General features: G+C 70.9%; 57 protein-coding genes, 2 tRNA genes and 2 rRNA genes (1 of these 61 cut by a window edge). 16 read left to right on the top strand and 45 right to left on the bottom strand.

What is annotated here, in order from left to right; genetic code table 11:
- The 7 genes from mmsA to ACIHAD_RS05290 form a co-directional block, all read right to left on the bottom strand.
- Positions 1–711, bottom strand: the start of a protein-coding gene (gene mmsA, locus ACIHAD_RS05320; RefSeq protein WP_397353112.1) for a multiple monosaccharide ABC transporter ATP-binding protein. It extends 819 nt beyond the left edge of the window; 711 of the gene's 1,530 nt are visible here — the first part of the coding sequence; it begins with the start codon at positions 709–711; its stop codon lies beyond the left edge, outside the window.
- A gap of 61 nt (positions 712–772) precedes the next feature.
- The gene (chvE, locus tag ACIHAD_RS05315) at positions 773–1,891 is read right to left on the bottom strand and encodes a multiple monosaccharide ABC transporter substrate-binding protein (protein ID WP_397353111.1); all 1,119 of its coding nucleotides are present in this window, start codon (positions 1,889–1,891) and stop codon (positions 773–775) included.
- 208 nt (positions 1,892–2,099) lie between these two features.
- Positions 2,100–3,074 carry a galactofuranose ABC transporter, permease protein YjfF gene (gene yjfF, locus ACIHAD_RS05310; protein WP_397353851.1) on the bottom strand — a complete coding sequence of 325 codons (975 nt, stop codon included), beginning with the start codon at positions 3,072–3,074 and terminating at the stop codon, positions 2,100–2,102.
- A gap of 5 nt (positions 3,075–3,079) precedes the next feature.
- Positions 3,080–4,093: an ABC transporter permease gene (locus ACIHAD_RS05305; protein WP_397353110.1), complete on the bottom strand. Its 1,014-nt coding sequence runs from the start codon at positions 4,091–4,093 to the stop codon at positions 3,080–3,082.
- On the bottom strand, positions 4,093–5,601 hold the full coding sequence (locus tag ACIHAD_RS05300; RefSeq protein ID WP_397353109.1) for a sugar ABC transporter ATP-binding protein: 1,509 nt from the start codon (positions 5,599–5,601) through the stop codon (positions 4,093–4,095). Before ACIHAD_RS05300 ends, ACIHAD_RS05305 begins: the two co-directional genes overlap by 1 nt.
- 50 nt (positions 5,602–5,651) lie before the next feature.
- Positions 5,652–6,629 carry an ABC transporter substrate-binding protein gene (locus tag ACIHAD_RS05295; RefSeq protein ID WP_397353108.1) on the bottom strand — a complete coding sequence of 326 codons (978 nt, stop codon included), beginning with the start codon at positions 6,627–6,629 and terminating at the stop codon, positions 5,652–5,654.
- Between the two features lie 455 nt (positions 6,630–7,084).
- Entirely contained in the window at positions 7,085–7,834 is a 750-nt protein-coding gene (locus ACIHAD_RS05290) for a metallophosphoesterase (protein WP_397353106.1), read from the bottom strand.
- Between the two features lie 70 nt (positions 7,835–7,904).
- Here ACIHAD_RS05290 and ACIHAD_RS05285 point away from each other — a divergent pair, with 70 nt between their 5' ends.
- The 3 genes from ACIHAD_RS05285 to ACIHAD_RS05275 all read left to right on the top strand — a co-directional run bounded on the left by ACIHAD_RS05285 (position 7,905) and on the right by ACIHAD_RS05275 (position 11,186).
- On the top strand, positions 7,905–9,404 hold the full coding sequence (locus tag ACIHAD_RS05285; protein ID WP_397353105.1) for a PLP-dependent aminotransferase family protein: 1,500 nt from the start codon (positions 7,905–7,907) through the stop codon (positions 9,402–9,404).
- Between the two features lie 35 nt (positions 9,405–9,439).
- Positions 9,440–9,625, top strand: coding sequence for a DUF4236 domain-containing protein (locus ACIHAD_RS05280; protein ID WP_352326433.1), 186 nt, complete (start codon positions 9,440–9,442; stop codon positions 9,623–9,625).
- An 88-nt stretch (positions 9,626–9,713) separates the two neighbouring features.
- A complete protein-coding gene (locus ACIHAD_RS05275; RefSeq protein ID WP_397353104.1) occupies positions 9,714–11,186 on the top strand; it encodes a pyridoxal-dependent decarboxylase in 1,473 nt (490 codons plus the stop codon).
- 78 nt (positions 11,187–11,264) lie between these two features.
- Here the strand turns inward: ACIHAD_RS05275 and ACIHAD_RS05270 are convergent, their stop codons facing one another.
- Positions 11,265–11,711, bottom strand: coding sequence for a MarR family winged helix-turn-helix transcriptional regulator (locus tag ACIHAD_RS05270; RefSeq protein ID WP_397353103.1), 447 nt, complete (start codon positions 11,709–11,711; stop codon positions 11,265–11,267).
- A gap of 61 nt (positions 11,712–11,772) precedes the next feature.
- Here ACIHAD_RS05270 and ACIHAD_RS05265 point away from each other — a divergent pair, with 61 nt between their 5' ends.
- Positions 11,773–12,153: a hypothetical protein gene (locus ACIHAD_RS05265; protein ID WP_397353102.1), complete on the top strand. Its 381-nt coding sequence runs from the start codon at positions 11,773–11,775 to the stop codon at positions 12,151–12,153.
- A 175-nt stretch (positions 12,154–12,328) separates the two neighbouring features.
- Here the strand turns inward: ACIHAD_RS05265 and ACIHAD_RS05260 are convergent.
- The 8 genes from ACIHAD_RS05260 to ACIHAD_RS05225 form a co-directional block, all read right to left on the bottom strand.
- Positions 12,329–12,401: transfer RNA gene (locus ACIHAD_RS05260), tRNA-Ala, on the bottom strand.
- Between the two features lie 104 nt (positions 12,402–12,505).
- Positions 12,506–13,036, bottom strand: a complete 531-nt coding sequence (locus tag ACIHAD_RS05255) for a Clp protease N-terminal domain-containing protein (RefSeq protein WP_397353101.1) — start codon at positions 13,034–13,036, stop codon at positions 12,506–12,508.
- A 3-nt stretch (positions 13,037–13,039) separates the two neighbouring features.
- A complete protein-coding gene (locus ACIHAD_RS05250) occupies positions 13,040–13,255 on the bottom strand; it encodes a helix-turn-helix domain-containing protein (RefSeq protein ID WP_397353100.1) in 216 nt (71 codons plus the stop codon).
- Between the two features lie 226 nt (positions 13,256–13,481).
- Complete coding sequence (locus ACIHAD_RS05245) at positions 13,482–14,303, bottom strand: metal-dependent hydrolase (RefSeq protein ID WP_397353099.1); 822 nt, start codon at positions 14,301–14,303, stop codon at positions 13,482–13,484.
- A complete protein-coding gene (locus tag ACIHAD_RS05240) occupies positions 14,300–15,550 on the bottom strand; it encodes a CynX/NimT family MFS transporter (RefSeq protein ID WP_397353098.1) in 1,251 nt (416 codons plus the stop codon). The genes ACIHAD_RS05245 and ACIHAD_RS05240 overlap by 4 nt, the downstream gene beginning before the upstream one ends.
- 112 nt (positions 15,551–15,662) lie before the next feature.
- Complete coding sequence (locus tag ACIHAD_RS05235; protein WP_397353097.1) at positions 15,663–16,280, bottom strand: SRPBCC family protein; 618 nt, start codon at positions 16,278–16,280, stop codon at positions 15,663–15,665.
- A gap of 31 nt (positions 16,281–16,311) precedes the next feature.
- On the bottom strand, positions 16,312–16,689 hold the full coding sequence (locus tag ACIHAD_RS05230; protein WP_397353096.1) for a hypothetical protein: 378 nt from the start codon (positions 16,687–16,689) through the stop codon (positions 16,312–16,314).
- On the bottom strand, positions 16,686–17,048 hold the full coding sequence (locus ACIHAD_RS05225; protein ID WP_358284006.1) for a hypothetical protein: 363 nt from the start codon (positions 17,046–17,048) through the stop codon (positions 16,686–16,688). The genes ACIHAD_RS05230 and ACIHAD_RS05225 overlap by 4 nt, the downstream gene beginning before the upstream one ends.
- Positions 17,049–17,371: 323 nt before the next feature.
- Between ACIHAD_RS05225 and ACIHAD_RS05220 the strand changes: the two genes are divergently transcribed.
- Positions 17,372–17,866 carry a DUF523 domain-containing protein gene (locus tag ACIHAD_RS05220; protein ID WP_397353095.1) on the top strand — a complete coding sequence of 165 codons (495 nt, stop codon included), beginning with the start codon at positions 17,372–17,374 and terminating at the stop codon, positions 17,864–17,866.
- On the opposite strand, the gene ACIHAD_RS05215 is transcribed toward ACIHAD_RS05220, so the two are convergent.
- Both ACIHAD_RS05215 and ACIHAD_RS05210 read right to left on the bottom strand, forming a co-directional pair.
- Positions 17,842–18,222: a hypothetical protein gene (locus ACIHAD_RS05215; protein WP_397353094.1), complete on the bottom strand. Its 381-nt coding sequence runs from the start codon at positions 18,220–18,222 to the stop codon at positions 17,842–17,844. The two genes, ACIHAD_RS05220 and ACIHAD_RS05215, sit on opposite strands and share 25 nt — an antisense overlap.
- Before the next feature lie 41 nt (positions 18,223–18,263).
- A complete protein-coding gene (locus ACIHAD_RS05210; RefSeq protein ID WP_397353093.1) occupies positions 18,264–18,863 on the bottom strand; it encodes a TetR/AcrR family transcriptional regulator in 600 nt (199 codons plus the stop codon).
- 140 nt (positions 18,864–19,003) lie between these two features.
- Between ACIHAD_RS05210 and ACIHAD_RS05205 the strand changes: the two genes are divergently transcribed.
- The 4 genes from ACIHAD_RS05205 (at position 19,004) to ACIHAD_RS05190 (ending at position 23,185) form a co-directional block, all read left to right on the top strand.
- Positions 19,004–20,374, top strand: a complete 1,371-nt coding sequence (locus tag ACIHAD_RS05205; protein ID WP_397353092.1) for a Dyp-type peroxidase — start codon at positions 19,004–19,006, stop codon at positions 20,372–20,374.
- A gap of 106 nt (positions 20,375–20,480) precedes the next feature.
- Positions 20,481–22,277, top strand: coding sequence for a Na+/H+ antiporter NhaA (nhaA, locus tag ACIHAD_RS05200; protein WP_397353091.1), 1,797 nt, complete (start codon positions 20,481–20,483; stop codon positions 22,275–22,277).
- 35 nt (positions 22,278–22,312) lie between these two features.
- Positions 22,313–22,822: a hypothetical protein gene (locus ACIHAD_RS05195; RefSeq protein ID WP_397353089.1), complete on the top strand. Its 510-nt coding sequence runs from the start codon at positions 22,313–22,315 to the stop codon at positions 22,820–22,822.
- 84 nt (positions 22,823–22,906) lie between these two features.
- Positions 22,907–23,185 (top strand): hypothetical protein, encoded by a 279-nt coding sequence (locus ACIHAD_RS05190; protein WP_397353088.1) that lies wholly within the window; start codon positions 22,907–22,909, stop codon positions 23,183–23,185.
- Between the two features lie 7 nt (positions 23,186–23,192).
- Here the strand turns inward: ACIHAD_RS05190 and ACIHAD_RS05185 are convergent, their stop codons facing one another.
- Positions 23,193–23,648 carry a hypothetical protein gene (locus tag ACIHAD_RS05185; protein WP_397353087.1) on the bottom strand — a complete coding sequence of 152 codons (456 nt, stop codon included), beginning with the start codon at positions 23,646–23,648 and terminating at the stop codon, positions 23,193–23,195.
- A gap of 46 nt (positions 23,649–23,694) precedes the next feature.
- Here ACIHAD_RS05185 and ACIHAD_RS05180 point away from each other — a divergent pair, with 46 nt between their 5' ends.
- Positions 23,695–24,666 (top strand): helix-turn-helix transcriptional regulator, encoded by a 972-nt coding sequence (locus ACIHAD_RS05180; RefSeq protein ID WP_397353086.1) that lies wholly within the window; start codon positions 23,695–23,697, stop codon positions 24,664–24,666.
- 122 nt (positions 24,667–24,788) lie between these two features.
- Positions 24,789–25,262 carry a cellulose binding domain-containing protein gene (locus ACIHAD_RS05175; protein WP_397353085.1) on the top strand — a complete coding sequence of 158 codons (474 nt, stop codon included), beginning with the start codon at positions 24,789–24,791 and terminating at the stop codon, positions 25,260–25,262.
- 113 nt (positions 25,263–25,375) lie between these two features.
- Here ACIHAD_RS05175 and ACIHAD_RS05170 read toward each other — a convergent pair.
- A tRNA-Ala gene (locus tag ACIHAD_RS05170) sits at positions 25,376–25,448 on the bottom strand.
- A 66-nt stretch (positions 25,449–25,514) separates the two neighbouring features.
- Positions 25,515–26,426, bottom strand: a complete 912-nt coding sequence (locus ACIHAD_RS05165) for a TetR/AcrR family transcriptional regulator C-terminal domain-containing protein (protein ID WP_397353084.1) — start codon at positions 26,424–26,426, stop codon at positions 25,515–25,517.
- Positions 26,427–26,581: 155 nt separating this feature from the next.
- Between ACIHAD_RS05165 and ACIHAD_RS05160 the strand changes: the two genes are divergently transcribed.
- Genes ACIHAD_RS05160 through ACIHAD_RS05150 form a run of 3 tightly spaced genes read left to right on the top strand, consistent with a single transcriptional unit; the run spans position 26,582 to position 27,767 of the window.
- Positions 26,582–27,145 carry an FAD-dependent monooxygenase gene (locus ACIHAD_RS05160; RefSeq protein WP_397353083.1) on the top strand — a complete coding sequence of 188 codons (564 nt, stop codon included), beginning with the start codon at positions 26,582–26,584 and terminating at the stop codon, positions 27,143–27,145.
- On the top strand, positions 27,145–27,546 hold the full coding sequence (locus tag ACIHAD_RS05155) for a hypothetical protein (protein WP_397353082.1): 402 nt from the start codon (positions 27,145–27,147) through the stop codon (positions 27,544–27,546). The genes ACIHAD_RS05160 and ACIHAD_RS05155 overlap by 1 nt, the downstream gene beginning before the upstream one ends.
- Positions 27,543–27,767 carry a hypothetical protein gene (locus tag ACIHAD_RS05150; RefSeq protein WP_397353081.1) on the top strand — a complete coding sequence of 75 codons (225 nt, stop codon included), beginning with the start codon at positions 27,543–27,545 and terminating at the stop codon, positions 27,765–27,767. The genes ACIHAD_RS05155 and ACIHAD_RS05150 overlap by 4 nt, the downstream gene beginning before the upstream one ends.
- Before the next feature lie 9 nt (positions 27,768–27,776).
- On the opposite strand, the gene ACIHAD_RS05145 is transcribed toward ACIHAD_RS05150, so the two are convergent.
- The 3 genes from ACIHAD_RS05145 to nadD all read right to left on the bottom strand — a co-directional run bounded on the left by ACIHAD_RS05145 (position 27,777) and on the right by nadD (position 29,506).
- Positions 27,777–28,406, bottom strand: a complete 630-nt coding sequence (locus ACIHAD_RS05145; RefSeq protein WP_397353080.1) for a histidine phosphatase family protein — start codon at positions 28,404–28,406, stop codon at positions 27,777–27,779.
- Positions 28,403–28,798 (bottom strand): ribosome silencing factor, encoded by a 396-nt coding sequence (gene rsfS, locus ACIHAD_RS05140; protein ID WP_357698897.1) that lies wholly within the window; start codon positions 28,796–28,798, stop codon positions 28,403–28,405. Before rsfS ends, ACIHAD_RS05145 begins: the two co-directional genes overlap by 4 nt.
- A 90-nt stretch (positions 28,799–28,888) precedes the next feature.
- A complete protein-coding gene (gene nadD / locus ACIHAD_RS05135; protein WP_397353079.1) occupies positions 28,889–29,506 on the bottom strand; it encodes a nicotinate-nucleotide adenylyltransferase in 618 nt (205 codons plus the stop codon).
- Between the two features lie 87 nt (positions 29,507–29,593).
- Between nadD and ACIHAD_RS05130 the strand changes: the two genes are divergently transcribed.
- Complete coding sequence (locus tag ACIHAD_RS05130; protein WP_397353078.1) at positions 29,594–30,625, top strand: M48 family metallopeptidase; 1,032 nt, start codon at positions 29,594–29,596, stop codon at positions 30,623–30,625.
- A 21-nt stretch (positions 30,626–30,646) separates the two neighbouring features.
- On the opposite strand, the gene ACIHAD_RS05125 is transcribed toward ACIHAD_RS05130, so the two are convergent.
- The 19 genes from ACIHAD_RS05125 to ACIHAD_RS05035 all read right to left on the bottom strand — a co-directional run bounded on the left by ACIHAD_RS05125 (position 30,647) and on the right by ACIHAD_RS05035 (position 54,090).
- Positions 30,647–32,647 (bottom strand): protein kinase, encoded by a 2,001-nt coding sequence (locus ACIHAD_RS05125; protein WP_397353077.1) that lies wholly within the window; start codon positions 32,645–32,647, stop codon positions 30,647–30,649.
- Positions 32,648–32,738: 91 nt separating this feature from the next.
- Positions 32,739–32,915, bottom strand: coding sequence for a hypothetical protein (locus ACIHAD_RS05120; RefSeq protein ID WP_397353076.1), 177 nt, complete (start codon positions 32,913–32,915; stop codon positions 32,739–32,741).
- 50 nt (positions 32,916–32,965) lie between these two features.
- On the bottom strand, positions 32,966–34,249 hold the full coding sequence (locus ACIHAD_RS05115; RefSeq protein ID WP_397353075.1) for a glutamate-5-semialdehyde dehydrogenase: 1,284 nt from the start codon (positions 34,247–34,249) through the stop codon (positions 32,966–32,968).
- 10 nt (positions 34,250–34,259) lie between these two features.
- Positions 34,260–35,381 carry a glutamate 5-kinase gene (gene proB / locus ACIHAD_RS05110; RefSeq protein ID WP_397353074.1) on the bottom strand — a complete coding sequence of 374 codons (1,122 nt, stop codon included), beginning with the start codon at positions 35,379–35,381 and terminating at the stop codon, positions 34,260–34,262.
- Between the two features lie 424 nt (positions 35,382–35,805).
- Positions 35,806–37,158: a GTPase ObgE gene (gene obgE, locus ACIHAD_RS05105; protein WP_397353073.1), complete on the bottom strand. Its 1,353-nt coding sequence runs from the start codon at positions 37,156–37,158 to the stop codon at positions 35,806–35,808.
- 135 nt (positions 37,159–37,293) lie between these two features.
- Positions 37,294–37,551: a 50S ribosomal protein L27 gene (rpmA, locus tag ACIHAD_RS05100; RefSeq protein ID WP_012893687.1), complete on the bottom strand. Its 258-nt coding sequence runs from the start codon at positions 37,549–37,551 to the stop codon at positions 37,294–37,296.
- A gap of 15 nt (positions 37,552–37,566) precedes the next feature.
- Complete coding sequence (gene rplU / locus ACIHAD_RS05095) at positions 37,567–37,869, bottom strand: 50S ribosomal protein L21 (protein WP_049575732.1); 303 nt, start codon at positions 37,867–37,869, stop codon at positions 37,567–37,569.
- Positions 37,870–38,077: 208 nt separating this feature from the next.
- Complete coding sequence (locus tag ACIHAD_RS05090; protein ID WP_397353072.1) at positions 38,078–41,236, bottom strand: Rne/Rng family ribonuclease; 3,159 nt, start codon at positions 41,234–41,236, stop codon at positions 38,078–38,080.
- Between the two features lie 144 nt (positions 41,237–41,380).
- Positions 41,381–42,133 carry a TIGR03936 family radical SAM-associated protein gene (locus ACIHAD_RS05085; protein WP_397353071.1) on the bottom strand — a complete coding sequence of 251 codons (753 nt, stop codon included), beginning with the start codon at positions 42,131–42,133 and terminating at the stop codon, positions 41,381–41,383.
- A gap of 153 nt (positions 42,134–42,286) precedes the next feature.
- Complete coding sequence (locus ACIHAD_RS05080; protein WP_397353070.1) at positions 42,287–44,197, bottom strand: TIGR03960 family B12-binding radical SAM protein; 1,911 nt, start codon at positions 44,195–44,197, stop codon at positions 42,287–42,289.
- An 81-nt stretch (positions 44,198–44,278) separates the two neighbouring features.
- Positions 44,279–45,442, bottom strand: coding sequence for a rod shape-determining protein RodA (gene rodA, locus ACIHAD_RS05075; protein ID WP_397353069.1), 1,164 nt, complete (start codon positions 45,440–45,442; stop codon positions 44,279–44,281).
- Positions 45,439–47,487 carry a penicillin-binding protein 2 gene (gene mrdA, locus ACIHAD_RS05070; protein ID WP_397353068.1) on the bottom strand — a complete coding sequence of 683 codons (2,049 nt, stop codon included), beginning with the start codon at positions 47,485–47,487 and terminating at the stop codon, positions 45,439–45,441. Before mrdA ends, rodA begins: the two co-directional genes overlap by 4 nt.
- The gene (gene mreD, locus ACIHAD_RS05065) at positions 47,484–47,948 is read right to left on the bottom strand and encodes a rod shape-determining protein MreD (protein ID WP_397353067.1); all 465 of its coding nucleotides are present in this window, start codon (positions 47,946–47,948) and stop codon (positions 47,484–47,486) included. The genes mrdA and mreD overlap by 4 nt, the downstream gene beginning before the upstream one ends.
- A 90-nt stretch (positions 47,949–48,038) precedes the next feature.
- Positions 48,039–48,917 (bottom strand): rod shape-determining protein MreC, encoded by an 879-nt coding sequence (gene mreC / locus ACIHAD_RS05060; RefSeq protein ID WP_397353066.1) that lies wholly within the window; start codon positions 48,915–48,917, stop codon positions 48,039–48,041.
- Complete coding sequence (locus tag ACIHAD_RS05055) at positions 48,917–49,948, bottom strand: rod shape-determining protein (protein WP_352358052.1); 1,032 nt, start codon at positions 49,946–49,948, stop codon at positions 48,917–48,919. Before ACIHAD_RS05055 ends, mreC begins: the two co-directional genes overlap by 1 nt.
- A gap of 271 nt (positions 49,949–50,219) precedes the next feature.
- Complete coding sequence (gene ndk, locus ACIHAD_RS05050; protein ID WP_397353065.1) at positions 50,220–50,630, bottom strand: nucleoside-diphosphate kinase; 411 nt, start codon at positions 50,628–50,630, stop codon at positions 50,220–50,222.
- 216 nt (positions 50,631–50,846) lie between these two features.
- Entirely contained in the window at positions 50,847–52,415 is a 1,569-nt protein-coding gene (locus ACIHAD_RS05045; protein WP_397353064.1) for a hypothetical protein, read from the bottom strand.
- Positions 52,416–52,426: 11 nt separating this feature from the next.
- A complete protein-coding gene (locus ACIHAD_RS05040; protein WP_397353063.1) occupies positions 52,427–52,768 on the bottom strand; it encodes a DUF4233 domain-containing protein in 342 nt (113 codons plus the stop codon).
- Positions 52,765–54,090, bottom strand: a complete 1,326-nt coding sequence (locus tag ACIHAD_RS05035) for a bifunctional folylpolyglutamate synthase/dihydrofolate synthase (RefSeq protein ID WP_397353062.1) — start codon at positions 54,088–54,090, stop codon at positions 52,765–52,767. The genes ACIHAD_RS05040 and ACIHAD_RS05035 overlap by 4 nt, the downstream gene beginning before the upstream one ends.
- Positions 54,091–54,245: 155 nt before the next feature.
- On the opposite strand from ACIHAD_RS05035, the gene ACIHAD_RS05030 reads away from it, so the two are divergent.
- The gene (locus tag ACIHAD_RS05030) at positions 54,246–55,079 is read left to right on the top strand and encodes a carbohydrate-binding protein (protein WP_397353060.1); all 834 of its coding nucleotides are present in this window, start codon (positions 54,246–54,248) and stop codon (positions 55,077–55,079) included.
- Positions 55,080–55,205: 126 nt separating this feature from the next.
- On the opposite strand, the gene rrf is transcribed toward ACIHAD_RS05030, so the two are convergent.
- Together rrf and ACIHAD_RS05020 are read right to left on the bottom strand one after the other, a co-directional pair.
- Positions 55,206–55,322: ribosomal RNA gene (gene rrf, locus ACIHAD_RS05025) — 5S ribosomal RNA — on the bottom strand.
- Between the two features lie 76 nt (positions 55,323–55,398).
- Positions 55,399–55,495, bottom strand: a 23S ribosomal RNA gene (locus ACIHAD_RS05020); the annotation flags it as partial.

Raw genomic sequence — 55,495 nt, 5'->3', positions numbered from 1 at the left:
GATCCGGTCCTCGGTGACGTGGTCGGTGGCCATGTCCAGGGTCTCGATCGTGCGGCCGTCGCGGATGATCGTGACGGAGTCGGCGATCGCGGTCACCTCGTTGAGCTTGTGGGAGATGATCACGCAGGTGATGCCCTCGTCCCGCAGCCCGCGCAGCAGGTCGAGCAGGTGGGCCGAGTCGTCGTCGTTGAGCGCGGCGGTCGGCTCGTCGAGGATGAGCAGCTTCACCTCCTTCGACAGCGCCTTGGCGATCTCGACGAGCTGCTGCTTGCCGACGCCGATGTCGGAGACCGTGGTGGTGGGGTTCTCGTGCAGGCCGACGCGGCGCATCAGCTCGGCGGCCTCGTAGTTGGTGCGGTTCCAGTCGATGAAACCGCGCCTGGCGCGCTCGTTGCCGAGGAAGATGTTCTCGGCGATCGACAGCTGCGGGCTGAGCGCCAGCTCCTGGTGGATGATGACGATGCCGGCGTGCTCGCTGTCGCGGATGCCGGAGAACTCGCAGCGCCGGCCCTCGAAGGTGATCTCGCCCTCGTAGTCGCCGTGCGGGTAGACCCCGGACAGGACCTTCATCAGCGTCGACTTGCCGGCGCCGTTCTCGCCGCAGATGGCGTGGATCTCGCCGCGCCGGACGGCCAGGTTGACGTCCTGCAACGCCTTGACACCGGGGAACGTCTTGGTGATCCCGCTCATCCGCAAGATGTGCTCGGTCATATGCCCCTCGCTCAGGTGTGGGAAGTGCCCCCGGGGGACCGCGGTCCCCCGGGGCGGGCCCTTACTTGAGCTGGTCCTCGGTGTAGTAGTTGCCGCCGACGATGATCTCCTTGTAGTTGCTCTTGTCCACGATCACCGGGTCGAGCAGGTAGGAGGGGACGATCTTGTTGCCGTTGTCGTAGTCCTTGGTGTTGTTCACCTCGGGCTTGCCGCCCTTGAGGACCGCGTCGGCCATCTTCACCGTCTGCTCGGCGAGCTTGCGGGTGTCCTTGAAGATGGTGGAGTACTGCTCACCGGCGATGATCGACTTGACCGAGGCGAGCTCGGCGTCCTGGCCGGTCACGACGGGGTAGGGCTGGCCGCTGGTGCCGTAGCCGGAGCTCTTGAGCGCCGACAGGATGCCGATGGACAGGCCGTCGTACGGGGACAGCACGCCGTCCACCTTGGTGCCGCCGGTGTAGGTCTTGGTGAGGATGTCCTCCATGCGCTTCTGGGCCGTGGCCGGGTCCCAGCGCAGGATGGCGGCGGTCTTGAAGTCCTTCTGACCGCTCTTGACCACCAGGGTGCCGTCGTCGATCTTCGGCTGGAGCACCGACAGGGCGCCGTTCCAGAAGAACGTGGCGTTGTTGTCGTCGGGCGAGCCGCCGAACAGCTCGACGTTGAAGGGGCCCTTCTTGCCGTCGTCCACGCCGAGGCCCTTGATCAGCGAGGTCGCCTGCTGCACGCCGACCTTGAAGTTGTCGAAGGTGGCGTAGTAGTCGACGTTCGGGCTGTTGCGGATCAGGCGGTCGTAGGAGATGACCGGGATCTTGGCGTCGGCGGCCTGCTGGAGCTGCGAGGTGATCGCGGTGCCGTCGATCGAGGCGATGATCAGGAGCTTGGCGCCCTTGGTGATCTGGTTCTCGATCTGGTTGGCCTGCGTCGGGATGTCGTTCTCGGCGTACTGGAGGTCGACCTTGTAGCCCAGCTGTTCGAGCTGCTGCTTGACGTTGTCGCCGTCGTGGATCCACCGTTCGGACGACTTGGTGGGCATCGTGACGCCGATCAGGGCGCCCGCGCCGCCGGCCGCGGCCGACGTGGAGGCGTCGGCGTCGACCGTCTTCTGGCTGGAGCCGCAGGCCGTCATGGTCGCGGCGAGCGCGATGGCGGACACCACGCCCCCGATACGTCCCAACCTCATGTGGCACTCCTTGCAATGGGGGTTGCGGCAGCGGCATGTGAGCGTTAACTGCCGATAGAGCAGAGGGTTCAGTCACAGAACGTGCTGAATCAGAACAAAGTTCGTGCTTCGTTCTCGCCGATTGTTATCGCTAACAAAGACTATGTCAACGGTTGAGCATAACCTCACGGAAACCTTTAGGTAACTTTCATGGCGATCTCCTTGCAGGTCAGCGCCTTGAGCGCGCACTGAAGAGCCGTTGCAGGACGATGAAGACGAAGAGCAGCAGGCCGATGAAGATCTTGGTCCACCAGGAACTGAGCGTGCCCTCGAAGCTGATGATCGTCTGGATCAGGCCGAGCACCAGCACGCCGAGCACCGTGCCGAACAGGAAGCCGCTGCCGCCCGTGAGCAGCGTGCCGCCGATCACCACGGCGGCGATGGCGTCCAGCTCCATGCCCACGGCGTGCAGGCCGTAGCCGGAGAGCATGTAGAACGACAGCAGCACGCCGCCGAGCGCCGAGCAGAAGCCGCTCACCGTGTAGACCGTGATCTTCGTCCGGGCCACCGGCAGGCCCATGAGCAGCGCGGACTGCTCGCTGCCGCCCGTCGCGTACACCGCCCTGCCGAACCGGGTGTAGTGCAGCACGTACGCCGCCACCAGCACGACCGCCACCGCGACGAGCACGCTCGGCGAGATCCACAGACCGGCGAACAGATCGATCCTGGTCTGCGCGAACGCCGTGAACGTCGGGTCCTCGATCGGGATCGAGTCCGTGCCGATCGTGTAGCACAGCCCCCGGGCCAGGAACATCCCGGCCAGCGTCACGATGAACGGCTGGATGTCGAAGGCGTGCACGATGTACCCCATCACCAGCCCGAGCCCGGCCCCGACGGCCAGCACCAGCGGCACCACCACGTACGGCGGCCACCCCGGCCCCGACATCAGCGACGCCGAGATCATCGTGGACAGCGCCACCACCGACCCCACCGACAGGTCGATGCCCCCGGTCAGGATCACGAACGTCATCCCCACCGCCACCACCAGCAGGAACGCGTTGTCGATGAAGACGTTGAGCACCACCTGCCCGCCGGCGAACCCCTCGTACCGGACGCCGCCCACGACGAACATCGCCACGAACAGGCACGCCGTCACGAGCACCGGCAGGTAGCGGGCCGGCAACGCGACCCGGCCCACGGTCATGGTCGTCACAGGGTCACCCGCACTTTCTCCTCGGGGGCCGGGCTGGGCGGCGCGCTCCGGCCGCGCCGGCGCAACGCCTTCGCGCGGAACGACGGCGACTGCACGAGGCAGACCGCCGTCACCACCAGCGCCTTGAACAGCAGGGTCGTCTCGGGCGGCACGCCGATGGAGTAGATCGTCGTGGTGAGCGTCTGGATGATGAGCGCGCCGAGCACGGTCCCGCCCAGCGAGAACCGGCCGCCCGACAGCGAGGTGCCGCCGATCACCACGGCCAGGATCGCGTCCAGCTCGATCCACAGCCCGGCGTTGTTGCCGTCGGCGCTGGAGACGTTCGAGCTGATCATGAGCCCGGCGATGCCCGCGCACAGGGCGGCGAAGGCGTAGACCATGACGACGATCCCCCGCGACCTGATGCCCGCGAGCCTGCTGGCCTCGGCGTTCCCGCCGACCGACTCGATCAGCAGGCCCAGCGCCAGCCGCCGGGTCAGGAACGCGGTGACCGCCAGCACGGCCAGCACCAGCAGCACCCCGAACGGCACCGCCAGCAGATACCCGCCGCCGATCAGCTTGTACGACGGGTTGTTGACCGTGATGATCTGCCCGTCGGTGATGAGCTGGGCCAGGCCGCGCCCGGCCACCATGAGGATCAGCGTGGCGATGATCGGCTGGATGCCCGCCTGCGCGACCAGGAACCCGTTCCAGGCGCCGAGCACCAGGCACAACCCGAGCGCCGCCGCCACGGCGGCCGGCACACCGGCGTCCTCGCTGATCCGCAGGCAGGCCAGCGCGCCCGAGATCGCCACCACCGAGCCCACCGACAGGTCGATGCCGCCGGTCGCGATGACCAGCGTCATGCCGAGCGAGACCAGGATCAGCGGCGCGCCGAAGCGCAGGATGTCGATCAGGCTGCCGTACAGGTGATCGTCCCTGACCTGGACGGAGAAGAAGCTGGGGGTGAAGAACACGTTCAGGGCCAGCAGCAGCGCGAGCACCGCCACCGGCCACAACAACCGCCGCATCAGGGCCGCCCTCCGCTCGCGATCGTCTCCATCAGCACGTCCGTGGTCAGGGCGTCGTCGTTGGGCAGCTCGGCCACCAGCCGCCGGTCGCGCAGCACCTCGACCTTGTGGCTGAGCCGCAGCACCTCCTCCAGCTCGGCGGAGATGAACAGCACCGCCATGCCGCCGTCGGACAGCTCGGCGACCAGGCGCTGGATCTCGGTCTTGGCCCCGACGTCGATGCCCCGGGTGGGCTCGTCGAGGATGAGCAGCCGGGGCTCCAGGATGAGCCAGCGGGCCAGCAGCACCTTCTGCTGGTTGCCGCCGCTCAGGTTCCTGACCAGGTGCTCGGGGTTGGGCGGGCTGATCCGCAGGGCCTTGACGTACCGGCCGACCAGCTCGTCCTGCTGCTCGCGCGGCACCGGCCTGGTCCAGCCCCGGATGGCCTGCAGGGCCAGGACGATGTTCTCGCGCACGGTGAGGTCGGGGATCAGGCCGTCCTCCTTGCGGTTCTCCGAGCAGAAGGCGATCTTGTGGTTCATCGCCGCGCGCGGGGTGCGCAGCGCGGCGGGCGCGCCGCCGACGGCCACCTCGCCGCCGCCCGCGTGGTCGGCGCCGAACAGCAGCCGCGCGACCTCGGTACGTCCCGAGCCGAGCAGCCCCGCCAGGCCCACGACCTCGCCCTCGTGGATGGTGAGCGAGAAGGGCTCGACGGCCCCGGCCCGGCCCAGCCCGCGCGCCTCGACCAGCGGGCGGTCGAAGACCCTGGCCTCGCCGTGCAGGCGTTCGAGCGCGGCCAGCTCCTGGCCGATCATCTTGGCGACCAGCTCGATCTGGGGCAGCTCGCGGGTCAGGTACTCGCCGACGAGCCGTCCGTTGCGGAGGATCGTCATACGGTCGGAAATTTCGTAGATCTGGTCGAGAAAGTGGGAGACGAAGAGGATGGCGATGCCTTCCTCCTTGAGCCGCCGCATCACCCGGAAGAGCTGCCGCACCTCGTCGGCGTCCAGGCTGGAGGTGGGCTCGTCCAGGATCAGCACCCGCGCCTCGATGTCGACCGCCCGCGCGATGGCCACCATCTGCTGCACCGCCAGCGAGTACGCCGACAGCGGCGCCGAGACGTCGATGCTCAGGTCCAGCCTGGCCAGCAGCTCGCCGGCCCTGGCCCGTACGCGTTTCCAGTCGATGCGCCCGAAGCTGCGCGGCTCGCGTCCGATGAAGATGTTCTCGGCCACCGACAGGTTCGCGCAGAGGTTGACCTCCTGGTAGACCGTGCTGATGCCGCCCCGCTGCGCCTCGGCCGGGCCGGCGAAGGCGACGGGCCGCCCGCCGAGCTCGATCGTGCCCGCGTCGGCGGGATGCACGCCGGTGAGCACCTTGATCAGGGTGGACTTGCCCGCGCCGTTCTCGCCCATGAGCGCGTGCACCTCGCCGGGCAGCAGCCGCAGGTCCACGCCGTCCAGGGCCTTGACCCCGGGAAACTGTTTGCCGATCCCGTTCATCGTCAGGACCGGTGCGGGTGCGGCCATGCGCCTCCCCTTCCGCCTGAAGGGCCGGGCCCCGGGCCCGGCCCGTGCGATCAGTACTGACGGCTGGACAGGACCTGCTTGGCCTGCTCCTGCGTGAACGTGGTCTCCTCGGTCACCACGCGGGCCGGCACCTGCTCACCCTTGACGACCTTCTTGGCCAGGTCCATGAGCTGCGGGCCGAGCAGCGGCGAGCACTCGACGATGTAGTTGATCTTCCCGTCGGCCAGCGCCTGCATGCCGTCCTTGACGGCGTCGACCGTGATGATCTTGATGTCCTTGCCGGGCACCTTGCCCGCGCCCTCGATGGCCTCGATCGCGCCCAGGCCCATGTCGTCGTTGTGGGCGTACAGCACGTCGATGTCCGGGTTGGACTTCAGGAAGGCCTCCATGACCTCCTTGCCCTTGGCCCTGGTGAAGTCGCCGGTCTGCGAGGCGATGACCCTGAACTTCGGGTCGGCGCCGATGACCTGGGCGAACCCGGCCTTGCGGTCGTTGGCGGGGGCCGAGCCGGTGGTGCCCTGGAGTTCGACGATGTTCACCGGGTCCTTGGCGTCCTTGTACTCCTCCACCAGCCACTGACCGGCCTTCTTGCCCTCCTCGACGAAGTCGGAGCCGAGGAAGGTCTTGTACAGGGAGGTGTCCTTGGAGTCGACGGCGCGGTCGGTCAGGATGACCGGGATCTTCGCGTCCTTCGCCTCCTTGAGCACCGTGTCCCAGCCGGACTCCACCACCGGCGAGAAGGCGATGACGTCCACCTTCTGCTGGATGTAGGAGCGGATGGCCTTGATCTGGTTCTCCTGCTTCTGCTGGGCGTCGGAGAACTTGAGCGTCACGCCCGCGGTCTTGGCCGAGTCCTGCACGGACTTGGTGTTCGCGGTGCGCCAGCCGCTCTCCGCGCCGACCTGGGCGAAGCCCATGGTGACGGAGTCGCCGCCGCTGCCGCCGCTGCCGCCACTGCCTCCGCCGCAGCTCGCCACCGACATCGCGGTGAGCCCGGCGAGCAGTAACGCCGAGATCCTCTTGAACACGTGGGGGGTTCCCTTCTCATGTGAGCGCTAACAACCGAAGCCGGCTGCCGGCGCCTTCCTGCCTCGGGGGCCTGCGCGGTCCCGTCGGGCCGTGCCCGTCTCGCGTACCGGCGACCGCGGGGGTGCCAGGAGGCGGGCCGCCACCTCGCCTCCTCGGCCGCGACCGAGGGGAGACGACCCGGACCGATCCCGCGACCGCTCCTTTCCTGGCTTGGCCACGACTGTGAACGTTAACAAGCACTCCCGTCAAGGGCCCTCTTCATTACGGTCACGTCACGCCGGGAAGCCCTTGACTCCAGGGGCGTCCCGTCTCTAACGTGGCGCCGATTGCCCTTGTTAGCGCTCACTTCTCTTGGTAGCGCTAACAGCCTCTCGCCCGAGGAGCGCCCCCATGAAGCGATCCGTCCCGGTGCCGGGAAGCCCGCGGCCTCCCGGCCCGCCCGCCGCCGTACCCGTCAGACCGGTACGACGCGATGGTGGGTGGTGATCCGGCCGTCGTCGTCCAGGACGTGGAAGACGAGCCCCGGCGGGAGCGCGTAGTCGCCGCAGCCGGCCAGCGTCGTGGCGCCCTCCCACGGCAGCCTCAGCGTGGACACCACGCCCGGGGCCGCGAGCAGCGGGCGTCCGGCGAAGGTGGTGGCCGCCGCCGTGTGGGCGTGGCCGACCAGCACGGCGGTCACGTCCGGGTGCCCGGCCAGCAGGTCCGCGAGGCGTTCCGGACGCTCAAGCATGATCGTGTCGATCGGCGAGTGCAGCGGCGCGGGCGGGTGATGGAAGGCCACGAGCACCGGCAGGTCGTGTTCCTCGCCGAGCACGCCGTCGAGCCAGGCCAGCGTCTCGTCGTCCAGGTCGCCCGCGGCCCGGCCCGGGATGGAGGAGTCGCACAACACATAGACGGCCCCGCCCGTGCGGTGGACCCGGTTGACCGGCCCGGACGCGGCCGGCTCGCCGAGCAGCACCCGGCGGAACTCCTCGCGGACGTCGTGGTTGCCGGGGCACACCAGGACCGGGTGGCGCGAGGCCAGCAGCTTGCGCGCCTGCTCGTACTCCTCGGCCAGCCCGTGGTCGGCGATGTCGCCGGTGACGAGCACCGCATCGAGGTCGTACGGAAGGGCGTCCAGGTAGCGCATGACGGCGTCGGCGCGCTCGACGGACCGGTCCGAGCCGCCGATGTGGATGTCACTGAGATGGGCGATCACGAGCATGACGAGAAATCCTTTCGGGGTACGTTCCCGACGGTAGCCGTCCACCGGACCAGTCGTAAGATCCGGTTTCGTGCCGAAACATTGGGCCAGTGGCGGGGTGGACCTGCATCTGGAGCTCGATCCCGCCCTCGGGCGGCGGCGGGCCGTCGAGGACGCGCTGCGCGCCGCCGTACGCGACGGGCGGCTTCCGCCCGGCACCCGCCTGCCCTCGACCCGCGCGCTCGCGGCCGGGCTGGGCCTGGCGCGCGGCACGGTGAGCGCCGCCTACGACCAGCTCGCCGAGGAGGGCTACCTGACCACCCGCCCGGGCTCGGGCACCGAGGTCGCCGACACCTTCCCACCCGCCCCCGCGCCGATCCGCACCCCCGCCGCGCCCGCACTGATCCGCTCCCCCACCCCCGCCGCGCCCGCGCCGGTCCACTCCCCCATCGCGGTTGCGCGTCCGGTGCACGATCTGCGTCCCGGGCAGCCCGACGTGTCCGCGTTCCCCGCGCGGGCCTGGCTGCGGGCCACCCGCCACGTGCTGGCCACCGCCCCCGCCGAGGTCTTCGGCCCCTGCGACCCCCGTGGCCGGATCGAGCTGCGGACCGCGCTGGCCGGCTACCTGGGCAGGACCCGGGGCGTACGCACCACCCCCGACCGGATCGTCGTCACCACGGGCTTGGTCCAGTCGCTCAACCTGCTGGCGGACGTGCTCGGCGCGGGCCCGATCGCCATGGAGGACCCGGGCCACGACTTCTACCGCGAGGTCCTGCGCCGCGCCGGCCGCACGATCGTCCCCCTCCCGGTGGACGAGCAGGGCGCCCGTACCGGCGACCTCACGTCCGGGGTGGCCGCCGCCGTGCTCACCCCGGCCCACCAGTACCCGACCGGCGTCCCCCTGACCTCAGCCCGCCGCCGCCTGCTGCGCGAGTGGGGCGGCCCGGTCATCGAGGACGACTACGACGGCGAGTTCCGCTACGACCGCCGTCCCGTGGGCGCCCTCCAGGGCACGGCCCCCGACCAGGTCGTCTACTGCGGCACCACCTCCGAGTCGCTCTCCCCGGCGCTGCGCCTGGGCTGGATGGCGCTCCCGCCCGCCCTCGTGGGCCCGGTCGCCGAGGCCAAGCTGCACGCCGACGCGCACACCGAGGTGCCGGGCCAGCTCGTCCTGGCGCGGTTGATCGACGAGCACGCCTACGACCGGCACGTCCGCGCCGCCCGGCTGCGCTACCGTCGCCGCCGCGACCTGCTGCTGTCGCGGCTCGGCCCGGGACCGGCCGCGCCGCTGCCCGGGGCGCGCCTGCCCGGCGTGGCCGCCGGCCTGCGCGCCCTGCTGCTGCTCCCGCCGGACGGCCCGCCGGAGTCCACCCTGCTCGCGGCCTGTGAACAGCGCGGCATCGCCCTGCGCGGCCTGACCCCGCTGCGCCAGACGCCCGGCCCCGGCGGCCTGCTCATCGGGTACGCCGCCCCCTCCGAAGGCGCCTACCCCGCCGCCCTCGAAGCCCTTGTCGAGGCCCTGACCTGGGCGTCCACGGACGGAAGCATCCTGAGCGCCGAAATCCCCGATATATCAGGCTTTCCCGGGTAGTTGACGGGCTCTCACGACCTCGACGGAGGAGTCCGATGAGCTGGAGCTACCGCAAGACGATCAAGCTGGGCCCGGTCCGGCTGAACCTGTCCCGCGGCGGCGTTGGACACAGCTGGGGCAACCGGCTGTTCAGGGTGACGCGCACCGCCGACGGCCGCCGTACGCTGTCGGTCAATCTGCCCGGCGGCTTCCACTGGCGCAAGACACTCAGCGGGCGCTGACCCCCCGCCGGAACGACGGGCCGGAGGCGCGCGGCCTCCGGCCCGTTCCCGTCTTCCCGGGACGCCCGCCGGATGATGATCTGTAGGCATGAACGCCCATATGAGCCCGGAGGAGTTCCGCCGCCACGGCAGGCAGGTCGTCGACTGGATCGCCGACTACATGGCGGGCATCGAGTCCCGTCCGGTGCGGTCGCGGGCCGAGCCGGGAGAGATCCGCCGCGCGTTGCCCGCGGAGCCGCCCGAGCACGGCGAGCCGTTCGAGGCCGTCCTGGACGACCTGAACACGATCCTGCTGCCCGGGATCACCCACTGGCAGCACCCCGCCTTCTTCGCCTACTACCCCTCCAACGCCAGCGGCCCCGCCATCCTCGGCGACCTGCTCTCCAGCGGCCTCGGCGTGCAGGGCATGTTGTGGGTCACCAGCCCGGCCTGCACCGAGCTGGAGACCGTGGTGGTGGACTGGCTGGCGAGCCTGCTCGGCCTGCCCGCCCACTTCAGGACCGACGCGCGCGGCGGCGGCGTGATCCAGGACTCGGCGTCCAGCGCCTGCCTGGTCGCGCTGCTGGCCGCGCTGCACCGGGCGAGCGGCGGCCGGGCCGGGCGTACGGGGATCGCCGAGCGGTACACGATCTATGTCTCGTCCCAGACGCACTCCTCGCTGGAGAAGGCCGCCCGCGTCGCCGGCCTGGGCTCGGACGGCGTACGGGTGGTCGACGTGAACCCCCGTACGCTGGCCATGGACCCCGGACGTCTGCGCGAGCTGATCGCGGCCGACAAGGCGGACGGCGCGGTGCCCGCCATGGTCTGCGCCACGGTCGGCACCACCTCCTCGGCCGCCGTCGACCCGGTGCCCGAGATCGGCGAGGTGTGCCGCGAGCACGGCGTGTGGCTGCACGTGGACGCCGCCTACGCCGGGGTCGCCGCCGTCTGCCCGGAGTTCCGCCGGCTCAACGACGGCGTGGCCGAGTACGCCGACACCTACTCCACCAACCCGCACAAATGGCTGCTGACCAACTTCGACTGCACCGTGTTGTGGACGGCCGACCGCGCCCCCTTGCTCGGCGCGCTGTCGATCCTGCCCGAATACCTGCGCAACGCCGCCACCTCGGCCGGCTCGGTGGTCGACTACCGCGACTGGCAGATCCCGCTGGGCCGCCGTTTCAGGGCCCTGAAGCTGTGGTCGGTGATCCGCTGGTACGGCGCCGAGGGCCTGCGCGCCCACATCCGCAAGGGCGTCTCCTTGGCCCAGGACCTGGCCGCCCGGATCGCCGCCGACCCCGCCTTCGAGCTGCACGAGCCGCACCCGCTCGGCCTGGTCTGCTTCCGCCCCCACTGGCCCGGCCTGCCACCCGCCGACGCCGACGCGGCCACGCTGCGCCTGATGGAGACCCTGAACGCGGGCGGCGCCCTCTACCTCACGCACACCAGGATCGGCGACCGGACGGTGCTCCGCATGGCCATCGGCGGCCCCGCGTCCGAACGCCGCCACGTCGACCAGGCCTGGGCCCACATCCGCCGCGAACACGCCGCCCTGACCCGGCACACCGCCCGCAACGGCTGAGCCACCCAGGACTGCCCGAACCGACCAGACCGACCAGACCGACCAGACCGACCAGACCGGCCAGACCGACCAGACCGGCTAGATCGGCAGCCCGGCCTGGGCGGCCAGCGTGCCGAGGGCCTTGGCGAGCACGGCCCGGTCCCGCGGGCCGAGCCCGCCGGTCAGCTCCGCGTCCAGTTCCAGCGCCGCCTCCAGGCACCGGTCCAGCAGCGCCCGCCCCTCGCCGGTGAGGTCGAGGAGCTGACGCCGCCGGTCGCCGGTGTCGCGCACCCGTGAGATCGCGCCGAGCCGTTCGAGGTGGTCGGCCAGCGTCACCACCAGGCTCGGCGCGACGCCCATGGTCCTGGCGACGTCGAGCTGCGAGGCCGGGCCGCGCGCCTCCAGGAGGGTCATCAGCCCGACGTGCTTGGGCTTGAGATCGAGCGGGACCAGCGCGGCGGCGAACCGCTCGGTCAGGATCGCCCCGAGCGTCCCGATCCTGAAGGCCATCGTCCCCGCCACCGACACCGGCTTGACTTCGTCCACATCCTCGATGGTACCGTCCATATATCATTCAGAATGTGAACGATTCGAGTGGAGAAATATCATGAACAAGCCCCTCGTCGCCCTCAACGTCGTCGCCGCCGCCGGCGCCATGGTCTCCGGCGTGCTCGCCCTGGTGGACCCCGCGATCATCCTGCCCGCCGGCGCCGAGGTCTCCGGCGGCGTCTCCCTGTACGCCCAGGCCTACGCCGCCCGCGCACTCCCCCTCGGCGCCGCCCTCCTGTGGGCCATGACGGCGAAGGGCAGGCCGGCGCTGGTGCCGCTGCTGGTCACGTCCGGGGTGGTGCAGGTGGCCGACGTCGCGATCGGGCTCGCGCAGGGTCAGCCGGGCATGGCCGTGGGCGGCACGACCGCCGCCGCGATCCATCTGCTGTCGGCCTGGGCCCTGACCCGTCGCGCCCGCACCGCACCGGCCGCGGCCTGACCCCTTCAGGAGGCGAAGCAGGCGCGGAAGGCGTCGAGCACCGGACCGCCCACCGACCACCACAGCAGCAGGACGGGCACCGGCCCCGCCGGGTGCGGCCGTACCACGAAGACCGCCCGCCCGTCGGGGACACGAAGAAAGGTGGCGCCCCTGAGGACGCCACCTGGTGATTCTGTGGAGCTATGGGGATTCGAACCCCAGACCTCCTCCATGCCATGGAGGCGCGCTACCAACTGCGCCATAGCCCCTTGCGATCACCAAGTGTATCGGACTTCCGGAGCCCTCGCGTCACGCCGGATCCCGCGCCCCGGCGGACCGGAGGCGCTCTCCGGCCCGCCCTCAAGGGCACGCGTCAGGCGGCGCGGCAAGACGGGATGCCCGCCTCCCCGGCCAGCGCGGGCACGTCCACCCCGGCCTCGCGCAGCAGGCGGCCGGCGCCGTTCGCGCCGTCGGCCAGCAGGCCCCACAACAGCCGTTCGCCGGTGACCGGTCCGGGCTTCCACATGGCCACTTCGATCGCCTTCCTGGCGTGCACGGCCAGCGGGATTCCGCCCAGCGGGCCGTCGAGGGTCACGCGCAGCGGGCGCAGCCGGGACCTGCGCAGGACCCATCGCTCGGGCGCGTCCGTCCCGGCCCTGGTGCGGCGGTGCACCTCGTCGAGGTCGATGCCGAGGGTGGCCAGCAGCGCCCGCGCGTCGCCCAGGTCGATCCGGGCCCGCAGGTCGGCGCCGGAGGCGGTGAACGACGACAGCGAGAACGGCCGCACCTCGGCCACCCCCAGCAGGAGGAGGTCGGCGTCGAGCGTGTCGCGGTGGGCGTCGAGCGCGAGGATCCCGGCCCGGATCACCGCCCGGCGGGCGCCTTCTGTGAACCTGTCGAACACCTGCTACCTCCCCGTTCTGCGGGCGTGCTTGCGATGGGCGGACTGCCGCCGGACCCCCAGCGCGCCGGCGATCTGCTCCCACGACCACCCCGCCGCGCGGGCGTTGGTGACGTGGACGGCCTCCAGCTCCTCCAGCAGGCCCCTGAGCGCGGCCACCGCCGCCAGCCCCGTTCCGGGGTCGCGGTCGGATGCCGCCTCGGCCAGTTCGGTGACGTCCATGGTGTCAGCATGTGCTGACAGCCGCCCGCTTGTCAACACATGCTGACGCCTCAGAGCCGTTCGGCCAGGTCGACGAGGGCATCCCGGCCGAGCAGGTGACGGAGTTCGGGGACGCGCCGACCGAGGCCGGGGTCGAGCACGAGATCGTCGTCTACCGGGGAGCCGCGCGCGGCCGGGGCCACGCCCAGGCGAGGTCGTCAGCACGGTCAGGGCCTCCCTTGTGGGGTCAGCCGCAGGTGGTGCGCATGGTCAGGGCGGCTTCCTCCAGCGAGAACGCCACCTCGACCGTGCCCAGCTCCGCCGTGTCGCGCACGTGCGTGCCGCCGCACGGGATCGACACCTCTCCCTCGGGCAGCGAGCAGTGCCAGGTGCGCAACGCGGTCAGACCCGGCCCCGGCACGTCGAGCCGGACCGGCGCACGGGCCGCCACCCACGTCCTGAGCCGCTCGTTCACCTGCCGGGCCAGCTCGGTCAGGTCCAGGTCGTCGGCGGAGAAGCCCTTCTTGCGCAGCGACTTGCCCAGGCGGTATTCGTCCACGCTGCCGTGCGGCAGGATGCGCGAGGAGGTGATCGCCGTCTGGTCGAAGTCGGGATGGCCGAGCCGGTCCAGCCGCACCTCCTTGCGCCACCGGTCCGCGAGCGCCGCGTTGAGCGCCAGCGCGGCCAGGTGGCAGGCGGTGTGGCCGGCCGAGAGCGCCGCCCGGTGGTCGGCGTCCACCTCCAGGGCCACCTCGGTGCCGACGGGCAGCGGGGTGTCCGTGACGTGGACGACCAGCCACTCCCAGCCCTCGGTGCCCCGCCGGACCGGGATGGACTCACCGACGAAGACCTCGCCGTCGTTCGACTGGGCCCCTGTCACGCAGTCGACGACCGGCAGCCCGCCGAGCGTCCCCCGATCGGCGGGCTGGTCGGGCCAGGTGTGGTCAAGGGGATGGAACGGCGTCTCGGCGGTGACGAGACCGTGCCGGTCCCCCACCGGCACGGCCCCGACAATCGGGGAACGGCCGCTGAGGTGGCCGTTGGGGAAGGTGACGACAGTGGATCTCACCTGGTCATTGTGGCAGGGGCGCGCTCGTCCTCCAGATAGCGGTCACGGCCGGCGTACAGGCCGGTGAAGAGCTGGACGACGAGCACTCCGAAGATCAGCACGTACGTCAGCGCCCAGCCGCCGGTCATCTGGTAGATCACCCCGACCAGCAGCGGGCCGGCGCCGGCGATGAGATATCCGGCGCTCTGCCCGAAGGCCGACAGCGCGGCCGTGCTCTCCGGCGTACGGGTGCGCAGCCCCAGCATCACCAGCGCCAGCGGGAACGACCCCATGCCGACCGCCACGAACACCACCCACACCATGGCGGTCGAGGCGGGCGCGAACCACAACCCGAGGAAACCGATCGTGTAGAACACGACCAGCCCCACGACGACCGGCCGCTGGTCGCGGAAGCGCGCGGCGATCGTGGGCACCAGGATCGAGACCGGGATGTTCAGGGCGGTGAACACGCCGAGGACGAGCCCGGCCTGCGAGGAGGTGAATCCGCTGTCGGTGAGGATCGTGGCCAGCCACCCGAACATGATGTAGGCGATCATCGACTGGGTGCCGAAGTAGACCGCCACCATCCAGGCGAGCCTGCTCCTGAGCAGGGTCGAGATGCCCGCGTCCCGGCTGCCCGTGTCCCGCTCCGGCTCACTGCGCAGCAGCGCAAGCCACGGAATGGCGGCCACGGCGGCCAGGGCCGCCCACACGCCGAGCGCGATGTGCCAGTCCCCCGACGCGCGCTCGATCGGCACGGTCGCGGCGGCGGCCAGCATGGTGCCCGCCGCCAGGGCCGTGGTGTAGACGGTGGTCATGATCCCGGTACGCCCGGGGAAGTGACGCTTGATCAGCGTCGGGATGAGCACGTTGCCGACGGCGCCGCCGGACAGCGCGACCGCGCTGCTCAGCAGGAACACCGGGGCCGACCCCACCAGCGACCTGACCAGCATGCCGGTGCCGAGCGTGACCAGCGCCAGCAGCAGCAGCCGGTGCTCGCCGATCCGCCGGGCCAGCGTCGGGGTGACCGCGCCGACGCCGGCGAAGGCCAGCACGGGCAGCGTGGTGAGCAGGCCGGTGCCGACGCTGCTCATGCCGAGGGCCCCGGCGAGCTGGTCGAGCAGCGGTCCTACGCTGGTGACGGCCGTGCGCAGGTTCAGCGCCGCCAGAACGATCCCCAGCACGAGAAGCCAGGCCAGGGGGGCGGTTCTGCCTGTTCTGCCGCGGGCCTCTTGGGCGAGCACGCTCATGCTGGGAAGGTCCTCCACTCATCAAATCATGGGACGAATCACCACCTTAACAGGACCGAAATGTCCCTTTATTCCTGGACATGAGAAAGCCCCCGGGGCGGGGGCTGATGATCTCAGGGGAGATCCCGTCCTACAGGACCGGGCTCGGGCCCTCCGGGGGCTGGTTGCGTGGGGGAACCGGCCCGGGAGGCGGCAGGGTGCCGCCGGGCGGGTAGTCGCCGCCGCCGACGGTGCCGGGCGGGACCGGCGCGCCGCTGTCGCCGTACGTGGAGCCGTGCTCGTGCTCGTACTGGTGGGCGCCGGGGACGTCGCCGCGCCAGCCGCCCGTCTCGCCGCCGCGCGACTCGATGAACGACTTGAACCGCTCCATGTCGTTCCTGATGCGCAGCCGGACGATCTGCAGCGCGTCGCCGACGGTCTCGACGACGCCCTCGGGGTCGTACTCCATCTGGAGGGTGACCTTGGTGGTGTCGGCGTCGATGCGGTGGAAGGTGACGACGCCCGCGTGGTGCGGCGAGTCCGTGCCACGCCAGGCGACGCGCTCGTCGGGGTGCTGCTCGGTGATCTCGGCCTGGAACTCGCGGCGGACCCCGGCGATCTCGACCACCCATTCGGTGAGCGTGTCGGAGACCTGCTTGACGGACTCCACGCCCTCCATGAACTCGGGAAAGCTCTCGAACTGGGTCCACTGGTTGTAGGCCACGCGGATCGGGACGTTGACGTCTACTGAGTGCTCGATCGTGCTCATGGGGTCTGTCCCTGCCCGCCCAGGCCCGGCGTTAACGCCTGCGCAGCAGCCAGTAGAGGCCCACGAAGGGCAGCACGAGGGGGATGAACAAGTAGCCCTTGCCGTACGACGACCACACTGTGGCGTCGGGGAAAGCCGCCGGGTCGACCAGGCTCGCGGTGCCGATCAGCAGCACGCCGGCCAGCTCGATGACGAGCGCGCCGAGCGCGAGGCGGCGGGCGCCGCGCACGAGGGCGACGGTGAGCACGACGTAGACCAGCGCGGCGAAGGCCGACAGCGCGTAGGCCAGCGGCGCCTCGCCGAACCTGGTGGCGATCTGCACGGCCGCGCGCGCCCCCGCCGCCAGCGAGAACAGCCCGTAGACGGCGACCAGCGCGCGCCCGGGGCCGGTGCCGATCGGGGCGGTCACGCCACGCCCTGCCAGATCTGCAGCAACCGCGCGTTCATCACCGCGATCGCGAACCCGGCCACGACCAGGATCGCCGTCCCCCACCGGCTGCGCTCGGCCAGCGCGAGGAACACCCCGGCGGGCGGGATCAGCACCTGGCCGCCGATGTACCCGAACAGCGTGGCCTTCTCCGGCGGCCCCTCGCCGCCCGACACCGCCGCGATCACGAACCCGGCCTGCACCAGGATCGCCACCTCCAGCACGGCGAAGCCGACCAGCAGGACCATGCCCATGGGCCGGTCGCGGACGGCGACGACCAGGCTGGCCAGCATGAGCAGCAGTGAGCCGACGATGACGATCGTGGCGACGGTGGTGTTCATCGGGACACAGGTTAGCGCCCGTGCAGGTCGCCCTCGATTCCGTCCAGCACTCACGACAGGCCGCGCTCGAAGTTGTCGTCGGCCCCGGCCTGGGGAACTCGCCGCTCTGCCGGGGCTGCCCCCGCTCCAGCGCCTCCCTGACCACGAACCCCGTCATGTAGTCGTTGAACAACGCCGCCAGACAGAGCCAGGCCCGCAGCCGGTCGACCCCGAGCCCGTCGAAGGCCGACGACTGTGGAGCGGCCGTTCGCGTACGCGTTCGGCTGCGCGGTCGTCCTGGCGGCCGTCTCGCTGGTGCCGATCGCGCTCATAGGATCGGGGACGTGCAGAGAATCCTCGTCAGCGCCTGCCTGATGGGCCGCCGCGTCCGCTACGACGGCGGCGCGAAGACCAGCGCCGACGCCCTGCTCGCGCGCTGGCGGGAGGAGGGTCGGCTGGTGGTGGTCTGCCCCGAGGTGACGGGCGGGCTGCCCGTCCCGCGCCCGGCGGCCGAGATCGAGGGCGGCGCGGGCGGGGCGGCCGTGTTGTCCGGCGCCGCGCGCGTGCTGGCGAGCGACGGGTCCGACGTGACGGCCGAGTTCGTGGCGGGGGCGCGGGCCGCGCTGGAGGCCGCCCGCTCGGCCGGGATCCGGCTGGCCGTGCTCAAGGAGGGCAGCCCCTCGTGCGGAGCCCTTTCGGTCTACGACGGCACCTTCGGCGGACGGCGGGTGCCCGGCCAGGGGGTGACCACCGCCCTGCTCGAAGCGCACGGCGTCCGCGTGTTCACCGAGGACCAGCTTCCCGAGGCGGCCGGCTACCTGCGCGACCTGGAGGCGTAGAAGGCCCCCGCCAGGCCGGCGGCCAGCAGGACCGCCATCGTGTCGTGGAACCAGGTGCTCAGCGTCGTGGCCGCCGACGGGCGCAGGGCCAGCGCCAGGATGCCGATCAGCACGCCGCCCAGCGCCCCCGCGTGGGTGTAGACCAGGCCGTCCCAGGCCCACGGGCGGCGGGACAGGGCGCCGTGGCCGCCGGCCAGCAGGCCCAGGGCGCACAGCGTCTCCACGATCACCGCGGGCGGCACGACCGGCTGGGACAGCGGACCGAGCGGGATGCCCGCGTGCAGCAGCGCGGCCCCGAAGAAGATCAGCGCGTGGGCCAGCGAGAGCGCGCCGAGGGCTTTGCGCAGTGGGTCCATGGGGCACACGCTCGCATCGCCGGGGCCCGGCGGAATCGTCCTCAGGGAGAAGGCCGCGGTACGCCGCCCGTGGTAGCCAGCATGCGCCGGACGATCCGGATCACCTCGTCGATCGTCACCCGGGCGTCCTCGTCGGACTCGCAGGCCGCCACCCCGCGCCCGGCCTCGCCCATCACGGTGGTCAGCAGGGCCACCAGCACGTTGCCCTCCGGCGTGTCCGCCAGGCCGAGCAGCCGCTTGTTGCCGCCGATCCACTCCCAGCCGCGCTGCCTGCGTAACGTGGTGAACTCGGCCGGGCCGTCGTTCTCCAGGAACAGCCTGGCCACGTCGCGCTGCTCCCACGAGCCCTCCAGGTAGGCGCGGGCGCCGGCCAGGAACCGTTCCTCACCGGCGCCCGCGGTGGCCTTGGCCGCGCGGGAGGTGCGTTCCTCCTGGCCGCGCATGAACTGCTCCCAAAGGGCGAGGAACAGGCCCGGCTTGCCGCCGAAATGGTGGTACAGGCTGCCGACGCTGATGCCCGACGTCTCGACGATGTCGGCGACCGTGGCCTCGGCGTACCCCCTGGCCAGGAAGACCTCGCGGGCCGCGCGCAGCAGCGTGTCGCGGGTGCCGCTGGAACGTCCCCAGCCCCGGTTCTTCATCCGGTCATTATGTACGGTCCGCCGGGTTTGATCGGGAAATCGAACCCACCTGATCGACCGGAAACTTTCTCGCATTCCCGGGAGTCGTACAGAAGCAGGGGGCCCGGATCATTTCGAAACGGGGAAAGGATTCGGCGACAATGACTGTCGACCTGAACAACGCACAACCCCTGGCCTGGGACTCGGCCACGCTCGACGCGGACACCAAGGAGATGCTGGACAATCTCCAGCCCAACATTCTCCGCGCACACGTGCGCGAGCACCTGTCCGTGCTGTTCGTCAGATTCAACGACGTCGCCGCGGGAAAGGCGTTCCTGCGGCACATCGCCGTCACGAAGATGAAGTCGGCGCGCCGGCACCTTGAGGAGGTGCGCGACTTCGGCGCGAACGGCCGGCGCGGCACACCGTACGTCGGCATCGGCATCAGCAAGGCCGGCTACCGCGACCTCGGCCACTCCGTCGAGGACGTGCGCAAGTTCGGCGACAAGGCGTTCCGCGACGGCATGAAGCGGCGCGTCGCCGAGGTGGACGACCCGCCGGTGGCGGAGTGGGAGCCCGCCTACCAGCGGGAGATCCACGCCGTCATCCTCATCGGGGACGCCCGGCAGGACCGGGTCGAGGAGCTGCGCGAGGAGATCCTGGGCGAGCTGCCCGCAAGCGCGCGGCTGCTCGGCGAGGAGACCGGCCACGGCATGCGCAACCCGGCCGGCGACGGCATCGAGCACTTCGGGTACGTGGACGGCCGCAGCCAGCCGCTGTTCGTGAAGGACGAGGTGGACAAGGAGCCGAAGGAGCACTGGGACCCCGCCTTCCCGCTCTCCAACATCCTGGTCGCCGACCCCTTCGCCCCGCACCCGGAGCGGCATTTCGGCAGCTACCTGGTCTTCAGGAAGCTGGAGCAGAACGTACGGGCGTTCAAGGAGATCGAACAGGACCTGGCCGACGCCCTCGGCCTGCACGGCGCCGACCGCGACCGCGCGGGCGCCATGCTCGTCGGCCGCTTCAAGGACGGCACCCCCGTCACGCTGAGGCCGAAGCCGGGCGGCGGCCCGGTGGCCAACGACTTCACCTTCGATGACGACCCGGGCTCGAAGTGCCCCTTCAGCGGGCACATCAGGAAGACGAACCCGCGATCGTTCGGCCGCGAGGTCCTCATGGCCCGCCGGGGCCAGACGTACGGCGACCGCACCGACGACCCCTGGGACGGCTCCCCGCCCCGGACCCGCCCGAGCGGTGAGGTCGGCCTGCTGTTCATGGCGTTCAACAGCAGCCTGCTCGCCCAGTTCGAGTTCACGCAGCAGAGCTGGGCGAACAACGAGGACTTCGAGAACCCGGCGACCGGCCACGACCCGGTCATCGGGCAGGGAGCCCGCGACGTCAAGGTGAGCTGGCCGAAGGTGTGGGGCCGGGCCGAGCCGTCGTCCCTCCAGGCCCAGGTCACCCAGACGATCACGATGAAGGGCGGCGAGTACTTCTTCGCGCCGTCCCTGGCCTACCTCCGCAACCTGTGACACCCGGGCCCGGCGGGGACGCCCCGCCGGGCCGGTTCGGGTGGGCGGGCTCCGGCCGTTGTCAGGGCGGGGTTCTAGGATCGGATCTCCGGGGGGAGATCTGACGATGTTGCGGGCGTTCTTCAAGACCGAGGCGGGCAGCACGAGCGTGCTGCTCGTGGCCACCGCCCTGGCCATGCTCTGGGCCAACTCGCCGTGGGCCGGCACCTACGAGTCGTTCTGGCACCTGCGCATGGGCATCTCGTTCGGCGACGCGGTGTTCTCCCTCGACCTGCGCCACTGGGTCAACGACGGCCTGATGAGCGTGTTCTTCTTCCTCATCGGCCTGGAGGTCTCCTACGAGGTGCGCCTCGGGCAGCTCAGGGACCGGCGGCTGATCGCCGTCCCGGCCGTGGCCGCCCTCGGCGGGATGCTCGTGCCCGCCGGGGTCTACCTCGCGCTCAATCTCGGCGGCCCCGGCGCGGGCGGGTGGGGTGTGCCCATCGCCACCGACACCGCGTTCGTGCTGGGCGTGCTGGCCGTCGTCGGCGCGCGCTGTCCCGACCCGCTGCGGGCGTTCCTGCTGACCCTGGCCATCGTGGACGACGTGCTGGCCATCATGATCATCGCGATCTTCTACACGGCCGGCCTGCAGCTCACCGCGCTCGTCGTGGCCGTCGTGCTGCTGGCGGCGATCGTGCTGCTGCGCTGGCTGAAGATCTGGCGGGCGCCGGCCTACATCGCGCTCGGGTTCGGGTTGTGGGTCGCGACGCTGGAGAGCGGCATCCATCCGACGCTGGTCGGCATCGCTCTCGGCGTCCTCGTCTTCGTCTACGCCCCCAGCGACCAGAAGTTGCTGCTCGCGGGCGAGGCCGTCCAGGAGTTCACCACCGAGCCGAGCGCGCGGGCGGCCAGGGAGGCCACCCGGCGCGTGCAGCGTGCCGTCTCGGTCAACGAACGGCTCCAGCTCCGCCTGCACCCCTGGAGCAGCTACGTGATCGTGCCGGTGTTCGCGCTGGCCAACGCCGGGGTGCGGCTCGACGGCGAGACCTTGCGGGCGGCGCTGACCTCGCCGATCTCCCTGGGGATCGCACTGGGGCTGCTGCTCGGGAAGTTCGCCGGGATCTCGCTCGGCACGTGGCTGCCGCTGCGGTTCGGCTGGGGCATCCTGCCGGGGAACCTGGTGTGGGGGCAGTTGCTGGGCGGCGCGGCGGTCTCCGGGATCGGGTTCACGGTGGCGCTGTTCATCGTCGACCTGGCCTTCGACGACCCGGCCATCCAGAGCCAGGCCAAGATCGGCATCCTGGCCGGGTCGCTGCTGTCCGCCGCGATGGGGTGGGTGATCTTCCGGATGGCCTGGGACCGGGGCAGCGTCTGCGCGCCTCCCGAGGCCGAGCCCGACGAGGAGCTGCCCGACGTGCTGTCCGTCCCGGTCGGCCCGGAGGATCACGTACGGGGTCCGGCGACCGCGAAGGTGACCATCGTCGAGTACGGCGACTTCGAGTGCCCGTACTGCGGCCGCCTGCACCCGGTCCTGGCGGAGATCCTGCAGAGGAACCCCGACGTACGGCTCGTCTTCCGGCATTTCCCGATCCGCACGCTGCATCCCCGGGCCGCGTCCGCCGCGATCGTCGCCGAGGCCGCCGCCGACCGGGGGCGGTTCTGGGAGATGCACGACATCCTCTACGACAACCAGCGCTTCCTCACCGACGCCGACCTCGAACACTACGCCGCCGAACTCGACGTCGACCCCTGGGCGAACGTGGCCGGGCACGCCTCCCGCATCGCGCTCGACGAGGCGTCCGGCAAGGAGAGCGGCGTACGCGGCACCCCCACCCTGTTCCTGAACGGCCGCCGCTACAAGGGCGGCCTGGACCTGCGGTCGATCAGCCGCGCGGTGGCAGAACTGCGCGGATCCCCGTAACGTCGCCCGAGTCCCCTTCTGGCTGGAGTCGCCCAATGAGTTTCCTCACCCTGCTCACGAATCTGCTCCCCACCCTCCTGACCGTCCTGCTGATCGCCGTGGGCATCGTCGTGATCGGGATGAACCGGCGGCACGTGGGCCGCGCGGCCACCCTCGGCATGTCGGGATGCGGGCTGCTCCTGATCGGCGCGCTGATCAACCTCGTGCTGAGCCTGCTGACGCAGTCGCTGATCGAGTCGTACGGCAGCAGCATGATGGCCGTCCTGCCGTTCGCGTACCTCATCTCCTCGCTCTTCCACCTGGCCGGCATCGGGCTGCTGATCTGGGCCGTCGTCGCGCGCCGCAGCGCGCCGCGGCAGGCGCAGCCGCAGGGGCCCGGCCGGCAGCAGCCCCCGGCGGGCTGGCAGCAGCCCCAGCAGCCGTACCACCAGCCGTACCCGCAGCCCGGCCCTCAGCCGGGTCACCAGCCGGGTCACCAGGCCGGTCCCCAGGCCGGTTGGCAGGCGCCGCAGCCTCCGCCCGGGGGCGATCAGAGCGGTTACTGAGCCTTCCGACGTCTGGACGGCATTTCACCGGCAAGTATGACAATGTCGGTGTAACCCACCTCCAGAGCCGCGTCTGAGGGGATCATGAAGCGAGAGCCGCAGCAGCCGGATCCGAACCAGACCGTCAGGCACCGCGTCCCCCGTCAGGAGCGGACTTCCCTGCCCCCGCAGGGCCCTCCGGATGCGCCGTACACGCAGAGCCTGCCCTACACGCCGGACATGCTCCCCGACGTCCCCCTGTACGAGACCACGCCGCCCCCGAAGTCGGCCTGGCGGTGGGTGATCCTGGTGGGCGGGCTCCTGCTGCTGGTCGCGGTGCTGGCCGTGGGCACGGTCCTGTGGGTGCGCGGCCAGGCGTCCTGAGGGCCGGTCAGGACGCCCGGGTGAAGTCCATCGTCCAGTTGGTCTCCCAGGTCTCGCCCTCGTCCGCCGAGAAGGCCTGCTCCCACCTGGCCCGGTGCTCGTCGACGACGGTCCAGACGAACCGGCAGCGCACCGGCCGGCCCTCGTGGCTCTCCTCGCCGTAGAACTCGCCCCGGTCGCCGGTGAACGCGCCCACCATGGGCCGGGTGTCCAGCGTGCCGCTCGCGCTGCTGGCCCAGTAGATCGACCACTGCCGCGTCCCCGGATGATAGACGCGCACGGTCATCCCGTACGAGCCCTTGGTCGGGAACGCGATCTCGTCGACGCTGGCAGCGCCGTCGAAGTGCCGGGTCGCGACCGAGCGGCCGGGGAACTCGTCCCATTCGTCGCTGCCGGACAGCGGCTTGACGAGCCTGCGGTTCACGACGTCCCAGGTGCCTGCGAAGAAATCGAAGTCGTTCATGAGGGCGAACGTACGGCGGGGTCACTGACATGTAGTGTCAGTGACCGTGCGCGCCTCCCGCCTCGTCTCGATCCTCCTGCTGTTGCAGACGCGCGGGCGCATGACGGCCCACGACCTGGCCGAGCGCCTGGAGGTGTCCGTACGCACCATCTACCGCGACATGGAGTCCCTGCACGCCGCCGGCATCCCCCTCTACGGCGACGCCGGGCCCAACGGCGGCTACCAGCTCCTCGCCGGCTACCGCACCCGGCTCACCGGGCTGACCACCGACGAGGCCGAGTCGTTGTTCCTGGCCGGGCTGCCTGGGCCGGCGGCCGAACTGGGCCTCGGCGCGGTGGTGACCGCGGCCCAGCTCAAGCTGATGGCCGCGCTCCCCGTCGAGCTGCGCGACCGCGCGGGCCGCATCCAGGAGCGTTTCCACCTCGACGCGCCCTCCTGGTACCGGGACGCCGAGCCGGTCACCTACCTGCCCGCCGTGGCCGACGCCGTGTGGAACGAGCGGCCCGTCCAGGTCACCTACCGGCGGTGGAAGGCGCCGCAGGAGGTGGAGCGGCTGCTGGAGCCGTACGGACTGGTGGTCAAGGCGGGCCGGTGGTACCTGGTGGCGCGCTGCGGCGAGCACGTACGCACCTACCGCGTCTCCCAGATCCTCGACCTGCACGCGCTCCCCGGGACGTTCGCCAGGCCAGAGGGCTTCCACCTGGCGGCGTACTGGGAGGGTTACCTGGCCGAGTTCGAGGCCAGGCTGCGGCGCGGCGAGGCGGTGGTCCGGCTGTCGCCGCGCGGCCTGGAACGCCTGCCCGACCTCATGACGCCCGGCGTCGCGGCGGCGGCGCGGGAGACCGCCGAGCCGCCGGACGCGGACGGCTGGACGCGGGTCACCGTGCCGATCGAGTCGGAGGAGCACGCGCTCGGCGAGTTCCTGCGACTGGGCACCGACGCCGAGGTGCTGTCGCCGGCCGCGCTGCGCGAGGCCCTGGGCGCCGCGGCGGCGGAGCTGGCCCGGCGCTACGCCTGACGGAATCTTTCACGCTCCCTTCCCGGTCTGCGCAGGTCAGCGCACTGCCGTAGGTCCGGCCATTGCGACACCGAAAGTTTCTTTCCATACTCGCAATATTTCAGGCGAACCAGAGGAACCCGATGAACCTGAGAGCTCGACTGGCAGGCGCCGTGATCGCCGTGGCCGCGCTCGCCGTCGCCTTCCTCGGCCTGACCACCGGCGGCCCGCCCCCGACCCCGACCCCGACGCCCACGCCGACACCGACGCCGACGCCGACGCCGACCACGAGCCCGAACCCGCCGGGCGCCTGCCGCGTCTCCTACACCACCAACGCCTGGAACACGGGCCTGACGGCCGCCGTCACGATCACCAACACCGGCGCCACGGCCCTGCCCTCGTGGGCGCTGAGCTTCACGCTGCCCACGGGCCAGACGGTCACCTCCGCCTGGAACGCCACGATCTCGCCCACGACCGGCCAGGTCACCGCCAGGAACGTCGCCTACAACGCCACGATCGCGCCCGGCGCGTCGGCGTCGTTCGGCTTCCAGGCGACCCACAGCGGCAACACCGGCTCACCCGCCGCCTTCAGGTTGAACAACGCCCCCTGCGCCTGACCGCGCATCCTGGGACCTGTTTCGAGGGCCGAGCTTCCGGGATCGGCCTTCGCCTTGCCGGTGCTCGCCGCCACATCTCTGGCGAACCACTCGAACCAGGGAAAGAATCTGTGTGGAGCTATGGGGATTCGAACCCCAGACCTCCTCCATGCCATGGAGGCGCGCTACCAACTGCGCCATAGCCCCTGGTCACCGCTTCGGGTCCACCCGTTGCGGCGCTCCGAGAGCATATAGCCATCCGCGCCCTTTCGCCTAATCGCCCGACCGCAGTCCCCCCTGCGCCCGCGCCACCAGCACGGCCAGCCCGTCGAGCTGCCTGCGCAGCCCGAACTCGAAGACGGAATCCAGATCCAGGTCCAGCCCGGGCGCCGTGACCACCCTGGCCAACGTGGGGAAGGCCCCGGAGGCGAACAACTCCCCCAGCTCCCCCTCGTGCTCACTCATCCACTCGTCCTCGGTCACCCCGGTCTCGGTGCGCGCCTGCAACTCCGCCTCCAAACTGACGGCGGTGCCCCGGATGAAGTTCACCAGCGACACGACGGCGTGCAGCATGGTCCCGGCGTCGAGGCCGAGCCCGTCCAGGGCGCGCAGCAGCCGCTCGGTGTGCGCCATGCCATGGGGAACGAACTGCGGCCGGGTCAGCGAGACCGCCTGAGCCAGCCACGGATGCCGCAGATGCAGCCGCCACAGCTGCCTGAGCTCCAGTTCGAGCTGCGGACGCCAGCCACGCGGCGGCTGCCCCGAGGGCGGCTCCTCACCGTAGGCCGCGTCGGTCATGAGCCGGATCAGCTCGTCCTTGCCCGCCACGTGCCGGTACAGGGACATGGCCGAGGCGTCGAGCTCGGCGGCCAGGCGGCGCATCGACACGGCGGCCAGCCCCTCCCGGTCGGCGACCCCGATCGCCTGGTGCACGATGCGCTGCCTGGTGAGGTCATGGGCGGCCCGCCGTACGGGCCCGGCGACGACGGTCCCGACGCCCGGCACGGCCCGCGTGAGCCCTTCCTCGCGCAACCTGCCCAGGGCCTTGGTCGCGGTGGCCATCGCCACACCCCACTCCCGGATGATCTGCCGGGTCGAAGGCACCTTGTCCCCCGGCGCCAGCTCGCCGGCGGCGATGCGATCGCGCAGTTCCTCCGCGATCCGCAGATGGACGGGCCGCTCCACGGCCACCCCTTTCCCAGCACTAGTGCACCAGGCTCGGCACACCCGTCGGCACCTCACCACCGCACTAGTGCGCCGGGCGACCCTCTTGCCTGCTCGAAAACCCGAACCTACGGTACGCGTACAACGTACAGAGTGCACTACCAAAGGAGGCCACCGTGAAGGCAGTACTCATCTCCGGCGGCGGCGTCGCCGGGCCCACGCTCGCCCACTGGCTGGCCCGCCACGGATTCCGGCCGACCGTCGTCGAACGCGCCCCCGCCCTGCGCACCGGCGGCCAGGCCGTCGACTTCCGCGGCGCCCCGCAACTGGAGGTCCTGAAGCGCATGGGCGTGCTGGACCCGATCAGGGCCGCCCGGACCGGGATGGGCGACATCGCCATCGTCGACGGCGACGGCAGACGGCTGGCCGGGCTGCCGTCCGAGGTGTTCAGCGGCGACGTGGAGATCCTGCGCGACGACCTGACCCGCATCCTGAACGAGGCCGCCCCCGCCGAACGCCTCCTCGGCGACTCGATCACCTCCATGACCGAACGCCCCGACGGCGTGCACGAGACCTTCGAACGGGCCGCGCCCCGCACGTTCGACCTGGTCGTGGGCGCGGACGGCATCCGCAGCAAGGTACGGGAGCTGGCCTTCCCCGCCACCCCCTGCGCCATCTCGGCTTCTACGGCGCCGTCTTCTCCGTCCCCGGCACGTACGGGCTGGACCGCGACGGCCTGATGCACAACGTGCCGGGCCGCTGCGCGACCATCGTCAGGACGAACGGGCAGACCAGGGCGGCGCTCGACTTCGCCACGCCCCCGCTCGACCTCGACCACCGCGACCAGGCGGCGCAGCGGGCGCTGGTGGCCGAGGCGTTCCGGGGAGTGGGCTGGCAGCTCCCGTCGCTGCTGGCGGCCATGGACAGCGCCGAGGACTTCTACTTCTGGCAGGCCGCCCAGGTCGTTTTGCCCCGCCTGTCGTCCGGCCGGGTGGCGCTGGTCGGCGACGCCGGGTACGCCCCGGCCCCGGCGGCATGGGCACGGGGCTCGGGATGGTCGGGGCGTACGTGCTGGCCGCCGAGCTGGCCGCGGCCCCCGACGACCACGCAGCCGCCTTCGACGCCTACGAACGGCGGATGAGGCCGTACGTCGAGGTGTGCCAGAAGCAGGCCCAGGGGGCCGACAAATACCTCGTGCCGGGCACGCGGTCGCGGATCTGGCGGCGGAACCAGCTGATGCGCATGCTGCCGTACCTGCCGGGCAAGGGCATGGTCAGGCGGATGACGGAGAAGGCCGCGAGCGCCATCACGCTGCCGGAGCACACCCGGCAGGACGCTCGCCGCCCCGCGCAGCCGGCCTGAGCCGGTCGGCTACACCTCCGCGTCAGGGCGGTCGTCGCTGCTGATGGGCTCGGGGAGGGTGCCCGCGTTGTGTTCGAGCAGCCGCCAGCCCTGGCGGCCCTCCTGCAGGACCGACCAGGAGCAGTTGCCCAGCCCGCCCAGCGTCGGCCACAGCTGCTCGGGCAGGCCGAGCAGCTCGCAGATGCCGAGGCGCAGCGCGGCGCCGTGCGAGGCGACCACCAGGAGCCCGTCGTCGCCGAGCTGGGACGCCCACTTGCGCATGGAGGCCGCCACCCGGACCGCGACCTCCGAGACGGGTTCGCCGTCGGGGGCCTCCCAGGCGACGTACTCCTCGGGCCAGCGCGCGGCGATCTCGTCACGCGTCAGCCCTTCCCACTGGCCGCCGCCGCGTTCGCGGAAGTCCTTGTCGACGCTCACGTCGAGCCCTACGAGCCGCCCGAGCGCCAGAGCCGTGTCATGGGCCCGCTGGAGGTCGGAGGAGACGATGAGGGTGGGCCGCAGCGAGGCCAGCAGCGAGGCGGCCCTGGCCGCCTGCGCGACGCCGGTCTCGTCGAGCGGGATGTCGGAGTGGCCCTGGAAGCGGTGCTCCACGTTCCACAGGGTCTGTCCGTGGCGGAGGCAGACGATCCGCCTGCTCAACTGCGGGCCCGCTGCATGTTGGCGAGCATGACGCTCTCCGGCAGGCTGATGGCCGGGCAGTCCTTCCACAGGCGCTCGAGCGCGTAGAACGTGCGGTCTTCCTCATGCTGGACGTGCACGACGATGTCGATGAAGTCGAGCAGCACCCAGCGGCCCTCGCGCTCGCCCTCGCGGCGCACGGGCTTGGCGTCGGCCTCGGTGCGCAGCCTGTCTTCGATCTCGTCGACGATGGCGCGGACCTGGCGGTCGTTCGTGGCTGAGCAGAGCAGGAAGGCGTCGGTGATGACGAGCTGCTCGCTCACGTCATAGGCGAGGATGTCATCGGCCAGCTTGTCGGCCGCGGCCTCGGCGGCGATCTGGACGAGCTGAACGGATCTGTCGGATGCGGTCACGATGCGGGTCTGTCCTCCTGTGTCGGCAGCATGCCCTATATCGAGGGTACCCTTCCAGGCCGAAACCCCTCACCCACGGCACGGAGACCTTCAGCCTTCCCCGTGATACAGCCCCCGCTTGTTGATGTACTGCACGATTCCGTCGGGCACCAGATACCAGATCGGCTCCCCCTTGGCCACCCGCTGACGGCACTCCGACGAGGAGATGGCCAGCGCGGGAATCTCCAGGAGGGTCACCCTGCCCTCGGGCAGCCCCGGGTCGTGCAACGTGTGCCCAGGACGGGTGCACCCCACGAAGTGCGCCAGCTCGAACAGTTCGTCGGCGTCCTGCCAGCCCAGGATGGCGCCGAGCGCGTCGGCGCCGGTGATGAAGTACAACTCCGCCTGCGGGCCGTAAACGGTGGAGATGTCGCGCAAAGTGTCGATGGTGAAGGTGGGACCGGGACGGTCCACGTCGACCCTGCTCACGGAGAAGCGCGGGTTGGAGGCCGTGGCGATGACCGTCATCAGATAGCGGTCCTCGGGCGCCGACACCTCGCGTCCGGACTTCTGGTACGGCCGCCCGGTCGGCACGAACACGACCTCGTCGAGGTCGAAGTGATGGGCGACCTCGCTTGCTGCGACCAGGTGGCCGTGGTGGATGGGATCGAACGTCCCACCCATCACACCTACCCGCCGCTTCCCCTGGATACCAGGCGTGTTCATCATGAATCGGACCTTACGTGGACGTGGTACCCGAACATGATGGCACCCCCCTTGGTGATGTCCGCGCATCCCATCCGTTGCGGACGTAGCATGCCGGGCATGACGACCACCCCGGACCGCAACCGCGTCCAACTGCCCGGCATCTCGTCCCGTGCCTACGAACACCCCGCAGACCGGTCCGCCCTGGTCGCTCTGCGTAAGTTGAGTGGGTTCGACACGGTTCTTAAGCAGATGTCCGGCCTTGTAAGTGAGCGCCGCCTTCGCCTGATGTATCTGGCATCGTCCGTGCGCGTCAGCGAGACCCAGTTCCGCGCGCTGTACGACATGGGGCGCGACGCCGCCTACACCCTCGACCTGCACCGCATCCCGGAGATCTACGTCCAGCAGGACCCGCAGGTCCAGGCCAAGGCCATCGGCTTCGACGACCCGTTCATCGTCGTCACCACCGGCCTGCTCAACCTCATGGACGAGGAGGAGCAGCGCTTCGTCATCGGCCACGAGACCTCGCACATCCTGTCGGGTCACGCGGTCTACCGGACGATGCTCGACATCCTCACCCGCCTCGCCACGCGCGTCGCCTGGATCCCGCTCGGCTACATCGGGTTGCGCGCCATCGTCGCGGGCCTGGAGGAGTGGTATCGCAAGTCGGAGCTCTCCTCCGACCGCGGCGGCCTGCTGACCGCCCAGAACCCCGAGTCGGCCAAGCGCGCGCTGATGAAGCTCGCCGGCGGCGCCTACACCCACGAGATGAACATCGAGGCGTTCCTGGAGCAGTACCAGGAGTACGACACCGCGGGCGACCTGCGCGACGGTTTCCTCAAGGTGCTCAACCTGCTCGGCACCACCCACCCGTTCGCCGTGGTGCGCGTGGCCGAGCTCGACAAGTGGCAGCGCAGCGGCGAGTACGACCGCATCATCGGCGGCGACTACCCGCGCCGGGAGGACGACGCCAACGCACGGGTGACCGACGAGATCAAGGCGGCGGCCGAGTCCTACCGCGCCTCCTGGTCGCAGTCGCAGGACCCGTTCATCGGCGTGCTGCGCGACGTGGCCGAAGGGGCGGTGAACGCGGGCGAGCGCATCTTCAACCGCTTCTCGCGCCGCGACGGCGGCCAGGGCTGACCGGCCGGCCGTCCTCGCCGCCTACAGCAGAAGGGCGATCGCGCGCACGGCGGCCGCGCACAGGGCGACGAACCCGCCCAGCACGGCCAGTGCGCGCAGCCCTTCTCTGCGCAACTCCGGCAGCTTGCCGCCGATCCGCTCGATCTCGCGCCCGGTGATACCGCCGCACAACATGCCGAACACCACCGCCGCGACCGTCACGGGCGCCGGCTGCTGCCACCAGTCGGAGTCGATCTGACCGCCGCCGGTCACCCAGAGCGCACCGCCCGACGCCACCGCGACGGGCACCCCCGGCCACACCACGGCGGTCGCCGCCGCCCCGGTCAGCGCGAACGGGAACAGCAACACGCGCAGCGCGATCCGCATGCGACGCGCGCTGCGCTTCCTGACCAGCCAATGACTCATCCAGAGCGTCCTGGTCAGCACCACGAACGCCGTCGTGATGGCGATGGAGGCGATGGGCCAGATCACCGACGTCACCACGCACGGCACCGCCAGCACCGCCAACAGCAGCAGAGCGGTGTTGCCCGCGGGCAGCGTGGTCGGCGCCTCGGCCCTGAGCCCGCCCCGCCGGCCGTCCTGTGACCTGCCCCGCACGGCCGCCGTCGCCCGCGCGCGCGGGCCCGTCTTGGGGTCCGCGCCGGTCCTGGAGCGGGACGCGGCGGCCTTTCCGTCGGTGCTCGTCCTGGCTCGCGGCGGGGGTACCGCGCCGTCGGCCCTGGCCCGCGTCCCTTCGGCGCCCGTTCTGGGCCGCGTCCCTTCGGTGCCGGTCCTGGCGCGTGTCCCCTCCGCTCCCGTTCTGGCGCGGGCGCCGGGGGCCGGACCGTCGGTGCCGGTCCTGGCGCGCGTTCCCTCGGTGCCGGTCCTGGCGCGGGGGCCGGGGGTCGCGCCGTCCGCGCCCGTCCTGGCGCGCGATCCGGGGGCCGCGCCGTCCGTGCCCGGCCTGGGGCGCGCGCCCGAGGTCGCGCCGTCGGCCCGGCTTCTCGCCGCGGGCGGCTCGGTCCGGTTCCTGGGTACGGGCGGCTTCCCGTCCACGCCGGTACGCGTGCGCGGTACGGACGTCTTCCCGTCCGTGCCCGTACGGCCGCGCGGCACGGGCGTCTTGCCCTCCGTACCGGCCCGGCCGCGTGGCGCGGGGATCTCGGCCGCCGTACCGTTCGCCCGGCTCCGCGCGCCCTCGCCCCTGGACGCCTCCTCGGCGGCCGCGGGCGCGTCGCCGTCGGGCCCGTTGGTGGCCTTGGCCAGCCTGGAGAGCCGGTCGGCCAGCAGCGCGGCGGTGGGCCGCTTGCCGGGCTCCCGGTTGAGCGCGGCCCGCACCAGCGGCAACAACGCCACCGGCACGCCCTTGAGGTCGGCCTGCCCGTTCAGCACCGCGTACATCTGCGCCTCGGCCGTGCCGCGCCCGAACGTGGGCCGCCCGGTCGCCGCGAACGCCACCGTGGCCGCCCAGGCGTGCACGTCGGCGGGCGAGTCGACCTGCTCGTCGGCGAAGATCTCCGGCGCGGTGTACCCGGGCGTGCCGAGGAACGTGCCGGTCATGGTGAGCCTGGTCGCGTCGAGCACCTGCGCGATGCCGAAGTCGATGAGGACCGGCCCCTCGGTGCCCATGATGATGTTGCCCGGCTTCAGGTCACGGTGCACGACCCCGGCCGCGTGGATGATGGCCAGCGCCGCGGCGATGCCCTGCGCCATGTGCACGAGCTGCCCGAGGTCGAGCGGCCCGCTCTGGCGTACGCGCTCCAGCAGCGTGACGCCCTCGATGTGCTCCATGACGAGGTAGGGCCGGGCGCAGCTCAGGTCGGCGTCGAGCACCTTGGCCACGTAGGGGCTCTCGACCCTGCGCAGCGCCCGCACCTCGCGCTCCAGCCTGACCCGGGACATCTCGTCCTCGGCCAGGTCGTGGAGGACCTTGAGTGCGACCTGCTCGCCACGGCGGGTGGTGGCGAGGTAGACCTCGCCCATCCCTCCTCGGCCGAGCCGCTCGACCAGGCTGTACGGCCCGACCTTGCCGAGCTTGCTCACCGTCCCTCCCCGCCCGGCGCGCCCATAAGGGACACAACCCTAGCGCTGGGACGACGGTTGACGCCCGCGGCGCGCCGGAGCCGTTGAACCTTTATCGGTGTGAACGGTCGGAGAGCATGCTGTCGAGCTCGGCCGTGGGTTCCTCGGACAGGGTCTTGCGCCCCTTCCTGCGCCAGTTGACGTGACCGCGGCGCTCCAGCCAGAGCAGCAGGCGGTCGGCGCCGAACAGCACCGCGGCGGAGAAGACAAGGGCGACGACAATTTCCATGACACCCAGTCAACCCAGGCCGCGGGCCGCCGGTCAGCCCGACACGCCGACTAACCGCAAGCCGGGCCGGGCACCACGGTGCCTTCTGACGTGCGCAGATGCCCTTCTCCCGTGTAGATCCACTTGGTGGAGGTCAGTTCCGGCAGGCCCATCGGCCCACGCGCGTGCAGCTTTTGCGTGGAGATGCCGATCTCCGCGCCGAACCCGAACTCGCCCCCGTCGGTGAACCTGGTCGAGGCGTTCACCGCCACGGCCGCCGAGTCGACGAGCGCGACGAAGCGGCGGGCGGCCGGCTGCGACCGGGTGACGATGGCGTCGGTGTGCCCGGAGCCGTAGCGCCGGATGTGGGCGACGGCCTCCTCCAGCGAGCCGACGACGGCGGCGGCGATGTCCAGTGACAGGTACTCGGTGAAGAAGTCGTCCTCGGTAACCGGCACGACCTCGCCGTAACCGGCGATCCGCTCGTCACCGTGGACGGTCACCCCGGCCTCGGCCAGCGCCCGCAGCGCCCTGGGCACGAACGCGTCGGCGACCCCCTCGTGGACGAGGAACGTCTCGGCCGCGTTGCACACCGACGGCCGCTGCGCCTTGGAGTTGACCAGGATCTGCACGGCCAGGTCGAGATCGGCCTCCGCGTCGACGTAGACGTGGCAGTTGCCGACGCCGGTCTCGATCACCGGCACCGTGGACTCCTCGACCACCGAGTTGATCAGCGCCGCGCCGCCGCGCGGGATCAGCACGTCGACCAGCCCGCGGGCGCGCATCAGCTCCTTGACCGAGTCGCGCGTCCGGCCCGGCACGAGCTGCACCGCCCCGGCGGGCACCTGCGTGCCCGCGAGCGCGTCCTGCATGATCCGCACCAGCGCCGTGTTGGCGGAGTAGGCGCTCGACGAGCCCCTGAGCAGCACCGCGTTGCCGCTCTTGAGGCAGAGCGCGGCGGCGTCGACCGTGACGTTGGGACGCCCCTCGTAGATGATCCCGATCACGCCCAGCGGCACCCTGACCTGCCGCAGCTCCAGCCCGTTGGGCAGCGTGCCGCCCCTGACGACCTCGCCGACCGGGTCGGGCAGGTCGGCCACCTCACGCACGGCCTCGGCGATGGCCCCGACCCTGGCCTCGTCGAGCCGCAGCCGGTCGATCATCGCCTCGGACGTGCCCTGGGCCCGCGCCCGCTCGACGTCCTCGGCGTTGGCCTCGACGATCTCCGCCGCGTGCGCGACCAGGGCGTCGGCGATCACCCGCAACGCCCGGTCCTTGGGCGCCCGCGGCAGCGGGGCCAGCTCGGCGGCGGCCTCTCGTGCCGCGCGGGCGACCTTCAGGAACTCCTCGGACATCGCGTGCTCCTCACTGGTGATGGGCTTCCAGTATGACGATGTCGTCGCGGTGGATCAGCTCGCGTTCATATTCCGGACCGAGCGCGCTGGCCAGCTCTCTCGTGGAGCGTCCGAGCAGCTCGGGGATCTCGGCGGCGTCGAAGTTGACCAGGCCGCGCGCCACCACCGCGCCCTGCGGCGCGCACAGGTCGACGGGGTCGCCCGCGGCGAACTCGCCCTCCACGGACGTCACGCCGGCGGGCAGCAGCGACTTGCGACGGCCCACGATCGCCTCGACCGCCCCCTGGTCGAGGTGCAGCCGGCCGCGCCCGGTGGTGGCGTGGGCGAGCCACAGCAGCCGCGTACCGGGATGGCGGCCGCCGGGGTGGAAGTAGGTGCCGATGTCGGCCCCGGCGAGCGCCTGGGCGGCGTGGGCGGCGCCGGTGAGCACGACCGGCACGCCCGCGCCCGTGGCGATCCTGGCCGCCTGGACCTTGGTCACCATGCCGCCGGTGCCGACCGCCGCGCCGTTCCTGCCCAGCTCGACGCCGACCAGGTCTTCGGGGCCGCGGATCTCGGCCAGCCGGCGCGAGCCCGCCCTGCTCGGCGGGCCGTCGTAGAGGGCGTCGACGTCGGACAGCAGCACCAGCGCGTCGGCGTGGGTCAGGTGGGAGACCAGCGCCGCGAGCCGGTCGTTGTCACCGAACCTGATCTCGTCCGTGGCGACCGTGTCGTTCTCGTTGACGATCGGCACGATGCCCAGCTCCAGCAGCCGGGCCAGGGTGCGCTGGGCGTTGGCGTGGTGGGCGCGGCGCATCATGTCGTCGGCGGTCAGCAGCACCTGGCCGACGCGCAGGCCGTAGCGGGCGAAGGAGGAGGTGTAGCGCGCGACCAGCACCCCCTGGCCGACGGAGGCGGCCGCCTGCTGGGTGGCCAGGTCGCGTGGTCGCGCCGACAACCCCAGCGGGCCGAGGCCCGCCGCGATCGCTCCCGACGAGACCAGCACGATCTGCGTCCCGGCGCGCCGCCGCGCCGCCAGGACGTCGACGAGGGCGTCAACCCGGTCGACGTCGATCACGCCCTGGGGGGTGGTGAGCGAGGAGGAGCCGACCTTGACGACTACCCTCGACGCTGAGCTGATCTGTTCCCGCACGCCTGGCAGCCTATCCGAGCCACACCCCCACCCCCGGCCCCCTTCACTCCCCGCAGAACCCCCACTGAACGCCCCCCGCACCACCACCCAACCGCCCCCTGCTGAACGACCCCCGCACCGCCATCACGCCGCCGTCCTACCGCCCTTCGACGTAACCGTCAGTGCACGACAGCGCACGGGCGCCTTCCTGGCCGCCTGCGAAACCACCGCTTCAACGCCGTGAACCGCAAGTGAGAACTACCGCGCAAACGCGCGAATGCGCCGAGCCCCAGAGCCCGGCGCATTCACCACTCGCCTACCGACGACGACAACCCACCCCAGGGGCCGATCAGCCCACGAGCCGGTCACGCCACGAGCTATCCACTCCAAGGGCTTGGTCCCCCATGGACCGTCCGACCCAAAAGGCAGCCACCAAGCCGGTTGTCTACCTCAGGCGGTTGTCCGAGCCCCGCGGCCCCTGTCGCACCGACTCGGCGCTGAGCGTCGGCTGCCAGTCGAAGATGTACCCGCCCTCCATCGGCCCGATGACCACCTCGGCCCCAGCCTTGGCGCCCGCCTTGACCAGCTCCTGCTCCACGCCGAGCCGTTCGAGCCGATCGGCCAGGTAACCGACGGCCTCGTCGTTGCTGAAGTCGGTCTGCCGGATCCACCGCTCCGGCTTCTCCCCGGTGACCTGGAACAGGTTCTCGTTGACCCGCCGCACCTTGAACCCGGCCTCGCCGAGCTGCTTGGGCCGGATCACCAGTCGGGTGGGCTCCTCGACCGGCTTGTTGGCCCTGGCCGCCGCCACCCATTCGCCCATCGCGTACGTGAGCTCCCGCAACCCGTCGTGCGTGGCCGCCGAGATGACGAAGACCTGCAGCCCCCGCTCCTCGAACTCGGCCCTGACCATGTCGGCCAGCTCCCGCGCGTCGGGCACGTCGGCCTTGTTCAGCACGATCATCCGCGGCCGGTCCTCAAGCTTCCCGTACGCCCGCAGCTCGGCCTCGATCACCTCGTAGTCGCTGATCGGGTCGCGCCCCGGCTCCATGGTCGCGCAGTCGATGACGTGCACGAGCATGTCGCAGCGCTCGACATGACGCAGGAACTCGTGCCCGAGCCCCTTTCCCTGCGAGGCCCCCGGGATCAGCCCGGGCACGTCGGCGACGGTGAACACGTTCTCGCCGGCCGTCACGACCCCCAGGTTGGGGATGAGCGTGGTGAACGGGTAGTCCGCGATCTTCGGCTTGGCCGCGCTCAGCGCCGCGATCAACGACGACTTGCCCGCGCTCGGGAACCCGACCAGCGCCACGTCGGCGACGCTCTTGAGCTCCAGCATGACGTCGAGGCCGTCGCCGGGCTCCCCCAGCAGCGCGAACCCGGGCGCCTTGCGCCTGGCCGTGGCCAGCGCGGCGTTCCCGAGCCCGCCGTGGCCGCCCTGCGCGATCACGTACCGGGTGCCGGCCCCCACGAGGTCCACCAGCACCTCACCCGTGCGGGCGTCCTTCACCACGGTCCCGTTCGGGACGACGAGGATCACGTCGTCGCCGTTGGCACCGTCACGGTTGGAGCCCTGCCCCTGCTTGCCGTTGTCGGCCTTGCGATGGGGACTCCGGTGATAGTCCAGCAGCGTCGCGGTGTTGGGATCGACCTCAAGGATCACGTCGCCGCCGCGGCCGCCGTTCCCCCCGTCGGGGCCGCCGAGCGGCTTGAACTTCTCCCGGTGGATGGAGGCACACCCGTTCCCCCCGTCACCGGCCTTGACGTGCAGGACCACCTGGTCCACGAAGTCCGGCATCCAGCTCTCCTCCATCAGCCCACCAGGGCATACAAGATCAACTACAACCGGGCGCCCCCACAGGGCCCCAGAAAACGCCTAAGGGGTGGATCGACAGGCGATCCACCCCTTGAAGCAACACCGAAGCGAAGCTGATTACTCCGCGACGGGAACGATGCTGACGGCGCGACGACCGCGCTTGACGCCGAACTGCACGTGGCCTGCGGCCAGCGCGAACAGCGTGTCATCGCCACCGCGGCCGACGTTGTCGCCGGGGTGGAAGTGGGTGCCGCGCTGACGAACGATGATCTCGCCCGCGTTCACCAGCTGGCCGCCGAAGCGCTTGACGCCCAGGCGCTGAGCATTGGAGTCACGGCCGTTCCGGGTGGACGACGCGCCCTTCTTGTGTGCCATCTCTCAAACTCCCGATCAGGCCTGGTCGATACCGGTGATCTTCACCTGGGTGTACCGCTGACGGTGACCCTGGCGCTTCTTGTAACCGGTCTTGTTCTTGTACTTGAGAATGCGGATCTTCGGGCCCTTGGTCTCACCGAGGATCTCGGCGCTGACTGTGAACTTGCCCGCCTCGGTGGTCACATCGCCGTCGTTGACGACGAGCACCGTCGGCAGCGAAACCGAAGAGCCGACCTCGCCGGCGACCTTGTCCACCTCGAGGACGTCACCGACGGAGACCTTCTGCTGCCTGCCGCCGCAACGAACGATCGCGTACACCGCGGAACCCTTCTACTGACTCGCTGTTGACCTCAGCCGCCCCGCATCGAGGCGACCGCCGAATGCTGCGCCTATCATTCGGCCTGTCTCAAACCGACGAACCGAGTAAGCGCGCCAACAGGGCACGTCACCTGACGCACCGATTCACCAGGGTACCGCTTAACGGTGCCCTAGGCGAACCGGACGGATCGTCGGAAGCCTGCCGAAGCTACTCGGCGGACTTGGCTCGGCGGGAGCGTCGCCGCCCTCTGCCGGAAGTCTGGCTGGCCTGGTCGTCCTCAGCCGGGACGTCATCAAGCGCACCGGTCACGGTATCACGGCTGGCGGAGTCCTTGGCCGCGGAAACCTTGTCCGAGACCGCCTTCTCGATCGCCATCTTGCCCTGCGTGCCGCGCGGTTCGGGCTTGGTCTCGACCGGCTCGGTCGAGACGATCAGCCCACGCCCGTTGCAGCACTCACAAGGCGTCGAGAACGCCTCCAGCAGCCCCTGACCGACCCGCTTACGCGTCATCTGCACCAGGCCCAGCGAGGTCACCTCGGCGACCTGGTGCTTGGTCCTGTCGCGCGCCAGGCACTCCAGCAGCCGCCGCAGCACCAGGTCGCGGTTGGACTCCAGCACCATGTCGATGAAGTCGATCACGATGATGCCGCCGATGTCACGCAGCCGCAGCTGGCGCACGATCTCCTCGGCCGCCTCCAGGTTGTTCCTGGTGACGGTCTCTTCGAGGTTGCCGCCCTGGCCGGTGAACTTGCCGGTGTTGACGTCGACGACGGTCATCGCCTCGGTACGGTCGATCACCAGCGAGCCGCCGCTCGGCAGCCACACCTTGCGCTCCAGCGCCTTGCCCAGCTGCTCGTCGATCCGGTACGACTCGAACACGTCGCCCTGCCCGGTGTCCCAGCGCGACAGGCGCTCACCCAGGTGCGGCGCGACGTACTTGACGTACTCGTCGACGGTGTCCCAGGCGTCTTCGCCCTGCACGACCAGCGAGGTGAAGTCCTCGTTGAACACGTCGCGCACGACCCGGACGGTCAGGTCGGGCTCGGCCGACAGCAGCTCGGGCGGGCTGGCCGACTTGGCCTTCTTCTGGATGTTCTCCCACTGGGCCGACAGCCGGGCCACGTCGCGGGCCAGCTCGTCCTCGGAGGCGCCCTCGGCCGCGGTGCGGACGATCACACCGGCGTTCTCCGGCATGACCTTCTTCAGGATGCTCTTGAGCCGGGTGCGCTCCTTGTCGGGCAGCTTGCGGCTGATGCCGGTCATCGACCCGTCCGGCACGTACACCAGGTAGCGGCCGGGCAGGCTGATCTGCGAGGTGAGCCGGGCGCCCTTGTGGCCGATCGGGTCCTTGGTGACCTGCACCAGCACCGACTGGCCGGACTTCAGCGCCACCTCGATCCGCTTGGGCTGTCCTTCCAGCCCGGCGGTGTCGAAGTTCACCTCACCGGCGTACAGAACGGCGTTGCGCCCCTTGCCGATGTCCACGAACGCGGCCTCCATCGACGGCAGCACGTTCTGGACCTTGCCCAGGTAGACGTTGCCGACGTAGGACTGGCTGGCCTCGCGGTTGACGTAGTGCTCGACGAGCACGCCGTCCTCGAGGACCGCGATCTGCGTACGGTCGCCGTGGCGGCGCACCACCATCATGCGGTCGACGGACTCGCGGCGGGCCAGGAACTCCGACTCCGTGATGATCGGCGGACGCCTGCGGCCGAGCTCGCGCCCCTCACGGCGGCGCTGCTTCTTGGCCTCCAGGCGGGTCGAGCCGCGCACGCTCTGCACGCCGTCGATGGCGGTCTCCAGGGAGGCGGCCCGGCCGGAACGCGGCGCGCGGATGCGCACCACCGTGTTCGGCGGGTCGTCGCTGGAGGGCTCCAGGGTCTCCTCGGTGCCGCGGCGGCGACGACGGCGACGACGACGCGAGCCGGCGGTTTCTTCCTCCTGGGCCTCCTCGCCCTGGTCCTCGTCGCCCTCTTCGTCGCCTTCCTCGCCTTCCTCGCCCTCGTCACGCTCGCGCGACTTGCCGCGGCCCCTGCCGCCGCGACGGCGGCGGCGACGGCGACCGCCGCCCTCCTCCTCCTCCTGCTCGTCGGAGGTGTCGATGTCGCCCTCGTCCTCGACGAGGGTCTCGTCGAGCAGTTCCTCGATCTCCTCGGGCTCCGGCTCGGGCTCGGGCCGCCGGATCACGGCGGGCTTGCCCTGGCTGGGGTCGGGGGCCTGGAACAGCGGCGCGAAGATGGCCGCCGGACGCTGGAACGCCGTGCCGGGCTCGTCCCGCCTGCGCGCGCCCAGTCCGAAGGGGTCGGCGAGCAGGCTCGGCCGGTCGACGTCCTCGTCGAGGTCCTCGCCGGCGGGCTCGTCGTCGAGCGGCTCGTCCTCGGGCAGGATCTCCAGGATGTCCTCGTCGGCCGCCTCCGCGGCCTCGGGCACGGTGACGGCCACCTCGACGTCGGAGGGCGTCGCGACGACCTCGACGTCGGCGCCCGCCGGCGCCTCCACGACGACCTCTTCGGCCTTCTTCCGCGTACGCCGCCGCCTCGGCGCCTCGGGCTCCTCCTCCGGGAGCGCTCCCGCGACCTCCGGCTCGGCCTTCTTCGTCGTACGGCGCCGCGTCGTGGTCGCGGTGGACCGCGTCCGCGTGGCCCGCTTGGGCTTCTCCTCGGGAACGTCGGCGGCGTCGGCCACGGCGTCGGCCACGGCGGCCTCCACCACACTGGCCACCTCGCGGGCTCCGGCGTCGGCCGGGCCGCCCGCGTAGGCCAGGCTCTCGGCCTCCGGACTCTGCACCACGGGCGCCACGACCGGCTCGGCCGCACCGGCGGCCCGCTCGGCGGCTTCCCGCCGGTTCACGACCGGCGCCGCGACGGTCTCGGCCGAGGTGCCGGCCTGCGAAGCGGCAGGGCTCTCGGCCTGCTGCGGAGCCGGCCCCTCGGGCACGACGGCCCCGGACGCGGCTCCTTCCGGCGTACCGGCCGCAGCCGTGACATCTTCGGGCGTACCGGCTGCAAGGGCGCCGGCTCCAGCCGCGGCGCCCTCGGGCGCGCCGGGCTGTGCCTGAGTGCCCTGGGCGGCTCCGGCGGCGGGCGCCGCCGCGCGGGCCCGGGTTCTGCGGCCGCGCCCCGCGTCGGGGGCGGGCTCTCCGGCCGCGCGCTGCACGGCGTTGGTCTGCACCGGTTGCACGTCGGCAACCGACGGCGCGACCTGCGCGGCCGCGACCGTGGTCGGGGCGCCGGCCGGCTCCTCCGGCAGCTCCGGCGGGGGACCCGCCGGGCGGCTCGCGGAGCGGCTCCGCCTGGTCACCTTGGGCTGTTCAGTTGTCTCCCCGTCAGGGCCAGTGGCCCCGGCGTTGGGCTCGTTGTCGAGCATGCGGGCGCTCTCCCGTCAGCTCCCGGGCGCGTCGCCGCGCCGCGCAGGAGCCCTCGTGTCTCGTTGTCCGCCCCCGCCTCCGGAAGGGAGGCGCGGGCGCCAAGTCCTGTCAGCGGTGGCGCCCCGCTCACGCAGGGCACCTCCTTAGCCGACGACGTGCTCACCCGCCGGTCCCGCCTCGCCGCCGCGCGTCGTGTCGCGGTCAAGGCCGAGCGGGTCGGCAAGCGCACCGGTGCTGGCGTCGAGCGGCCCCTGCGCCAGCCTGGTCACCTCGGGGGGGACCGGCGGCGCGAAGTCGGCCACAAGGCGCAGCCCTGTGAGCACATCATCGGGTCGAACGGCAGGCGTCATGTGCCGAACAACCATGCGCAGTATGACACACGTCTGTCCTGGCACCTGAGCTGCGGTTCTGTCTGTTCCCTCGGACACCACGAGCCTCAGGACGGCCTCCCGCGCGTCGAAGCGCCGGGGACCCTTCTTGGTGAGGCGCTCGACCTCCACGGTGCCCGCCGCGAGGAACTTCTCCACCGCCACTTGGGCGAGCTCGCGATCGGCGCCGGGCAGGCGTACCTCCCAGTCGGAGACCTCCAGGCGGTCGGCCAGCCCCCCCGGGCCCGCCTCCACGACGTCGAGCACATCGAGACCGGGCGGCAGCGACGTGTCCAGGCTGGACTTGACCTGCTCGGGGTCACACTGCGTGGTGACACCGATCTCGAGGTATTCGGCCTCGCTGGCGACGCCGGTCGGCGCTGCGCCCGCGTAGGAGATCTTCGGGTGGGGTGAGAAGCCCGCGCTGAAGGCCACCGGAATACCGGCACGACGGACCGCCCTCTCGACGGCCCGCGAGATGTCGCGGTGACTGGTGAAGCGCAGACGACCGCGCTTGGCGTAACGCACGCGAAGGCGCTGCACCGTGGGCGCGGGCGGAGGCCCGTCGGGAACAGGTTTCAGAGCTTTGCGTCCTTCCCTTGTAAGAGTTCCTTCATCCCAGGATAAGCCGCCGTGACACGTGGACGTGTACGCCGTGACACGGCCCGCCCACTGAGCGCGCTAGACCACCGTGAGAGGAAGGAGCTTGCGCCCTGTCGGGCCTATCTGGATTTCGGTGCCCATGGTCGGGCAGACCCCGCAGTCGTAGCACGGGGTCCAGCGGCAGTCTTCGACCTCGCTGCCGGACACGGCCTCCTGCCAGTCCTGCCAGAGCCATTCACGGTCGAGCCCGGCGTCGAGGTGGTCCCACGGAAGGACCTCGTTCTCGGCCCGCTCGCGGGTGGTGTACCAGTCGACGTCGACGCCCGCCTTCTCGGCGGCCTGCATCCACCTGTCGTAGGAGAAGTGCTCGCTCCACCCGTCGAACCTGCCGCCGCCCTCCCAGACGGCCCTGATCACCGCGCCGACCCTGCGGTCGCCCCGCGAGAGCAGGCCCTCCACGATGGACGGTTTGCCGTCGTGGTAGCGGAAGCCGATGGCCCGGCCGTACTGCTTGTCGCCGCGCAGCGAGTCGCGCAGCGCCTTGAGCCGCCTGTCGACGGTCTCGTGGTCGGCCTGCCCGGCCCACTGGAACGGGGTGTGCGGCTTGGGCACGAACCCGCCGATGGAGACGGTGCAGCGGATGTCGCGGCTGCCGGTGGCCTCGCGGCCCGCCTGGATGACCTTCTTGGCCAGGTCGGCGATGCCGAGCACGTCTTCGTCCTGCTCGGTGGGCAGGCCGCACATGAAGTAGAGCTTCACCTGCCGCCAGCCCTGCGAGTAGGCGGTGGTGACCGTGCGGATGAGGTCTTCCTCGGTGACCATCTTGTTGATCACCTTGCGCATGCGCTCGGAGCCGCCCTCGGGGGCGAACGTGAGACCCGAGCGCCTGCCGTTCCTGGAGAACTCGTTGGCCAGGTCGATGTTGAACGCGTCGACCCTGGTCGAGGGCAGGGACAGCGAGGTGTTGGTGCCCTCGTAGCGATCGGCCAGGCCCTTGGCGACCTCGCCGATCTCGGAGTGGTCGGCCGAGGACAACGACAGCAGGCCGACCTCGTTGAAGCCGGACTCCTTGATGCCGTTGTCGACCATGGCGCCGATCGTGGTGATCGAACGCTCCCGTACCGGACGGGTGATCATGCCCGCCTGGCAGAAGCGGCAGCCGCGCGTGCAGCCGCGGAAGATCTCCACGCTGAACCGCTCGTGCACCGTCTCGGCCAGCGGCACCAGCGGCTTCTTCGGATAGGGCCACTCGTCGAGGTCCATCACGGTGTGCTTGTGCACCCGCCACGGCACGTCGGACCTGTTGGGCGCGACCCGCTTGATGCGCCCGTCGGGGTGGTAGTCGACGTCGTAGAACTTCGGCACGTAGACGCCGCCGGACTCGGCGAGCCGCATCAGCAGCTCGTCGCGCCCCCCGGGACGCCCCTCGGCCTTCCATTCGCGGATGACCTCGGAGATGGCGATCGAGATCTGCTCGCCGTCGCCGAGCACGGCGGCGTCGAGGAAGTCGGCGATCGGCTCGGGGTTGAAGGCCGCGTGACCGCCGGCGAGCACGATCGGGTCGTCCTCACCCCGGTCGACGGCCCTGAGCGGGATCCCGGCCAGATCGAGCGCGGTCAGCATGTTGGTGTAGCCGAGCTCGGTCGAGAACGACAGGCCGAGCACGTCGAAGGCGCGCACCGGCCGGTGAGCGTCGACGGTGAACTGCGGCACGCCCTCGGCCCGCATGAGCGCCTCAAGGTCCGGCCAGACCGCGTAGGTGCGCTCGGCCAGGGTGCGGGGCAGCTCGTTGAGGATCTCGTAGAGGATCGCCACGCCCTGGTTGGGCAGCCCGACCTCGTAGGCGTCCGGGTACATCAGCGCCCACCGTACGTCGGCGGAGTCCCAGTCCTTGACGGTCGAGTTGAGCTCACCCCCGACGTACTGGATGGGCTTCTGCACCTTGGGCAGCAGCGCTTCCAGGCGGTGGAATATCGACTCGACAGGCATACCGTCCAGGGTAGCGGCGCGCGGACGGTGGCAGGTCCGGCCCCCGCGGCAACGCGCCGGTCGGAGGGCCCGCGCATTCTTCTAATGGAACGACTGCCGCCGCACTCTGATGGCCAGGAGCAGCCCGACCGCCATGAGATTCGCGAACGTGGCAGTACCGCCATATGACACGAAAGGCAGCGGCAGACCCGTGATCGGCATGATCCCGATCGTCATCCCGACATTGATGAACGTCTGGAACGCGAACCAGCACACGATCATGCCCGCGACCAGCGTGCCGAACCGGTCGTCGCAGTGTCTGGCGACCTTCAGCCCGCGCAGCAGCACCACGCCGAGCAGCAGCACCACGGTGACCGACCCGATGAACCCGAACTCCTCCCCCGCCACCGTGAAGATGAAGTCGGTGTGCTGCTCGGGCACGAACCGGCCGGTCGTCTGCCCGCCGCCGAAGAGCCCCTTGCCCAGCAACTGCCCCGAGCCGATCGCGATCAGCGACTGCGTACTGTTGTAGCCCACCCCGCGCGGATCCACCTTCGGATCGACGAACGCGGTGAACCGCGCCACCTGGTACGGCTCCAGCAGGTTGAAGTAGAACACGCTGAACACCCCGGCCGCCGCCACGAGCACCAGCGCCACGATCCACCGCTTGCGCACGCCCCCGATCACCAGCCCGGCCGCCGTGATCACGGCGAGCACGAGCGCGGTGCCGAGGTCGGGCTGCAACATCACCAGCCCCATCGTGATGCCCGCCGCGATGAGGGCCAGCGTGATGTCCAGGCCGCGCGGCCGGTCGCTGCCCTCCGCGGGCTGGGCCAGGAGCATCGCGATGATCAACAGCAGCCCGACCTTGGCGAACTCCGACGGCTGCACCGCGAAGCCGCCTCCGAGCAGAATCCACGAGTGCGACCCGTTGATCGTCGCTCCCAGCGGTGTGATCACCAGCGCCAGGCCCACCAGCGACACCAGGAACACCAGCGGCGCGTACGCCCGCATCGCCCGATGGTCCACCATCGCCACCACCGCGCACAGCGTCACGCCGATGACCTCGTTGAGCAGGTGCTTCTTCACCAGCCCGGTGGCCCCGGGCGCCCACGTGCGGGTCGAGGACCACACCAGCAGGGTGCCGATCACGCACAGCCCGGCCACCGCGACGAGCATCAGCCCGTCCATGCGCCGCACCACCGAGTGCTCGCCGATCGCCCGCTGGATGAGCGAGGGCCGCCGCTGCGCCATGGCGCGCGTCATTGGTGGATCACCGTCCCGTCGGGCGCGAACTTCGGCAGCTTGGTCGGCAGCCTGCCGCCGGGCACGGCCGCAGGCTCACCCTTGAAGCCGTAGATGCCCTCGTAGATCTCGCGTGCGGCCGGCGCCGCGGTCGAGGCGCCCATGCCGCCCTGCGACACCATGACCACCACCACGAACTGCGGATTGTTGGTGGGCGCGAACGACGCGAACCACGAGGTGTCCTTCTTGCCCCACACCTCCGCGGTACCGGTCTTGCCGCCGATGCGCACCTTGTCCATGGGGAAGCCGGTGAACGCCCCGGCCGCGGTGCCGTCGGAGGGCACCTGGCTCAGCGCGTTCTTGATGTAGAGGCGTTCCTTGTCGCTGATCGGCAGCTTGCCGACCACCGGCACGTCGATGGTCTTGACCACCTTTCCGTCCGGCCGCACCTGCGCCCACCCGATGCGCGGGCTGCGGACCTTGCCGTCGCTCACCAGCGCCATGTACGCCCGCGCGAGCTGCATCGGCGTCACCAGGACGTCGCCCTGCCCGATGGCGAAGTTGGCCGAGTCACCGGGCCGCAGCAGGAAGCCCTCGGTGCAGTTCTCCAGCGCCAGGCGCTTGAGGAAGTCGGCCCGCGCCTGGTCCTTCTCCTCCGGATAACCCTTGCGCGACCGTTCGCAGCTCGTCGCGCTGGTCCGGTTCCACAGGTCCTTCTTCCAGGCCCGGTCGGGGATGCGCCCGGAGGACTCGCCCGGCAGGTCGACGCCGGTCGGACGGCCGAACCCGAAGGCCCTGGCCGTGTTGGCGAACACTTCCTTCGTCCGCTTCTTCGGGTTTCGCCCGCCGTCCTTCAGGTACTGCTCGTACGCCGCCCGGTAGAAGATCGTGTCGCACGACTTGACCAGCGCCGTGTGCAGGTTCATCTGCCCGAGGCCGATCCCCCGGAAGTTGCTGAAGGACCGGTCGCCCACCATGTACGACCCCGGGCAGTCGTACGTGCCGTTGATCGGATACCCGGCCCGCAACATCGACGACACCGACGACACCTTGAACGTCGAACCGGGCGCGAACTGCCCGTTGATCGCCCGCGACACCAGCGGCTTGCCCGACTTGTCCGACAGCAGCCACTGGTAACCCTTGGCCGAGATGCCCCCGGCCCAGATCTCCGGGTCGTACCCCGGCGCGCTGGCCACCGACACCACCCGCCCGGAACGCGCGTCCAGCACCACCGCGGCGCCGCCGTCCGCCCCCGGCGCGTTCTTCATCGCGTTGGCGAGCGCCTTCTCCGTCACCGCCTGCACCCGCGCGTCGATGCTGGTCACCAGGTGGTCCCCGGCGACCGGCTGCACCTGCTCCTCGACCCCGAGGGCCTTGCCCATCCGGTCGACCTGCACCCTGCGCAGCCCCGACTTGCCGCGCAGGGCGTCGTCGTAGACGTACTCGATGCCGTCGCGCCCCGCCAGGTCGACGCCGGAGAAGCTGGCCTTGAGCCCTTCGCGCTTCTCCAGCTCCGCCTCGGTCACCGGCTGCAGGTAGCCCAGCATCTGCGCCCCGGCCCGGCCACCCGGGTACTGCCGGACGGAGTGGATCTCGGCGGTGACCCCGGGGAACTCCTCCTGCCGCTCCAGGATCTGCAACGCCTCGCGCGTGTCCACCTTCTCGTCCAGCGGAACCGGCTGGTACGGCGACCCCGTCCAGCACGGCTTGCCCACCCCCGGCCCGCACGGCGTGATGCGCTGCCGCAGGTCCTTGACCGGCCGGTCGAGCACCGAGGAGAGCCTGCGCAGCACGCTCATGCCCCCGCCGGGCATCCGGTTCAGCTTCGTCCTGTCCACGGACACGACCAGCGCCGTCCTGTTGCGCACCAGCGGACGCCCCGAGGAGTCGAGGATCTGCCCCCGCACCGCGGGCACGATCACCGTGCGCGTCCTGGTCTCCATCGCCCTGGTCACGAACTCCTGGCCGCGCACGACCTGCACCTGCCACAGCCGTACGGCCAGCACCACGAGCAGCAGCACCACCAGAATGTGCAGCACCAGCAACCTGGCACGCATGCGGATCATGTCGAGTACCTCGGCTGTCTCCCCCGGGTGGCCAGCCAGATCACCACCGGCGCCACGATGAGCGTGTAGAGAACGGTGACGGGCACCTGCTGGGTCAGCGTCGACAGCGACACCCGCGGATCGGAGAGCAGCCCGGCCACCCCGACGGCCACCAGCGGCGCGATCAGCACGCACAGCACGACGGTCGTCGCCGGCCCGCCCGCGCCGCGCCCCGCCACGTAACCCACCAGCGCCAGCACGAACGCGTATTGGCCCATCAGGTGCGCCGTCGGCGGCATGAGGTCCACCAGCAGCCCCGAGAAGAACCCGGCCATCGCCCCCGCCACCGGCCCGCGGTCGAGCGCCACGCCCACCACCGCCAGCAGCACCAGGTCAGGCGCGCCGCCCGCCGGCAACGGCAGCCGGTTGACCAGCATGACCTGTGCCAGCAACGCCAGCACCACGACCATCGCCCCGATCACCGCGCCTCCGTCCCCGCCGAAAGCAGCACGCCACTCATCCCCCGATCACCACACCAGCAGCAGCCCCGTCGGAGGTTGTGCCGTCCCCGGTCACCGCGCTCCCTCCTTGGCCGGCAGCACCGCGTCACGCGGGTCCCGCTTGGGCCCCTCGACGACCACCCCGACCACGTCGAGCGCCGTCAGGTCGGCGAACGGCCTGGCGTAGGCGATCCGGGTCAGCTCCCCGGGCGTCGACTCGACGCGTTCGATCACCCCGATCGGCACCCCCGGCACGTACGGCCGCCCGTTCTTGGAGCCGAAGCTGACGATGCGCCCGCCCCGCTCCATCGGCGCCGTCGAGTCGAGCAGCCTGAACTGCACGAGCCGCCCGTTCTCCCCCACGCCGTGCACCACGCCGATCTCCTGGCCGCCCTCCAACCGCCCCCCGGCGGCCGAGGCGGGGTCGCTGAGCAGCACCACCGTCGAGGTGGTGGCCGAGGCGTGGATGACCCGGCCGACCAGCCCGTCGCCGTTGAGCACCGTCATGTCGGGACGCACCCCGTCACCCGTGCCCACGTCGATCTGCACGCTGTCCTCGAACCCCGGCTGCCCCCGCCTGGCCACCACGTTGGCGGTGACCACCTTGTAGCCGCCGGTGCCCGACAGGCCGAGCAGCTTCTTGAGCTCCGCCGAGCGGGTGGCGTCGAGCGTGCTGGAGGACAGGCCGGCACGCAGCCGGGCGTTCTCCGCCTGGAGCTGCTCGATGTGCCGCTGCGCGCTGGGCGCGCTGGCCAGGGCGTGCAGGAAGCCGCCGACGGGACGCACCACGCCCCCGCCGAACCGCTCCGCCGCGCCGAACACCCAGGACCCCGCCGAGCGCAGCGGACGCAGCGGTGAGCTGTCGCCCGCACGATGGTCGATGGTCAGCACGACCAACGCCGCCATCAGCAGCACTCCCAGGATCAGCCGGGCCCGGCGCGAGTCTCTCATCAGTGCCGCGACTCCGGAACCAGCACCTGCTGCAGGGCCTCGAACTCCTCAGCGCACTTGCCCGAGCCGATGGCGACCGAGTCGAGGGCGTTCTCCACCAGGTGGACGGGCATGCCGGTCTCGGCCTTGACCCGCTCGTCGAGGCCCTTCAGCAGGGCCCCGCCGCCGGTCAGGGCGATCCCGCGGTCCATGATGTCGCCCGACAGCTCGGGCGGGCACTTGTCGAGCGTTGTCTTCACCGCGTCGACGATCGCGTTGACCGGCTCCTCGGTGGCCTTGCGGATCTCCTCGCTCGACACGATGATCGTCTTGGGCAGCCCGCTGATGAGGTCTCGCCCGCGCACCTCGGCGTGGGACTCCTCACCGTTGGGGCAGGCCGACCCGATCGCCATCTTGATCTCCTCGGCGGTGCGCTCGCCGAGCATCAACGAGAACTCCTTCTTGGCGAACGTGATCACCGCCTGGTCGAGCTCGTCACCGCCGATCCTGATCGACTGACTGGTGACCACGCCCCCCATCGAGATGATGGCCACCTCGGTGGTGCCGCCGCCGATGTCGACCACCATGTTCCCGGTGGGCTCGTGGACCGGCAGCCCGGCCCCGATGGCGGCGGCCATCGGCTCCTCGACGATGTAGACCTTCCTGGCGCCTGCCTGGTAGCCGGCTTCCTTCACCGCGCGCTGCTCGACGCTGGTGATGCCGCTCGGCACGGCGATGATGATGCGTGGCTTGGCGAAATGGCGTCGTCTGTGCACTCGTTGGATGAAGTAGCGCAACATCCGTTCGGTGACGTCGAAGTCGGCGATCACGCCGTCCTTCAGCGGGCGGACCGCGACGATGTTGCCGGGCGTACGACCGATCATTCGCTTGGCCTCGATGCCCACCGCCACGATCTTGCCTGTGGTGGTGTTGATCGCTACGACTGACGGCTCATTGAGCACGATGCCCCGGCCACGCACGTATACCAACGTGTTGGCGGTGCCCAGATCGACCGCCATGTCACGGCCGAGAAACGCGAGCTTGCTGCCCATGGGGAACGGAGCCCTCCGTAACGTCGTTCGCGAATGACTACGGATCGAATTCGAATCGTAACGTGACGTACCCACCAGTGAGCGCAATGAGCCCTCGCGCTCCACAAAAATCTCCAGCCCCTACCTCAACCTGGATTTTGCCCGAATTGCACCCACACGACCGGATCAACTGCGTCAGCGCCTGCCAGACTTGGAACGCTACAACCCGCCGCCGACAAAAAGACGCGCCCGCACGGCGTGAAGCCGGCGGGCGCGCGGGTGAAGCTGACTGCTAGAAGCGGTCGGGGAAGAAGATCTTGATCTCCCTGGCCGCGGACTCGGGCGCGTCGGAGCCGTGGACGACGTTCTCACCGATCTCCAGGGCGTGGTCGCCGCGGATCGTGCCGGGGGCGGACTTGACCGGGTCGGTGGCGCCGGCCAGCGCGCGGAAGGCCTCGATGGCACGCGGGCCCTCAAGGACCATGGCCACGAGCGGCGCCGACGTGATGAAGTCGACCAGCTCGCCGAAGAACGGCCTCTCGGCGTGCTCGGCGTAGTGCGCCTTGGCGGTGTCGGCGTCGAGGGTGCGCAGGTCCATCGCCACGACCTTGAGGCCCTTGCGCTCCACGCGGGCGATCACGTCACCGATGAGGCCACGCTTCACCCCGTCGGGCTTGATCAGGACAAGAGTGCGCTCGGACACGTGTGGTTCTCCTTTGAACAGATTCGGGTCACGGCTACGGGCGCCTGGCCTGACCACGAGGGCGCTCCGCGGGGCATAGGCCCTCGCGTCGCCATAGCCGTCGCTCAGCTTACCGTCCGCGCCCACACCGTCGACGCCACAGGCATGACGCGCGCGGACGACGACTTCAGGACTCCGCCCGGGCGCCACAGGTGTCACGCCCGCGGGCGAGGGACGTCAGGACCGCTCGCCGTCCTCGGGCGAGGGCGCCTGGGGCGGCACCGCGGGCACGGGCTCGCCCTCCTCCGGCGCGGGAGGACCTTCTGGAACGACCGAGCCCCACGTCCTGACCGGCTCCTCCGCCGCCGCCTCGCTGCCCCGGCCGGCCCCCACCGCGACCGCGACCTCCGCCGACTCGCCCCCGGACGGCGGTTCCTCCTCCCGGGACGGCCGCCGCCCCATCACCGCCGCCAGGACGATGACGCCCACCAGCAGGAACCCGCCGATCAACGACCACCAGTGCAACGCGCCCACGAAGCTGTCGACCAGTTCCTGGCGCGACCCGACGCCCTCCAGCATCCACATCTGCACGCCGGTGCCCAGCAGGTAGCCCGCGAGCACCCCCGCGAAGCACAACGACAGCCCGAAGGCCGCCGCACCGATCCCGACCTCGCCGAGCGTGGCCGTCACCGCGACTGTCGCCCCCACTGCGAGCAACGTGAACGGCACCGCCAGCACCAGCCCGTCGGCCGACGGCACGACCAGCCGCACCGAGCACAGACCGACCACCATCGCCAGCAGCCCGAGCGGCGCCGCGAGCCGCCCCACGCCCTTGGCGAACATCCGCACGCCCACCCCGGCGGCGACCGCGAGCACCGCCGCCACGCCGAACGGCGCCCACAGCCCGCGCAGCCCCGGCCCGCCCAGACCGCCCATCTCCACCAGCGTGACCTGCGCAGCGCTCGGCAGCAGCACCACCCCGACGGCCACCATCGTGTACGCGTGCGTGCGACTCTCCGCCCGTCCGATCGAGCCGAGCGCCAGCAGCCCGGCGATCGCCAGCCCCGCCAGCAGCATCACCGGGACGACCCCCCACCCGGCGCTCGCCGTGCTGATCGCCACCACCGCGATGCCCGCCGCGGGCACCGCCGCGAGCAGCAGCCGGCCGCGCTCCCTGACGTCCGGAGCGGGCGCGGGCCGCTGCCCGGCGAACCTCCAGACCACCAGGTACGCCGCCGCCAGCGCCAGCCCCACCCCGGTGGCCATCGGGTAGGGCTGCAGCGTGACCTTCCAGCTCGTCACGTCGACCAACGGCCAGAGCGCGAACGCCTGAGCCTCCAACAGGCTGACGCCGAGCACCCCGGCCCACAGGCCGCGCAGAGCGGGTGTGCGATCCCAGACCGCCACCAGCGTGGCCGGGACGATCAGGCCGCCGCCGACGCCGCGCAGTACGCGTACGACACCGACGACCAGCTCGGAAGCCGCGTATCCGCCCGCCGCGTCGGCCACGGCCACCAGTGCGAGCCCCGCGACCAGCACGTGGGCCACCTTCATCCGCCGCAACGCGACGGCCGCGAGCGGCACGGTCAGCATCAGGGCGGGCAGCGCCAGCCCGTGCGTACGGCTCAGCCCGATCTGGTCGAACTCGCCCGGCAGCAGGTCGGCGACCACGGACAACGTGTTGGGGATCGCGACGATCGCCAGCGGCAACGCCACGAGGACGAGCAGCCCGAGCACCACGTCGAGCAGCCATGAACGTCTGAGGCCAGCCGGATGCGGCGACCGTTGATTTGGGGGGACGGCCATGTAGGCCGACTTTAGCGGGAAGTCACGCCCTCGACACGGCGAGCGACGATAATCGCAGTGATCCACAGCGCGGCGAAGATCGCGCCGAGGAAGAACATCGTCGGCACGACGAAGCCCGTGGCGATGGCCAGCACCTGGATGACGCTGCCCATGACGTACCCGAAGGGCCGCTTGAGCAGGCCCGCGGCGACCACGCACAGCACCGCGAGCCCGATGCCCACGGTGACGGCGAGCGCGGGGGCGACGCCGCCCACGGTGATCGCCACCGGCGTGACGAGCCCGGCCACGATGGCCTCCATGCCGAGCACGCTCGCGCCGAGCCTGCGCATACCCGGCGTAACCTCGAAATTCATCTCACACCATCCGCCTTGAGCAGATGCCGGGCATCTCCCGCCGTCACCACCGAACCGGTGATGAACACCCCGGTCCCGCTGAACTCCCCTGCAGCGTCGGCCATGCCGATGCCCCTGTCGATGGCCTCGTCGAGCCGCTCGACGACGTGCACACGGTCCTCGCCGAACAGCGGCACGGCCAGCGCCGCGAGCTCCTGCGCCGACAACGACCTGGGCGAGGAGTTACGCGTCACCACGATCTCCTCGACCATCGGCTCCAGCAGCTCCAGCAGGGTCTGGACGTCCTTGTCGCGCATCACCGCGACCACGCCGATCACCTTGGCGAAGTCGAACGCCTCGTGCAGCGCCTCCAGACTCGCCTCCAGCCCGCCGGGGTTGTGCGCGGCGTCGATCACCACGGTGGGGGTGCGCCGGACGACCTCCATCCGGCCGGGCGAGGCCGCCTGGGCGAACGCCTGGCGCACCAGCTCGACGTCGAGCGGATCGTCACCGCCGGTCAGCGCCTCGGCGGCGGCCAGCGCGCAGACCGCGTTGCTGGCCTGGTAGCTGCCGTAGAGCGGCAGGTAGATCTCGTCGTAGACGCCCTTGAGCCCGCGCAGCGTGAGCAGTTGCCCGCCCATCGCTATCTCCCTGCCGAGCACGCCGAACTCCAGCCCCTCGCGGGCCACGACCGCGCCGACCTCGGCCGCGCGGCGCATCAGCACCTCGGCCGCGGCCAGCTCCTGCTGAGCCAGCACGGTCGTGGCGCCCGGCTTGATGATCCCGGCCTTCTCCCCGGCGATGCTCGGGATGTCAGGACCCAGACGATCCATGTGATCGAGGGAGATGGGGGTGATGACCGACACCAGCCCGTCGGCGACGTTCGTCGCGTCCCAGGACCCGCCCATGCCCGCCTCGATGACCGCGACGTCGACCGGCGTGTCGGCGAACGCCGCGAACGCCATGGCCGTCAGCAGCTCGAAGAACTGGATGCGCCGGTGCCCCTGCGCGTCGGCCAGCTCGACGTAGGGCAGGATTTCTTCATAGACCTCGGCGAAGCGCTCCTCACTCAGGGGCTCGCCGTCGACCGTGATGCGCTCGCGCACCGTGACCAGGTGCGGGCTGGTGAAGCGACCCACCCTCAGGTTGCGCTCCCGCAGCAGCGCCTCGGTCAGCCGCGCCGTGCTCGTCTTGCCGTTGGTGCCGGCGATGTGTATGACCGGGTACGCCCGCTGAGGCGAGCCGAGCAAATCCATAAGGGCGGCGATCCTGTCGAGCGTCGGCTCGAAATCCCACTCGACGCCCCGCTCCAGGATGGCGCGTTCAACCGCACGATAATCCACCCCTCAACCCTACTGACCACGCGTAGCGCTCTGGACGCCGGGCAAACATATCGTGAATCGTATAGAAAATTAGAGGGTACTCACCTCCCCAGCCGGGTGCCACCTTGGAGAACAGCCTGCTCTACCCCCCAGCAGGCGCTTTCAAGGAGGCCATCGTGGAAGGCGAGAACTCTCGCGAGGAAAGGCAGCGCGGAATCACCAGGAAGGCGCTGTTCAAGGCGGCTCTCATAGCGACACCGGTCCCGTTCCTGATCGGCGAGGTGCCGGCGCTGGCCCGCACCATGGTCGGGAGCGGCCGGCAGCTTGAGCCCACCCCGTTCTGCGACGACGGCGACGATCTCACGATCGCGCAGACCGAGGGCCCCTACTTCAAGCCGAACTCCCCTCAGCGCTCGACCCTCCCCGGTTCGGGGACGCCGCTGACGGTGAGCGGATACGTGTTTGGGGTCTCCTGTCAGCCGCTGGCGAACGTCCTGCTCGACTTCTGGCAGGCCGACACCAACGGCAACTACGACAACGTCACGTACAACTTCCGTGGGCACCAGTACACGAACGCCCAGGGCGCCTTCAAGCTCACCACCATCGTGCCCGGCCTCTACCCCGGCCGTACCAGGCACATCCACGTCAAGGCGCAGGCTCCTGGCCGAGGAATCCTCACCACGCAGCTCTACTTCCCCGGTGAGCCGCGCAACAACACCGACACCATTTACGACCCGAGACTCCTCATGAACGTCCGTCCCGTCGGCTCGGGGAAGGAGGCGACGTTCGACTTCGTCCTCAACGTCCAGGGCGTGCCCCCCACGCAGACTCCTACCCCCACGCCCACGACGAGCCCGCCTCCGGGCGGCGGAACCTGGAAGGTTGGGGTGACCTACCAGGCGGGTGACCAGGTGACGTACGGCGGGGCGACGTACCGGTGCCTGCAGGGGCACACGTCACAGGCCGGCTGGGAGCCGTCCAACGTCCCGGCCCTGTGGCAGCGCGTCTGACCCCCACTGGTCCCCGAACGCAAAAAAGGGCCACCCCGGCTGCTGGGGGTGGCCCTCGTTCGTGTGCGCTGTCTGTGAACGCGAAGAAGGCCCCACACAACCGTGTGGGGCCTTCTTCGAAAGATTGTCCGGCGGTGACCTACTCTCCCACACCCTCCCGAGTGCAGTACCATCGGCGCAGAGAAGCTTAACTTCCGGGTTCGGAATGTAACCGGGTGTTTCCTTCCCGCCATAACCGCCGTAACCCTATGAAACCATCAAACGAACAACGCCGTTTGCTGTCTCAGAATTGCCTAGTGGACGCGAGCAAAAAAGCTTTGAGGTCAAGTCCTCGGCCTATTAGTACCGGTCAGCTCCACACGTTACCGTGCTTCCACCTCCGGCCTATCAACCCGGTCGTCTACCGGGAGCCTTAC

It is taken from the genome of Nonomuraea sp. NPDC052265 (assembly GCF_044547985.1).
Classification (GTDB): domain Bacteria; phylum Actinomycetota; class Actinomycetes; order Streptosporangiales; family Streptosporangiaceae; genus Nonomuraea.
The sequence above is the reverse complement of the archived record's forward strand: the minus strand, read 5'-3'. Positions and strand labels throughout refer to the sequence as shown.

Excerpts from the sequence above, each read along its gene's own strand:
- ACIHAD_RS05115 (WP_397353075.1), bottom strand. The coding sequence starts at position 34,249 with ATGTCCGAGGAGTTCCTGAAGGTCGCCCGCGCGGCACGAGAGGCCGCC.
- ACIHAD_RS05250 (WP_397353100.1), bottom strand. The coding sequence starts at position 13,255 with ATGGACGTCACCGAACTGGCCGAGGCGGCATCCGACCGCGACCCCGGA.
- ACIHAD_RS05290 (WP_397353106.1), bottom strand. The coding sequence starts at position 7,834 with ATGCTCGTGATCGCCCATCTCAGTGACATCCACATCGGCGGCTCGGAC.
- ACIHAD_RS05305 (WP_397353110.1), bottom strand. The coding sequence starts at position 4,093 with ATGCGGCGGTTGTTGTGGCCGGTGGCGGTGCTCGCGCTGCTGCTGGCC.
- mreC (WP_397353066.1), bottom strand. The coding sequence starts at position 48,917 with ATGAGAGACTCGCGCCGGGCCCGGCTGATCCTGGGAGTGCTGCTGATG.
- ACIHAD_RS05235 (WP_397353097.1), bottom strand. The coding sequence starts at position 16,280 with ATGAGCACGATCGAGCACTCAGTAGACGTCAACGTCCCGATCCGCGTG.
- ACIHAD_RS05040 (WP_397353063.1), bottom strand. The coding sequence starts at position 52,768 with ATGAATTTCGAGGTTACGCCGGGTATGCGCAGGCTCGGCGCGAGCGTG.
- ACIHAD_RS05300 (WP_397353109.1), bottom strand. The coding sequence starts at position 5,601 with ATGGCCGCACCCGCACCGGTCCTGACGATGAACGGGATCGGCAAACAG.
- ACIHAD_RS05185 (WP_397353087.1), bottom strand. The coding sequence starts at position 23,648 with ATGAACGACTTCGATTTCTTCGCAGGCACCTGGGACGTCGTGAACCGC.
- ACIHAD_RS05120 (WP_397353076.1), bottom strand. The coding sequence starts at position 32,915 with ATGGAAATTGTCGTCGCCCTTGTCTTCTCCGCCGCGGTGCTGTTCGGC.
- ACIHAD_RS05090 (WP_397353072.1), bottom strand. The coding sequence starts at position 41,236 with ATGCTCGACAACGAGCCCAACGCCGGGGCCACTGGCCCTGACGGGGAG.
- ACIHAD_RS05215 (WP_397353094.1), bottom strand. The coding sequence starts at position 18,222 with ATGGACCCACTGCGCAAAGCCCTCGGCGCGCTCTCGCTGGCCCACGCG.
- ACIHAD_RS05045 (WP_397353064.1), bottom strand. The coding sequence starts at position 52,415 with ATGGCCGTCCCCCCAAATCAACGGTCGCCGCATCCGGCTGGCCTCAGA.
- chvE (WP_397353111.1), bottom strand. The coding sequence starts at position 1,891 with ATGAGGTTGGGACGTATCGGGGGCGTGGTGTCCGCCATCGCGCTCGCC.
- rpmA (WP_012893687.1), bottom strand. The coding sequence starts at position 37,551 with ATGGCACACAAGAAGGGCGCGTCGTCCACCCGGAACGGCCGTGACTCC.
- obgE (WP_397353073.1), bottom strand. The coding sequence starts at position 37,158 with ATGCCGGACTTCGTGGACCAGGTGGTCCTGCACGTCAAGGCCGGTGAC.
- nadD (WP_397353079.1), bottom strand. The coding sequence starts at position 29,506 with ATGATGAACACGCCTGGTATCCAGGGGAAGCGGCGGGTAGGTGTGATG.
- ACIHAD_RS05155 (WP_397353082.1), top strand. The coding sequence starts at position 27,145 with ATGCACAACGTGCCGGGCCGCTGCGCGACCATCGTCAGGACGAACGGG.
- ACIHAD_RS05175 (WP_397353085.1), top strand. The coding sequence starts at position 24,789 with ATGAACCTGAGAGCTCGACTGGCAGGCGCCGTGATCGCCGTGGCCGCG.
- ACIHAD_RS05225 (WP_358284006.1), bottom strand. The coding sequence starts at position 17,048 with ATGAACACCACCGTCGCCACGATCGTCATCGTCGGCTCACTGCTGCTC.
- ACIHAD_RS05210 (WP_397353093.1), bottom strand. The coding sequence starts at position 18,863 with ATGAAGAACCGGGGCTGGGGACGTTCCAGCGGCACCCGCGACACGCTG.
- ACIHAD_RS05280 (WP_352326433.1), top strand. The coding sequence starts at position 9,440 with ATGAGCTGGAGCTACCGCAAGACGATCAAGCTGGGCCCGGTCCGGCTG.
- ACIHAD_RS05130 (WP_397353078.1), top strand. The coding sequence starts at position 29,594 with ATGCCGGGCATGACGACCACCCCGGACCGCAACCGCGTCCAACTGCCC.
- mrdA (WP_397353068.1), bottom strand. The coding sequence starts at position 47,487 with ATGATCCGCATGCGTGCCAGGTTGCTGGTGCTGCACATTCTGGTGGTG.
- nhaA (WP_397353091.1), top strand. The coding sequence starts at position 20,481 with ATGTTGCGGGCGTTCTTCAAGACCGAGGCGGGCAGCACGAGCGTGCTG.
- ACIHAD_RS05205 (WP_397353092.1), top strand. The coding sequence starts at position 19,004 with ATGACTGTCGACCTGAACAACGCACAACCCCTGGCCTGGGACTCGGCC.
- ACIHAD_RS05265 (WP_397353102.1), top strand. The coding sequence starts at position 11,773 with ATGAACAAGCCCCTCGTCGCCCTCAACGTCGTCGCCGCCGCCGGCGCC.
- ACIHAD_RS05150 (WP_397353081.1), top strand. The coding sequence starts at position 27,543 with ATGAGGCCGTACGTCGAGGTGTGCCAGAAGCAGGCCCAGGGGGCCGAC.
- yjfF (WP_397353851.1), bottom strand. The coding sequence starts at position 3,074 with ATGACCGTGGGCCGGGTCGCGTTGCCGGCCCGCTACCTGCCGGTGCTC.
- ACIHAD_RS05080 (WP_397353070.1), bottom strand. The coding sequence starts at position 44,197 with ATGCCTGTCGAGTCGATATTCCACCGCCTGGAAGCGCTGCTGCCCAAG.
- ACIHAD_RS05190 (WP_397353088.1), top strand. The coding sequence starts at position 22,907 with ATGAAGCGAGAGCCGCAGCAGCCGGATCCGAACCAGACCGTCAGGCAC.
- ACIHAD_RS05275 (WP_397353104.1), top strand. The coding sequence starts at position 9,714 with ATGAACGCCCATATGAGCCCGGAGGAGTTCCGCCGCCACGGCAGGCAG.
- ACIHAD_RS05055 (WP_352358052.1), bottom strand. The coding sequence starts at position 49,948 with ATGGGCAGCAAGCTCGCGTTTCTCGGCCGTGACATGGCGGTCGATCTG.
- rodA (WP_397353069.1), bottom strand. The coding sequence starts at position 45,442 with ATGACGCGCGCCATGGCGCAGCGGCGGCCCTCGCTCATCCAGCGGGCG.
- ACIHAD_RS05195 (WP_397353089.1), top strand. The coding sequence starts at position 22,313 with ATGAGTTTCCTCACCCTGCTCACGAATCTGCTCCCCACCCTCCTGACC.